Genomic DNA, 52,500 nt, shown 5'->3' on the forward strand with positions numbered 1-52,500 from the left:
TCCCGCACCGACGGTGCCATTTAGCACTGCACAAACACCGTCACCCATTGGCTCTTCGCCAACCAAGCCAGCAACTGCCTGTCCCGGTGAGGGTTCCCCTTCGGAGAAGGTTCTCTGCGAGACTGTCCGACATCCGCTCTGAAGGGGGAAACTTTGCGTTCATCTGTACCTATGCCGGGGAACCCCTGGCCTCATGACATGCTCATCACCGTCGATGATGACCCGAACTCGTTGGTTGATCTGCTCTGGGTTCGAGAAGCGTGGAATCTCAATCCGGTCGGCGAGGACCTTCCTTCGCTCCTGTCGGACGATTCGGTACGCGCACACGCACCGACCGGATCGACCGACGCGCCCGCAGCGTGGGTGGAGGCGTGGCCGGGGATGTGGAACGCCTGCATTCACCACGCCGGTCTGCTCGAAGACAGCACGATCTTCGACCAGCTCCAGCACACTCTGGACGGGTCACCCGAGCGCGCCAACCTGTTGGCCAGCATGGTCGGGCCGTCCTGGAAGAGCTCCTTCGGCGACGAAGCCTTTACGGAGAAAAAGAAGACGTGGAATCGATCACAATTCCAAGCACGCACGCAGCGTCGCCCGACTTCCCTCGCGGATGATCCGGAACGGTTGTCGCTCAGCGCGCTGATCCCAGCATGGCAAGCCGGGCTGACGAAAATTGTCACCATCCCTTGCCAAGGCTCTTACACGCGCGTCATCGGACAGCACACGCTCCTCGTGACGGATGAGACCCGTGACGATCACGAGCGGTATAGCGAAGCTCTCAAACAGTTCCGATAAGGGTTCCTCTTGCGGTCCCGCCTGAGCGACTTGCCCCAAAGCCCTGCAGCGGTTCGGCGGTCGCACAGCGTCCGTCCACCGGAAACGTGTTGAAATTGGCCCTGGCTAACTTAGCTGTATAGGGGTGGTTCGATCAGGTATGAGACGAAGCTTCCAAACTGGACTGACCGTGATCCTCATCGCCGTCGCCTTGCTTTGTGGCATACCCGTTGCCGCTGCCGCCTATCAGGCAGGAGTCCCGGACTACCAGTGCGCCATTTCCCAACAGATACCGAATGGTGCCGTGCGCGAGCTCGGCGCTTCAGGAACTTTTTCTGTCTGGCCGGTAGGACTGGAATGTCGCTATTTCGATGCAACCGGATCGGAGTTAGTTGTGTCGCCCGGCTGGTTCGCCACCGGGCTTGGCATCGGGAGCCTGACAGCATTGGTGACGCTGACCGTGCTGTCTATCGTCGCCTGGGTGCGATCGCTCCAATCACGCAGCCGTGTACTCGACCTGCCTGGTGGACACGAACCGTCTCGCTGAGGGTTGGCAAATTCAACCGGTCGTCGCAACACTCGATTTCTGTGAGGTGTTGTAGGTGTAGTCGAAGTTTGAGTTGGTGGAGAAACAGGCGCGGTTCTGGGTGTTGATGGCCCAGGGCTCGACTCTGACTGCAGCGTGTGATGCTGTGGGGGTGAATCGACGAACTGGACGGCGTTGGCGTCAAGCAACGGGTGGGCGGATTCATCCGAGGCAGAGCGGAGGACGCCTTCTCGAGTAGTCAGGTGGGTTCCGTGCGGTGGCCCGTCATCGATGACGGGCCACCGTCGGTCGTTGCCCAGAAAGGGTGTTGAGCGCGTGCTTAGTCGAGGACGCCGCAGGCGGCCGGGTCGGTTGCTTCTGCAGGCAGGTTCGGGTCGAGTTCGCTTGCACCCGCACTGAAGTCGTACTCACCGTTGCCGTTGTAGTCGACACCATGGATCACGACGACGCCTTCGCCTTCGCGGATAGATTCGGCAATTTCTTTCGCCGTTCCTGTTCCGTCCGGCCCCGGGTAGCCCGTTCCCGCCACCTTGGTGATGCGGATGTTATCGCGGCTGTAGTGGTAGCTGCCGCTCTCAGACACCGGAAAACGAGTCACATCCAGGAAGCTTGTGGGAGTCGTGTCGCCTGTCGTGGTAAGCGACACAACGACCGGACCGTACGCGGGAACCCCTTCCACGGTGTTCAAGCGGCCATCACCGTTGCTGTCCAGAGCCAGGGTGGGGCACTCGTGCAGCGCTTGCTCGCCGTAGTGGATGTGTTGGGCATGCGGAGCGTCTGGTGTCAGACCAGAAGCGTGCACTTCAATGTGCTTGATCCTCTGGTTACGAACTGTTGCTGTGGCAGTTCCTGACGCCCCGGAGCCGTTGAGCTCCGTGAGATCGGCGGACAGCGATACCGTTTTTTTGTCGCCGGAGTGTCCAGGATCGTGCGCTTGAGCTGCGCCGGCCCCGAATGTAGCCGCAGCGAGTAACGCAACGGTCGAAGCCCCCAGAATCCCCATGGAATATCGTTTCACGATTATCTCCTTGAGTAACCGCCAGCAAGAAGGTCCCGCTGGTCGTGGATAGTTCGTAATAAACACTAATGAAATTTAGTCATATTAAGGGATTTGTTCACTTTTTTATTTCCCAGAGTCCGAGCAATACTCGGCGCCGAACCAGTCGACGTTGGGCCACGGCGACTCCGATCCCTCGCCGATCAGCACAGGACGACAGACAAGGTCCTCAGATCCGCAGCAGGACAAATCCGTTTCCTCTGTTGCCAGGAGCGACCGTCCAGTGCAGACCGGGTTCTGCCGGTCGGTCTCAGAGGTGCTCGGCGGGGTGCACTGAACCTGCCCCTCCTGCAGGGCCATCACGTCGGCCGCACCTGCGCACCGCCCCACGCTCCCGGTAGGGCAGAAGGGTGGCCGCCATCTGAGCCGGGTCGACCGTGTAACGGTTGCGGAACACCTGAATTCAGCGGTGAAGCGTGCCAACTCTTGACACTTAATGCTCTCGGTAGCAGGGCGGATTCAAATGGTCGTCGCAACGATGGGCTTTTCTGGTTTGAGAGTAGTCGTTGCATAGCTTGAGTGGGTGCGATGCCGCCGAGTGTTTTGGGAGTCGATTGTTGAGTTCGGTAGCGACTTCCAGAAGACCTCCCACCAAGCAACAAGCGCTCTGAGCTGGGCCCACGTTCCGGACCCGAGCCCCGCACAGAGCAGCGGGTACCTGAGCGTCAGAGAATGGTGGTGCGATAGGTCAGAATCTCGGTGCCGTTCCCTTCGCCACCATCGTCGGGGGCGACCCACATCGTCACGGACCCCGCGTCGACAGAGACCGAGAAGGGGTTTCGAGTGACCGTGTGCCCAGCAGCCGAATACAGCGACATTGGAAATTCATGCACGATCGCGCGCTTGGCGGTGTCGATGAGCGCTAAACCTCCCAGCTCACAGGTTCCGGATGCCGCGGGCAGCACCGCGATACCGCTCGCGACGATGAGACTCTCGCCGACGAAGCGACAGTCCTGGTAGTCGATGAAACCGCTCGGGTTCTTCCAGCGCGAGATGAGCGCCCCGTCGATTGTCCAGGTGTAGAACTCGCGTGAGCCCCAGCTGGCGCCGTGCACCAGCGCATTCGCCAGGTCGCAGACCACCCAGCTCACGTGGTCGTCAACCCGAAATCGCTCTCGAATCTCGGCGGTTTCAGGGTCGATCGTCATAATCATGCTTTGGCCGCCCGGGCGGTACTGCGCTACCGAAACCCACACCAAACTGCCATCGAAGTCGATGCCTCCCGGGTGGTACATCTCGCCGTCGCCCACGATCAGGTCCCGCTGCAGCGCTCCTTGCTTGTCTACGATGAACACGTGACCCACCCCGCGATTTTCGGCCTGAATTTCCACCGAAGACAGAAAGGTGAGCCCCGCGGCGAAGGCAAGCCCCTGCGGGTGGAAGGTGGCAAAGTCGAGCGGTAACCGGTCAACCAGGTTCCAGGGCGTGTGGCGGTCGAGGCCGTCAAGTGCGAGCATCACCTCGCGCCCACGGCGGCTCGCCACAGGCCATACACTTCCGTCGCGGCCTCCGGGGCGGCCACCAGAATGCCGCCGTGCTGAGGAAACGCGTTCGGAATTCCGTCTTCGTCAAGTACGACGCCACCGGCCTCCTGCACGATCAGCGTGCCGGCCAGATGGTCGACGGCGCTGAACTGACCGATCACCGAGGCGGCTCCCCGTCCGGCGGCTATTCCCACGACGGTCAGGGTGGCTGAGCCCATCACCCGCATGATGCTGAATCGCTCGCCAAGGGCGGTCAGGAGTTCGATCATGCCCGGCCACGGCAGGTGCCCGGCGAGCTCCGTGTGCACGACCCGTCCGGCCAACGACAGTGGTCCCTCGCCGGCTCGGGGCAGCGCCAGGGCAGCGCCATTGAGCCGGGCGCCCTGCCCGGCCACCGCTTCGAACAGGTCGCCGCGCCAGGGTTCGGACACGACGGCGACGTAGGGAACGTGATCCACCGCCAGGGCGAGTGAAAACGACGTCCACGGAATCAGGTTGGCGTAGTTTGTCGTGCCGTCGACCGGGTCGAGGTACCAGCACGGCACACCGGCCTGCGCCTCGCCGCCCATTTCTTCGCCGACGAAGTTGTGCGACGGAAATGTGGCCGCGATGCGCGCTCGCACGTGGCGTTCGACGGCAACGTCCACCTCGGTCACGAGGTCACCGGGGTTCGCCTTGGTCGAAATTGTTCCCCTGTCGGCGGATCGGCTATAGTCCTGCGCCCAGATCGCGAGTTCCCGGGCAATCGCACTGGCCTCGCGCAGCTCGTCCGCCGAGAACGCCGAAACCGCAGAGAAAGCCGCCGGCTCAGGCCCGACGGCCTCGCGCACGGTCTCGGCGAGCAGAGCCAACCGATTGGAGGTCACGGAATCCACGCCCAGCGCGAGCACCCACCGCATGATCGCGGCGCTATCGACCGTCCAGCAAGCGACCCCTAAGCCCAGGGCATGAATGTCGTCCACGAGCTTTCGGCTGAGCACGACATACTCCGCGTTCACAAACTCCGGCCGGAGCTCATCGATCAACTCGAGCGGTGGAACCTCGCGCCGGTCCCACGGCAGCCAGATGCGAGCCTGTGCATCCAGAGAACGGATGCGCCGCATCCCGGCCAAACTTCCACACCACGCGACGTCCAGGCCGCTTTCTCGCACTACTTCAAAAGCCGGTGCGGCCGGCGCTTCCTCGTCCATGTCGATAAGCAGCAGGGTGGGGAAATCTTCGAACAGCTTCAGCGCGTCTCGCAACAACGGGACACGAAGATCGTCGCCGCCCAACAGGGCGACCTGCGCGTAGGTCAGGTCCGAGATGGCGGCGTCGAAGCCCCACAACCGAACGAGACTCGCATCGTGCAGCAACACCACCTGGCCGTCACGGGTGACCCGAACGTCGACCTCGACGTAGTCCGCTCCCGCCGCAATCGCCGATCGAATCGCTGCGAGGGTATTCTCCCGAAAATTCTGGGAATCCCCGCGATGAGCGGTGACGGCGGCGACCCGCTGGGCGGCCGCGCTGGGCGCGCTCATAACGCCACCCCGCCGGTCGTGACGAGCCGGCCCTGCCGAAAGGTAAGCGCGTTCTGGATGGCGGCGTGACCGCGATCACCGGGCGCCGGTGGCAACCCGGAGGCGAAGGCGCGAAGAGTGGCGTCATCGCGCTTCAGGTAGATTTCGTGAAAATGCCCGTGGGGCACGACGCGCTCGACGACGGCCGGGCGTGCATCGAATGATGCGTGCAGGGTGAACACCACGTCTTCCGGGCGAATGCCGATGACGTCGTCACCGGGCACGACGGCGCCGTTCACCAGCGAACCCTCGATCCGGTTCAGACTGCCGATGAAGGTGGCGACGAATTCGGTTTCCGGCCGGGAATACAGCTCGGCCGGCCGGCTGAACTGCTCAATTTTTCCGGCGTTCATCACGGCGATTCGGTCGGACATCGACATCGCCTCCTCCTGGTCGTGCGTCACGATCAGCGTCGTGATGCCCAGGCGCTGCTGAATTTCACGGATGTCCTCACGCACTTTCACCCGCAGCTTCGCGTCCAGGTTGCTAAGCGGTTCGTCCAACAACAGCAGCTCCGGCTCCTGCACCAGGGCGCGCGCCAGGGCAACGCGCTGCTGCTCCCCCCCGGAGATGCGGGCCGGCCGCGAGTGCTTGTGATGCAGCAGGTTGACCAGCGCGAGGACAGCGTCCACTCGCTGCTCGATCTCCTTCTTGCCGAGACGACGCAGTTTGAGGGGGAAGCCAACGTTCTTCACGACCGTCATGTGCGGCCACAGCGCATAGTTCTGAAACACCATGGCACTGGGCCGTTTCTCGGCACCGAGGGCGGACACCTCGCGGTCGTGCACCTGGATCGAGCCGGCGTCGGGCGCGAGGAATCCGGCGATCATGCGCAGGGTCGTGGTTTTTCCACAGCCGGAGGGGCCAAGCAGGGAGACCAGTTCCCCGTCCTGCACGGTCAGGTCGAGATTGTCGATGATGGTGCGACCACCGAGCACCTTGTGTAGGCCGCGCACGCGCAGACCGCGCGAGCCGCCGGCATCCGTTTCACGGTGTGTGGGTGTCGTGGAATGTATTTTTTCGATCAAAGTCATGGTCTTCTCTACACTTCTTGCGATGCTCGGAGTGGGGCTATTTGATTTGGAATCCTTCGGCGAGCGTGCCGCCGACGATGTGCTTGTGCGCCGCTAGCAGCAGGGCGACCGAGGGGATGGCCAGCAGAATGGAGAACACGGCCGCCACCTGATTCGGGTAGTTGAGCACGAGGGTGTACATCTGCGTTGGCATGGTCATAATGTCGGGTGCGCCAATGAGATAGGTGCCCTGCGCCTCGTCGAACGACGCCAGAAACGACATGACCGCTGCTACCAGAATTCCCGGCAGGGCCAGGGGAAAGGTAACGCTGATGAAAACCCGTAGCTTCGTGGCGCCCGCGTCGCGCGCCGCTTCCTCGAGACTGCGTGGCACCGCAGCGAAGGCCGCAGCGGGAATCCAGGTCATGAACACCACGGTTCCCAACACGTGCACGATTAGCACGCCCATCACGGTACCCATCAGGTTGAGCGCATAAAACAGCGAGGCGATGGTAACGTACAAACCCATTTTCGGGAAGGCGTTGAGGGCGAACAGCCCGATCAGAAAAGTTCGCCGACCCCAGAATTCGTAGCGCGCGAAAGCATACGCGGCCGGCAGACAGATGCAGGCAGACACCAGCACGGTCAACGCGGCTAGCGCAAGCGAATTCTGCACGGCCCGGCCGAGCGTTTCGTCGCCGAGCACTACGCTCCACCAGCGGAGGGTCCAGCCGTCCGGGCCGAGGTTGGGGAAGGTCCAGGATTCGGCGAATGCTCGAATGCCCAGCCAGGCCAGCGGACCGAGAATGAAAACGACCATGAGGACGAAAAAGAGCCCGCTGAGCGGACCGCTGAAGCTGAGCCGCGCTGCGGACTTTCGCGCGCGCTTGGTGATCATCGTCATCAGACTTTTCCCTGATCCTTTGCTGATCGAAAGTTGGCCCAGACATACGCTGCGGCAATACCGGATGCGATCACAAAGACGATAAAGGCCATCACGACGGATTGCTGCGGCTGATTAAAGGCCGAGAAATAGTTGGACATGCTCACGCCGAGCATGTTGGGCGCATTCGGCCCGGTGAAGTACGGAACGGTGAAGGAGCCGACCACGCCAATCGCGGTGAACGTGACCGCAATCAGGATCGGCACGAAGGCCATGGGAATGAGAATGGACACGACGATGCGCAGAAAGCCGGCACCGGCATCCCGCGCGGCTTCGATCATGGCGTTGGGGATTGCCTGCAGGCCGGAGGTGATCATGAGTACCGCGAACGGCAGCGAGGTCCAAACGGACCCGATCACCACAGCGACCATGGTGAAGGCCCACACCGGCGCCTCGACACCGAACTGCGCAAAGACGCTGCGCACGAAGCCGTCACCGGAGTAGAACGTGACGATCGCCCAGGAAGCGATGACTACCGGGATGAACAGCGGGATGATCGCCAGACCGGACAGTAGCCGAGCCATCCGTCCATCGCGGAGCTTGAGGAACAGACCGATTCCCAGGGCCAGAAAAATGACGATGACCGTGCTGAGCGCTGTCACGCCGACGGTAACCGAGAGGTCGCGCAGGATGCGGGAGTTCGAGAGCACCTCGATATAGGCTGCCGGTGTTCCCCACCAATTCTCGGCTTCGTGCACGTTCAGGCCGATCGAGGCGATCACATGGTTCAAGCCACCGGTCAGACCAATGCTGAACGCAAAAGCCAGGACGATCGGGAATCCCACGAACAGCAGAATCAAAATGATCGGAGGAAGGGCGAGGAAGAAACCCAACGGGCGACGCGCCACAGCCGGGGTGGCTATGGCGCGTCGCTTTGAGCCCCTCGTCGGGGCGAGAGTCACTGTCCCGGCACTTCCTGATCCCACAGGTTGCTCAAGTCACTGCCCATCTGAGAGAAGTAACCCTTGCGCAGGTTGCCGGTATCGGCATCAGCGAACTCGTTTTGAATGTCGGTCGAAAGCAGGTCGAGGCTGATTGCCGGGAAACCAGCGATCTCGTTCACGATCATTTCCTGGGCGCCGGGGGTCAAGACGAAGTTGGCGAGCTTGAGCGCACCCTCCTGGCGGGGGCTGGCAGCCGGAACTCCGAGGTAGGCCGCGCTTCCGGTGAAGGACGGGTCAGAGATCTGCGTGTAGTCCACGGACTCGCCAATCGCGCCGTTCTTCTTGCCCGAGATGAACATGTCGGACCAGACCGGCGCCATCGAGATTTCACCGCTTGCCAGCAGGTCCAGCGTCTGCTGGTTGCCGTTGGGGTAGAAACCATTCTGGTAGATGTACGGGTTCAAGCTGCGAAGCGTTTCGAACCCTTCGGTCCACTCGCTTTCCAGTTCTTTCTCGTAGCCGACGGTCATTTTTGCGCGGGCATCGTCAGAGACGTACTTGTCGAGGACCGTCGCGACGAAGGCCGAGCCGGATCCGCCGGACTTCGGGGAGTTGTAGGTGAATTCGCCCGGGTTTGCCTCGATCCACGCCAGCAGCTCGTCGAGGGTCTTCGGAGGTGTCGGGATGGTGGCGGTGTCGTATGCCAGCAGAACGACGGAGCCGCGGTAGGCGATTCCACCAGCGCCACCGGCCTCGACGACGTCTTCGGGAATGTCGTTGAAGGCGGAGATTTCGTCTGCGGTCATCGGCGTCAGCAGCCCAGCCTCGGCGGCCATGGGCACGAATCCGCCGTCAACCAGGTCGAAGCCCGGGTCCTTTTCCTGCTCCGTGGCACTCGTCAGCTTGGCCATGGTCTGGGCATCGTGCTCGCCGTGCAGATCGAGGTTGACAGCGACCGTGTATCCGGGGTTCTCCTCTTCGAAGGCCGGAATCAGGTGGTCTTCCCACAGCGCCTGGATGTTTTCACCGCCACTGATGAGTACCGTGAGGGCCTGGTCGGCTGAATCGCCGGGGCCGGCCAACGATGTTGCTGCGTTGCTTTGCACGCAGCCGGCCAGGGCCATCATGGCAAGTGACGCCGCGGCGGTGGTGGCAAGGAGCCGAGTGGTTTTCATTGCTGTCCATCTGTTAGTAAGGGCGCACCTCAGAGTGAGATCAGAAAGATAATCTGAAATGAAGACAACGAGAACCTATCCCACAGGTAAACGCAGAATGACGCTTAACTAACGCGAAGGTGAACGCAGATCGCTTGGTCTGGCACTCAATGGGCACGCGGACTGCGGCTTTGGACCGCGATGCATCAGCTGAACCCAACCCAGAGAACCGGGCCCAGGGTATAGAGCTTGTTGCGCTTTGCCCTCGGGCTAAACATTGACTAGAAGTATCGACGCTCTTGGATTCAAGTGGTCGTCGCAACAAAGGTCGATTTAGGTATTGAAAAGGAGCTTACTGACGAGTTCTCCAGGGTTTGCCAAGTTGAGGAATTTGCGCGGTCGGTTGTTGAATTCGTGGGTCACTCGTCCCAGCTCCGGCAGGGTCTGCGTGCTGAGATCGGTGCCCTTGGGAAAGTATTGGCGCAGGAGGCCGTTGGTGTTTTCGTTTGATCCTCGCTGCCACGGGCTCGCGCGGTCGCAGAGGTAGACATCCATGTTCGCGTCTTTGCTGAATGGCTTGTGGAGCGCCATCTCCACTCCTTGGTCCCAAGTGAGGGAAGTGTGGATGTGGGCGGATAGGGAGCTCAGGGAGGCCAGGAGACCGTCGTGGACGGCCTGGGCACTGTGATTGCCCGGAAAGTGAATGAGAGCAAGAGCGCGTAGTCAATTCGATCAACAAGCGCCGCGACGCCGGAAAAGATCTGGGCAGGCGACCGCGACTCATCACAGACAGTCAAATCCGGAATGCCCGCGGCAGCCCAGACTTCACCGGGCTTAACCAGACCAGCCAATACCTATTACAGAGGCTAGGACCCGACCCCAACGATCCGGCAAGGCACCGACCATCGAACGCGCTGGGTCGAACTGATCGACACGGCAGAAGGCCACCTATAAACCACATCAGATCATTTACAGCCAGCTCAGACCTTCGCACGGAGATAGACGTAAACAGTTTCGCGGCTGATCCCAAACTCACGAGCAAGCACAGACTTCGGCACACCAGCAGCAGCCTTCTCACACAGCTCGGCCGCACGGAACGTGTCGAGTGACGGGGTACGACCCCGGTAAACGCCCCGCTTCTTCGCCAAGGCAATACCCTCGCGTTGACGTTCACGAATCAAAGACCGCTCAAACTCAGCAAACGCCCCCATAACGTTCAAAAGCAGGTTCGCCATCGCATTGTCATCGCCGGTAAAGCACAGCTGCTCTTTCACGAACTCAACCCGGACCCTCTTCGCTGTAAGCCGGCGCACGATCAAACGAAGGTCATCCAAGTTACGGGCCAGACGGTCCATAGAATGCACGAGAACGGTATCGCCCTCGCGGACGAACTTGATCATCTCCTCCAGCTCGGGCCGGTTCTGATCCTTCCCCGACGCCGTATCCTCAAACACCCGATCGACGTCGACTCCAGCAAGCTGACGGATGGTGTTCTGGTCGAGGGTACTCACTCGCACATATCCAACTCGCTGACCCGTCATGTGACTTTTTCCCTGCTCTGTTAGGTTGAAGTCTAAGACCCGGCCATGAGGGGTGTCTACCAATCAAAAAGCGACCCTATCTTGACAATATTAGATAACGGTGCCTGACGCCTAGTTGGGGTACACGTCCCGGCGAGGGTAAATGTGTATGAGTGTGCATTTCGGAGACATCGGACACACCGCACATTCCCAGATACGTCGGGCGTGTTGAGGCCGCGCATCTCCATGCGCTCACCGGCAACGCATCCCCTCGCCGTGACCGATGCGGGGACGTCGAACCGGTGCTCTCGAGCCGCCACAGCGCACCATGGAGATCGTCGCCAGGAAGGTGCGGGCTACCAGGCAGTCGCGTGCGTCACCACCCACCGCATGCCTCAACTCGCACTTGCTCACACCCACTCACAGATGTTCCGTTACCGCTGCGTTACTGCTGGGTCAATCTCGGCAATGAAAAACCCCCTACTCCCCAGTTGAACACTGGGCTGTAGGGGGTTTTTCGTGGCGGTACCGGTGGGATTTGAACCCACGGTGGAGTCTCCCCCACACGACTTTTCGAGAGTCGCACCTTCGGCCGCTCGGACACGGTACCGCCGTCGATCCTAGTAGAGACTGGGGTCCGACGCGAATCGGCGAACATGCAGCAGACACACGGATGCCGCGGAGTAGCCTCAGTGGGTGCGCGAATCAACCCCGAGCATCCGCCCGTTAATCGCTACCGGTATCGCCGTTGTCGCGACCGGCATTGTGCTTGCCACGACCTGGTTTCGTCGCGACCTCGAACAGCAGAAGGCCATTCTGAACGAAACCCTGCCGGTGCATTCCGCCTGGTGGCGCGACAATGCCAAGCAACCGGGTGAGCTGCTCTGCGTCGCGATGGGCGACAGTGCGGCCCAGGGCATCGGTGCCTCCAGCCCGAACAGGAGCTACGTCGGCGTGCTCGCCGATCACGTGCGGCTGGTCACCGGCCAAACCGTGCGTGTTGTGAACCTCAGCGTGTCGGGTGCCACGGTGGCTTTGGCCGTGCGCGACCAGCTTCCCCGCTTCGAAAAGCTTGAGCCCGATTTGGTGACGGTCGCGATCGGTGCCAACGATATCGCCCAGTGGAACCCCACAACCTTCGAAGCGGGCATTCGCACCATTTTCGCCGCGCTGCCGCCGCACACCCTCGTCGCCGACCTGCCGTGCTTTCACCTTCCCCACAACGAGGTCAAGGTGGCAGAGGCCAACGAGATCATTCGACGCGTCGCCGACGAACACGAACTGACCGTGGTCCCGCTGCACTCGACCACCAAACGGGCCGGGTTCCGCAGCATCCTGACCCACGTCGCCAAAGACTTGTTTCACCCCAACGACCGCGGCTACCGTTCCTGGGCCGAGGCGTTCCTGCCAGCGATGAGCGCGGATGCCGCGCGGGTGTCAGCGCATCAGGGAGCGGCAGTAACCTAACTCGCTCACTGCTGCGCAGCGACCGAATCGGCGTCCCCCATGGGAGTCTCCAGCTCCCATACCCCCGACAACACAATATTGTCCATCAAGGTGAGCAGTGTGTCAGCCAGGTCAACGTGCGGGCTTGAAAAAGTGATCAGGCACAAGCCGCGATGGTCGGGAAACTCAATCCAGTAGTCAACGATGAGAAGCGGGAGGTCTGGCGTGCCCGCGTCGGCCGACGCGCTCGCGACCCTGCTGTGCCTCACGAGTGGGCCCGCCGGGGTGACCGCGCTGAGAAGCTTTGCCTCGGGTGCCAGCCGTTCGCTCAGCCGCTTGGCCATACTGTCGAGATGGGTGCGGCCTCCCTGGGCCGGCCCGAGTTGCTGCCAGTACAACACAACATTCAGCGCGAGTGCCCCGGTAGGGTTGCGCTGCAACAGGTAGGCCATGAATTCGGCTCCGCCGGCAGCCGCACGAATGCAGGTTTCGGTGAGCCAGCGGGCGAGTTCTCGTCGCAACACCGGCGCCGCCGGCAGCCCCTTCAGTTGGCGGTTGACGAGTTGCTTGACACTCGCGTCTCGTGCTGCGGCATCGTCGAGAGCGATCGAAAACCAGTCTCCGGAAAGCGGCAAGTCAAAGCCGGTGACCCGCGACAGGGTCGGGTCTCCATCGCTTCGAAATTCAGACGGGTGCGTATCGCCGGCTACCCAGGCCGCCTCATCATCGCCGGGTTGCGGCTCCAATGCGGCGATCACGTCGGCAACGGAGGCCGACATCGTGTGCGGGCCAGCGGGATCAAACACGACCGCGTTGAGAAAATCGGCATGCTGGATCAGAAACGGTACGAGTGCTGCACCGCGCTGCAGGGCGAACTCGCGGTCGGAAATGTCGCTGATGAATTCTGCGAATGTCTCAGTGGAGGAGAACAGACAGAGGTTGAAACGTGGAGCGCCCGCGAGAGAGTCAGCGGCGGCGAACACCCGGGTCTCGAGCACCCCGACTTTACTTCGCAGCAACGGCACGACGACAAAGTCGAGGCGCAGCGCTCGGCCGATAGCCTCGACATCCTGATTCTCAAGCGCGACGGCCAAATGCGCCGACCCGACCTCGGTCGTGGCAGCAACGACAATGCCGTCCGGCAGATCATCCGTCATGACAATTTCTCCGCATCAATCTCGTCCTTTGACCCTATCCGCACCGTGCACAGCGCCTCGCGTCGGCCAAGCAGCGCGTCCTCGGTCACGTCGACTTCGTTCTCGCGGGCACCAACGGAAAACAACTCGAACCGGTCTTTGATCGGCGTCGGATTGGCGAGCACGAGACTGGCACTTGGCCACCCCGGCGGAGGCTTGAGCGCCGCGAACATGTGAAGGAACGGGGGGTACTCCCGTTTGAGAAGATTAATGGGAAAGACGCCGAATGACCCGCTCAGGTCCTGCGCCCACTGCGCCGCCGCAAAATCGCCCGCATAGGCCGCATCAGTGATCCACGGCGTCTCGGCGCGACGTCCATTGTAGATCTGGTCGGCATCCGCTTGCAGCTTGCCGGCACGGGCTGCGTCGGCGACGAATTCCACCTCGGCGAGCGCGGTCGCCGATCCCCGCCTCATGATTTCGGCACGAGCGTTCGCCGGCGTCTCCGAACCGTCAACGGCGTAAACGGCCGCTGAAACCACCCAGCTCTCCGGATCGGAACGATCGGCCACGGCGCGAGCACGAGCCTGGGCAAACAAGTACGTCGAGGGGAGGCTGGAATCCACGCTGGCGTTGCGCAGAAAGACCCCACGATTCCAGCCACCGATACGAGCGGATGCCTGCAGCCCGCGCGCGACAAAATGGCCCGGCTCCCCCCACACACCCACGTCGTACGAGTACGCCAGCTGCGCAACCGTTCGTCGCCATACGCTCATGGAACAACGAACGGCAGGTCGTTCAGCACCGTAATTTTGCCTTGGGCATCCCACGGGATGCGATACTCGGGCGCACCGCCAAGATTTCCTTCATACGGCAAACCGTGGCGGAGCGTCTGCACTGCCTCCACGTCATCGAGACGCGCGACGACCACACGACTCATACCATTGTCACCGGGAAGGCCCATCTGCATTCGCGGATTGCTTAGCCCCTGCACATCGACCGGGCTCCACGAGCCTCCAGTGGCGTTGGCCTTGCCACCATAGGCACGCCAAATGGTCTGCCCATTCACGGGCGGGGGCACTGGAGTGCGCATGTCACCAGCCCACTGTTTCCAATCGGCAGGACGCAACCGCAAGGACTGCTTGACCGTGATCTGCTGCCCCACCTTCATGGTGACTTTCTCTGCCATGAGCACTCGTCCGACCACTTTCACCGCTGCCCCCATGCCGATGAAGGACAGCGCCACCCCCGCGATGCTGAGTCCGGCCTCTCCCCAACTGCGTTCTCCGGAGGAGGCGAGCACGATATTTCCGATCGCGTTGACCACCGCTGCGAGTCCGGCCACCACGAGAAGCGCCGCGGCCAGCAGCTGGCCTACGACCGGAATCCACGAAACCAGCAGGGCCAGTACGCCCGCGATCGCCGAAACCCAGCCGGCGATGTCCGTGATGACGGCGAGTGCGTCCTTACCCCAGTTGTCCCACCAGCCGTCGTTGAGGTCATCCGAGGATGTGATATTTTCAATGCTGCCGCGTGCAGTCTCAGCGCCCCGGTCACGACTGGTGACGGCGTCATTAATTCGAGTGATGGCCAAGCCGACGCCAGCGGATGCCGACACAGCATCCGTTTCAAACGTCTCGGCAACATTCGTGTACATGAGCGCCTGCACAGGATCGGTGTCATCGGCGGCCAACCGCAAGTAATGACGCTGATGCGCGCTGGATTCGTCTGCCGTATCCCGGGCGATACGAGCGCTTTCCAGCGCGGACTGCGACTCCTGCTGCGCGGATTCCAGCTGGGGCGCATAGTCGAGCAACGCCTGACCGACGGCTCGGTAGCGCTTCTCGGCCCGCAGAATGTTGTCGGCGACCGTGTTCGCGGTCTCCTGCAGCGCTTCGACCGCCTCCGAGACCACGCTGCCCCCGGCGTCGAGGTTGCGCAAGCGCCGCTCAGCACTCCGGATCGCGTCGGCCACCTCCAGATAGGACAACCCGCCGCTCTGCACGATCCCCGGCTCCCCCGGAACCGGGTCGGAGCCCAAGTTGACCGGTGTCCAGTCGATGGATCTCATTGCGCCACGCTTCCCGTGGACGTCGCCGCCATCGGGGACGGAACTTCAATCGACTTCGCCAGTTGGTTGTCGACGTCCTCAAAGGTGTCCGCGCAGCCAGCCGCGCCTTCTGCGAGAAAAGCAATCGAGTCGACCATCTCGGAGCGACGGTCGTCCCATCCGTGAGCAAAATCCGTCACAGCCTCGGCCAGCCCGGAATGCCCAACGGCCGCCGCAATCGTGTCACTTCGCGTGTTCGCATTGTTGAATTCCTGCGCGACAATGGTCAATTCGTCACTCAGTCCCCTCAAAGACTGTGTGCTGACACATAGGTCGGCCATTGTTCCTCTTTCTCCCCACTGCTGGTTCGTTCTGTTCAGGATACGGGCGGGCCTGACGTTCTGCGACCGCAACGGCCGGTTCAGGCAGCCGATTGCCGCCGCAGAGCCGACTGTCGGTGGCCCCGGCTAGGCTCGAAACATGGCAAAATCCGTCTCTTCTTTCCGCTGCTCCGAGTGCGGCTGGACGACCCTGAAATGGGCGGGCCGTTGCGGCGAATGCCAGCAGTGGGGCACCGTCGTCGATGCCGGCCCGACAGCCGGCATCACCCGCAAGCTCAAGGCCATCACGCTCGTCGGCGATGGCATCGCCCGCCCGATCACCCACGTCGAAACGGATGCCGCCGCTCACTGGCCGACCGGCATTAATGAATTCGACCGTGTGCTCGGCGGCGGCATCGTGCCCGGCTCGGTGATTCTGCTCAGTGGGGAGCCTGGCGTCGGCAAGTCCACGCTGCTACTCGAGGTCGCGTCCAAGGCGGCCGCAGCGAAGAGCCGCGTGCTCTACGTCAGCGCCGAAGAGTCGGTGAGCCAGGTTCGGCTGCGCGCCGAACGCACCAACGCACTCGAACCCGAACTCTATATCGCCGCCGAAACCGATCTCGGAGTCATCCTCGGGCAGATCGATGCTGTCAAGCCCGACCTCATCATCATTGACTCCGTGCAGACCGTGTCGAGTGCGCTCTCCGACGGGTCGCCGGGTATGCCCAGCCAGGTGAGGGAGGTGGCATCCACTCTGATTCGGGTCGCCAAGGATCGCGGCCTGCCGGTGCTGCTCGTCGGTCACGTCACCAAAGACGGCTCGATCGCCGGTCCGCGGGTGCTCGAGCACCTGGTCGACGTGGTGTGTCAGTTCGAGGGCGACCGGCAGACCTCGCTGCGGTTCATTCGCGCTCTGAAGAACCGGTTCGGGCCTACCGACGAGGTCGGCTGCTTCGAGATGACCGGCGACGGCATCGCCGAAGTGCCCGACCCAAGCGGGCTGTTCCTGAGCCGGGCCACCGAACCGGTCGACGGCACGTGTGTAACCGTCGCGTTGGAAGGCCGTCGGGCGATGCCGGTCGAGGTGCAGGCGCTCGTCACCGACACCCAGGCACCGAATCCCCGCCGGGTCACGAGCGGCGTGGACTCCGCCCGCGTGGCTATGCTGCTCGCGGTTTTGCAGGAGCGCGCGGGAATGAACCTCTCCACCAAAGATGTATACGTGTCGACGGTCGGTGGCATCCGTCTGAGTGAGCCGGCCGCCGACTTGGCCATCGCGCTGGCTATCGCGTCCGCGTTCACCGGGCTGGCCGTGGCGCACAATGTGGTCGCCTTCGGCGAGATCAGCCTGGCCGGCGAGGTACGCGGAGCACTCATGTCGAAGCAGCGAGTTAACGAGGCCGTTCGCCTCGGGTTCACCACCCAGATCGACGCCGCCTGTGGGTCGATCCACGCGGCGGTCGCCCTGGCACTCGGCACCACCCGCAAACCGCGCGACGCCGAACTCGATCGGGCGTTCTAGCCCCGGCCGCCCCCGGGCTCGATTGTTCCGTCGGGCGCACCCGGTGCGCGATTCGGTTAGTCGGCGTCGCTGTGGCCGAGCTCAGGGCTCAGGGCGTTCAGCAGGTCGGCCGGGGCGGCCTGCATCACGTTGGGTCCGGCAATGTCGAAGAAGACCATCTCCAGCGTCGCGGCGTGCACGGTGAGAAACTCCCGCAACCACTGGCCGTCGCACACCATGACCTGCGGGTCCACGTCGTCGGGAACCACTCGCAGGTAGTTCTCCGCGGCGGAGAAGAGCAGCAGCATCCGCTTGTCTGAGCCTTCGCGGCCGAACACGCGCACCTGGGCCGCCTCGCCGTTGACCACGAGTTGCGGCACGATCATGTAGTCGTTGCGCAACGCATAGGCGACGGCGACGACGTCCTGCGCTGCCAGTGCGGCGGCGAGCGCCTCGGAACGGGTGTTGGCAGTCGTATCGGTCACACATTCATTCAATCAGGCGAAGCTCCAGACGCCCAGCTGGCAGCGCACGCCACGAGCGAACGGATGCCCGCTCGCCCCCGCGGCGCGCAAACCGGACCCCGTGTGCGGGAGCTAAACCGTGCGCGCGGGCTAAATCAGGAAATCATCCGGGTGCCGAAGCAGCCGTCCCACAGGTACGGCGGTCTTGATTGCTCCCGCGACCGGATCCCCTGAATTAGCCACCGAGCCGTGTGCCAGCCGGTCGACCGACAGGCCCTAGTTCAGGATCATCAAGGCCGGGTCGGCCGCCTCGATGCCGTCCACGGTCACGTGCAGGTAATACGAGGCTCCGCCGGCCGGAACCGCGGTGCGGGTTTCGGCTTGGCAGGTATCGACGGCCGAGCGGGTGCGATCCCAGGTGATCGGTGTTGCCAGCGGCATGACCACACCGGGCTTGAGGGTGACCTGGGCGTCGATCGGGTTGGTCTGGCAGTCGGTGGAGGTCCAGTAGACGTCCTGCCCGCTCATCACGGTGAACACCTGCTTGGCGTTGCCGGCGTTGATCACACAGTCGGTGGTTCCAATGTTGGTCAGGCTCAGCGACAGCTGCGGCAGGACTCCAACTGCATAGTTGGTCGCGTCCGTGACGGCCGCAACCTGCACCGCGGACGGGTCGCAGGCCGCGCCGTCGACGGCAGTGGCTACCTCGGGGATGGTGGTGGCGGCATCCGTCGGCGTCGCCGACTCGGTCGTGTCGGCCGCGGGCGTTTTCGGGGAGTCCCCGTCGCCCTTGCTCACGCCCGGTTGCACGATGATGAGAAACAGAATGACGAGCACGGCGAGCAGGCCGAGCCCCACTACGAAACGCCGGCGCCGGTACACCTTGCTGGACTGGCGGCCGACCGGTTGCTTGATCGTCGACATGCCCCAAGGTTATTGAAGTTCAGCGGCAGAACTCGGTAATGGTGTGCGTGTCGGCGGTAATTGCTGCCGGAAAGACCCGCTCGCAATCGAAAGACTGCGAACGGGCACTCCGGTGCCCTCTGTTTAGTGGTGCCCGTGTTTGGGCGGCTTCGGTGCTTTCTTGGCCTTGTCGACCTTCACATCGGTCCAGCCGATCACCTCACCGTCCGCGTTCTGTGCGGACACTGTGTATTTGCCGTTCTTGAGGTTGTCTGCGAGCGTGACGCTCACGGTACCCTCGGCGCTCACGAGCAGCCAGCCGCCCAGGTCGTCGGTTTTCTTCTTGGAGTAGGCCCACACCGACACGTACTCACCCGCGTGTTTGACACCAACCTCAATAACTACCGTGTCACCAGCCCGATAGGCCTTCTTGTCAGTGTCGATCACGTTCTTGAGCTTCTTGGTGAGCTCCTTCTCACCAGCCGCGGTAGGCGCATCGCCCGGTTCGGCGGTCACGGAAACCGCCACGGCGAGCCGCACGATCGTGCCCGACTCCGCTGCGGTCATCTCGAGCATGCTGTTCTCCACCGCATCCGCCGGCACCGTGACGCTGACGGTGGCCGTACCCGTCGAATCAACGGATGCCGTCCCCACGTCGGTGCCCGACCAGCGCAGCGCGAGCTGCGTGTTCTTCGGAGCGCCAAGCGAGGTGAGGTTGAGGCGGCCGACCGTGAAAGTGACCGAGTCACCCGGGTCGACTGCCGCCGTGGGGGCACCCGTGATCGAGGCCTGGTTTGCCTTGAACGACGGCGACAGTGGGCTGTTCGTCTGGATGTAGGAGATCCAGGCGTCCCGGTCGACGAGACCGGAATCCCGGGTATCGGTGCCGTTCAGGAACTCGCGGAAGTTGTCGCCGCCGGTGAGCAGAAAGTTGAACGAACCGATGCGATATGACTGCGCAGGGTCGATCGGGGTGCCATCGATCCAGACGCCTGTCACGCGGTCGCCAGCGCCACGGTCGGCGTCGAACGTGTAGTTTACGTTGTCGCTCAGGCCGAGCTGCAGGAACGGACGACTCGGAATCGTGCCGTCGGCGTTGGTCTGCCACTGCTGCTCGAGAACGGTTTTGAACTGCGCGCCCGTGAGGCTCGTGGTCCAGAGATTGTTTAGGAACGGCAGTACTGCATTTGCCTCGGCGTAGGTCACGACACCGTCGGGATCAAGAGACAGGTCAGCACGCATCCCCCCGGGGTTAACGATGCCAATCTCGGCGCCGCCGATGGTGGAGTCGGCCAGGGAGGCGCGCAGCGAGTTTGCCACGAGCGTGCCCATGGTAGAGGGAGCCATGCGGTCTTCGGCGCACGGCGCAACTCCGCCCGTGCAGGCCCGAGTGATGTCAGCGGTGACCGAACCGACGGGCACGTTGCCCTGGACCGCGGCCTCGGCCAGCGCGGCGTTCGTGATCGTCTGAACCTCGGCAGCGCGCGGGTACGCGGCCACGAGGTCGGCGTCGGGTGCGGTGGAGCGGGCCACGTTCCGGTTCTTGACCGTGGTCGTATCCCCGGTGGCGATGTCGTAGCTGAGCACGACCTGGCCGATGTTCTCTCCGTAACTGCCAGTCTGCAGCACCGGGCGCGTCACGCCGTCAGCTGCCCCAGGAACCTGTGCGTCCCACGCGTACTGCTTGTGCGTGTGCCCGGTGAAGATCGCGTCGACCTCTGCCGAGGTGTCATTCACGATTGCGGCGAAGGCGCCGCCTTCGGTGAGCTCCTGCTCGAGCGTGGCACCATCGGGAATCCCCGCGCCGGCACCCTCGTGGTACTCGGCGATGAGAACATCCGCTTCACCGTTCGACGGGTCGCCGTCGGTGAGCTGGGCGGCCACGCGGTTGACCGCGGCGACCGGGTCACCGAAGCTGAGGCTGGCGATGCCGTTGGGCGAGACAAGCGCCGGGGTCTCTTCCGTCACGGCACCGATAACGCCGACCTGCACGCCGGCCACGTCGATGATGGTGTACTCCCGCATGGCTGGAGTTTCAGTGCCCGCGTTGTAGACGTTGGCACCGAGGTAGTCGAAGTTCGCCGTGTCGGCCACTCGACCGCTGAGGTCGCTAAACCCCTGGTCGAACTCGTGGTTTCCCACACCAGAGGCCGCGAGGTTGAGTGCGTTCAGCACATCGATCGTGGGCTGGTCGTTCTGCGAGGCCGAGGCGAACAGCGAGGCGCCGATGTTGTCGCCGTCCGAGAGGAACAGCGAGTTGGCGTCGCCATATTCCGCCCGGAGCTGCTCAATGGTTCCGGCAAACTTGACGGTATTGGCGTCGATGCGTCCGTGGAAGTCATTGACGTTGAGCAGGTTGAGCTCAACAGCGGTGGGCGTGGCGAGGTTTAGTCCGAGCACGACCGGGTCGTGATCCGACGAGCGGAACGCGTCGGCGACGTAGAAGTCGGTGACGTTGTTGTTGTACCTGCTGTACTCCAGCGCGACCGATTCCACCGAGTTGATGTTCCAGACGTCGACGGCGTTGACCGTGACAGCTGCTTCGGGCGAGGCGAAGACGTGGTCGAGTGAGCCGACAGTGCCGCCGAAGGCGTACGTATACTCTCCGCTCTTGTCGCCCTGGTTGATGTAACCGGCGTCAAGTAGCACCCGAATCGGGTCTTCGAGGTCGTAGGCGTTGAAATCGCCGGTGAGAAAGACCCGATCGATGCCGGAATCGGCCTTGACCTGGTCAGCGAAGGCTACGAGCGCGTTGGCCTGCTCGATGCGGGTCGGGTTGGATGCTCCCTGACCGTCACCCTGATCGGCGTCGTCACCGGTGCCTGATCCCTTCGACTTGAAGTGGTTCACAATGGCGAGAAAGCTCGACTCGTCGTCCCCGACCAGCTGGAATGCCTGGGCGAGTGGTTCACGTGCGCGGCCATTGAAGGCGACGGATTCGGTGAGGATGACCGACTCCCCCACCGTTTCAACAGCGGCGGGCTTGTAGATGAAGGCGGTGCGAATCACGTCCTCGCTGGCCGGAAGCGCGGCCGGCGAGGCCACGAACGCCCAGACGTCACTGCCGGAAGCCGCGTTGAGCGCTGCGGTCAGGTTGGCGAGGGCGTCGTCGCGGTCCTTGCCGAACGCGGCCGAGTTCTCGATCTCCTCGAGCGAGACCACGTCGGCATCGAGGGCATTGATCGCCGAGACGATCTTGGCCTGCTGGCGTTCGAAACTGAGCTGGGTGGCGGCGCCGCGGGCGTCACATCCGCTGCTCACCGTGGTCGGAACGCCGGCCCGGTCGTTGTAGAATCGGCAACCGTCGAGCGAGTCCCCCGTGGTCGAGAAGTAGTTCAGCACGTTGAAACTCGCCAAGCGGATGTCGCCGCCCACGTTCTCCGGCGCGCTCGTGCGGGTGTCGGCGAAGGTCACCGGCTGTACGGTAGCTGCATTGGACGATACGAGGGCTGTCACCGGCTGGAACTTCCAAGCGTCGTTGCGAAAGTCGAAGATGACCGGCGAGAGGAAGGAGACCGCGGCGCCGATGCGCACCGGTGCACTGGTCGACAGGTACGGAACCGGGCTGCCCTGGTTCGCTGCGGCCAGGTAGTTCGTCGTGGCGCCGTCGTCGAGGGTGACTGCTCGGCCGGCATTCTCGGCGAGGGCCGACTGATACTCGGCGGAGCCGGGCAGGGCCGTGACGCTCGGGTTCACTAGTGGGGTCGTTCCAGCGGCGAGGCCAATTTCGGCGTATTGGTTGGTCGTGTAGTTGTTGGTGACGGTGAAGTCGCCCTGCGGGGCGAGCAGCATACCCTCGAGGGTTTCGCGCCCTTCTGCGCCGGTCGGCAGCGCCACAGTGACCGGGGTCGGGGCGACCACGTTTGTGGTGGAGAGCTGAGTGACGTCGTCGACGGTGCCGAAGGTGACCTCGGTCATGCCGAAGAATTCCACGACGGTGCCGACGACCTGAACGTGGTCGCCGATCTTCACGTCGGCGGTCGCCGTGCTGGAGTAGGCGAACACGCCGTGCGAGGCAGTGTGGCTGGCGAAGTCCAGTTCGCCGCCGGTCGCTGCGGTTTGCAGGTAGAACCCGTCGAAGCCGCCGGTCGGGTAGGCGGCCGTGACGATACCCGAGGTCTTGACGACGGTTCCGGCGAGCGGGCTCGTGTCGGTCGTTCCCTGGATCGCGTCGATCGCGGTCAGTTCGTCGGGCGCCGGGGTCGGGTCGGGGTCCGGCTCGGGTTCGACCGGTGTGCCAGTGTCGCCGGCGGCGTTCGTGGGCGTCGGGGCCGACGCGGTGAAGTCGGCGGCATTGACGTCCGTATCGACAGATCCAGTGCGGTTCACCGATGTGGTGACGGATGCCGCGGTGGCGGTCGTTCCTTCAAAAGTGTTCGAGCTGCCGTAGCCGATCAGGTCGAGGATCTCGGTCTGGCCGGTCAGTGAGCCGGTGGCCGGAGTCGTCAGTGCCGTCGACTGGTTGGCGAAGAAGATCGTGCCAGAGCCGGCGGCAAAGGAGGTGCCGAAGGCGGCATCCGCTGTGGGCAGGGTTGCGCCGTTTGCCGCATTCGAGCTGCCCTGCACGAGGTAATAGCCACCGGCAGCAATAGTGCCGGTCAGGGCGACGACCCCGGTGGGGTTCGACGTGCCGCTGGCCGAGCGGTACTGAATGGAGGTGCCGTCGAGCGACACGTCGGCGTCGCTGGGGTTGTAGAGCTCGACGAACTTATTCAGGTAGGTCGCGCCCGAGCTGCCGCCGTTCAGGTACGCCTCGTTGATGACGACTCCGGTGCCGGCGGTGTTGGCGCTGGCCGGCATAGCGATGAGCGGAGCGGCCGCAAGGCTCACCCCAAGTAGTGTGGCGAAAACCAGCCTGGTACGGCGATGATCGGCGGATGACATGGATCTCCTCATTCATAGAATGATGCGTGTGTCATTGCGCCCGGGGTCGTGCTTATCGGAAGTTCCCCCAGCCCACGGTTGGCAGGTGCAATAGTTCGCAGCCTAGCGACGGCCCGTGTCCGGGGGGTGAACTCCGCGTATTTTGCTCCTATGAGCAGCGCTTTAAGCCGTGATCGGGCCGATCGCGCCGACATTCGCTAGTTCAAGCGCTTCACCATGCGGGTGTTGCCGAGCGTGTTCGGCTTCACTCGGGCCAGGTCGAGAAACTCCGCGACGCCCTCATCGGGCGAGCGCACGAGCTCGGCATAGACGGCCGGATCGACGGTCTCGGTGCCCATTTCACTGAACCCGTTGCGGGTAAAGAAACCCACCTCGAAGGTGAGGCAGAACAGGCGGCTGAGGCCGAGGTCGCGGGCATCCGCTTCGAGGCGCTGCATCATGGTGTAGCCGACCCCGGCTCCGAGCCACTCGGCGTCGACGGCGAGAGTGCGCACTTCGCCGAGGTCCTCCCACATGACGTGCAGTGCGCCGCAGCCGATCAGTGTGCCGGACGAGTCAACGGCCACCCGAAATTCCTGCACGGCCTCATAGAACACGACTCGGTCCTTGCCGAGCAGAATGCGCTGCTGCACGAGCGGTTCGACAAGCGCTTCGATGCCGGGCACGTCGCTGGTGCGAGCACGGCGCACCGTGTATCTCGTTTCCAATTTCACTCCCCTAGTCTATTGACCGCCCCACCACCCCCGTTTCTCCCGCGAGAGCGCAAAAAGTGCCCTAATGGACGTCCATTGGGGCACTTTTTGCGCTCTCGCGAGCAGGTAGAACTAGTCGCTCGTGATGGCCAGGTCGGGAGTGGCCGGACCGGTCCCCACTGCGGCGGCCGTGTTCACTCCGACGCCGACCGGGTCAACCCGGGTCGTTGTGGTGAAGATGTACTCGCCGTTGACGTAGTCCACGTGCACGTGATCGCCAGCGTTGAGCTCGCCCTGCAGAATTTTCTCCGACAGGCGGTCCTCCACCTCGCGCTGAATCGCGCGACGCAGCGGGCGAGCACCGAGCGTCGGGTCGAAACCGACCTCGATCAGGTGTTCCTTCGCCGGAACGGTGACCTCGACGGTCATGTCCCTGTCGAGCAGACGCACGCCGAGGCGCTTGATGAACAGGTCGACGATCTGCAGCAGCTCGGGCTTGGTCAGCTGCGGGAACACGATGATCTCGTCCACGCGGTTGAGGAACTCGGGCTTGAAGTGCTTCTTCAGCTCGTCTTTCACCTTGCCGGCCATGCGCTCGTACCCGGTCGTGCTGTCCCCTTCCAGCTGGAAGCCGACCGGTCCGCCCGAGATGTCCTTGGTACCAAGGTTGGTGGTCATGATGATGACGGTGTTCTTGAAGTCGACGACGCGACCCTGACCATCCGTCAACCGGCCCTCTTCCAGAATCTGGAGCAGGGAGTTGAAGATGTCGGGGTGGGCCTTCTCGATCTCGTCGAACAGCACCACGGAGAACGGCTTGCGCCGCACCTTCTCGGTGAGCTGGCCGCCCTCTTCGAAGCCGACGAATCCGGGAGGAGCACCGAACAGGCGCGACACGGTGTGCTTCTCGCCGTACTCACTCATGTCGAGCGAGATCATGGCGGCCTCGTCGTCGAACAAAAACTCGGCGAGCGCCTTGGCCAGCTCGGTCTTGCCGACGCCGGTGGGGCCGGCGAAGACGAAGGAACCGGAGGGACGCTTCGGGTCCTTCAGGCCGGCACGGGTGCGTCGGATGGTCTTGGCGAGGGCCGAGATGGCCTCTTCCTGACCGATGACGCGCTGGTGCAGTGCCTTCTCCATGAAGACGAGCCGCGAGGACTCTTCCTCGGTGAGCTTGAACACCGGGATGCCGGTGGCCTGAGCGAGCACTTCGGCGATCAGGCCTTCGTCGACGACCGCGGTGGTCTTGACGTCGCCGGACTTCCACTTCTTCTCGAGGCGCAGACGCTCGCCGAGGAGGTTCTTCTCCTCGTCGCGCAGGCCGGCGGCCTTCTCGAAGTCCTGCTCTTCGATGGCGAGCTCCTTGGCGGCACGCACCACGGCGATCTTCTCGTCGAATTCGCGCAGCTCCGGCGGCGACGACAGGATCGACAGGCGCAGTCGGGCGCCGGCCTCATCGATCAGGTCGATGGCCTTGTCGGGCAGGAACCGGTCGGAGACGTAGCGGTCGGCGAGGTTCGCCGCGGCCACGAGGGCACCGTCGGTGATTGACACCTTGTGGTGCGCTTCGTAGCGGTCACGCAGTCCCTTGAGGATGTTGATGGTGTGCGCCAGCGACGGCTCGTTCACCTGGATCGGCTGGAAGCGGCGCTCGAGGGCGGCATCCTTCTCGAAGTGCTTGCGGTACTCGTCGAGGGTGGTCGCACCGATGGTCTGCAGCTCACCGCGAGCGAGCAACGGCTTCAAAATGGATGCTGCGTCGATGGCGCCCTCGGCGGCTCCCGCACCCACCAGGGTGTGGATCTCGTCGATGAAGACGATGATGTCGCCGCGGGTGCGGATCTCCTTGGTGACCTTCTTCAGGCGCTCTTCGAAGTCACCGCGGTAACGGCTGCCGGCGATGAGCGAACCGAGGTCGAGCGAGTAGAGCTGCTTGTCCTTCAGGGTCTCGGGCACATCACCCTTGACGATGGCCTGGGCGAGGCCCTCGACGACCGCGGTCTTGCCAACGCCGGGCTCACCGATCAGCACAGGGTTGTTCTTGGTGCGACGCGAGAGGATCTGCATGACCCGCTCGATCTCTTTCTCGCGCCCGATGACCGGGTCGAGTTTGTTATCGCGGGCCATCTGGGTGAGGTTGCGACCAAACTGGTCGAGCACCTGGCTGCCGGCCGTGTTGGCCGCCTGCTCGTTGGCACCGACCGCGACCTGCTCCTTGCCCTGGTAACCGGAGAGGAGCTGGATGACCTGCTGGCGCACTCGATTGAGGTCGGCACCGAGCTTCACGAGAACCTGGGCCGCGACGCCCTCGCCCTCGCGAATGAGGCCGAGCAGAATGTGCTCGGTTCCGATGTAGTTGTGGCCGAGCTGCAGCGCTTCGCGCAGGCTCAGCTCGAGAACCTTCTTCGCACGGGGCGTGAAGGGGATGTGGCCGGTGGGCTGCTGCTGCCCCTGGCCGATGATGTCCTGAACCTGCTCGCGCACGGCATCCAGCGAGATGCCGAGGCTCTCGAGGGCCTTCGCGGCGACGCCTTCACCCTCGTGAATCAGCCCGAGCAAAATGTGCTCGGTACCGATGTAGTTGTGGTTGAGCATCTTGGCCTCTTCCTGGGCCAAAACGACGACGCGACGAGCTCGGTCGGTAAATCTCTCAAACATATGATCGCTCCCTTGGCGCCAGGGCAGTTGGTGCCGTTACATCGAGAGTAACCAGCCTGCGCGCCTCGCGGGCGTTTGTTCGCCGTAGGCGTGACTAATGCTGCGGAGCATCATTAGTCACGCCTTGTTTTTATAGGAACAGCGTGACGGATGCTGGGCGCGGCCGCCTATTGCACCGCGGACGTGAGGCGGGCGAGGTTGTCGAGGATGGTGGAGCGCAGCGGCTGCTTGAGCCATTCCTCGAGGGTGAGCTCGCGGCTGTTGCGCCGGTTCTCGTCTTCCATGGCTCGCAGGTTGCGCACGAACGACCGGCCGCGCACCATGAGCGACACCTCCATGTTGAGGCTGAACGAGCGCTGGTCCATGTTGCTGGAGCCGACGACCGCCACCTCGTCATCGATCGTGAAGTGCTTCGCGTGCAGAATATACGGCGCCTTGTACATGTAGATGTGCACGCCAGCGGTCAATAGCTCCTCGTAGTAGGAGCGCTGTGCGTGATACACCACGGCCTGGTCGCCGATCTCCGACACGAACAGTTCCACGTGCAGCCCCCGCTGCACGGCGGTCGTGATGGCATACATGATGGATTCGTCTGGCACGAAATACGGGCTCGTGATGATGATGCGATCCTGCGCGTAATAGAGCAGCGCGAGGAACAGGCGCAGATTGTTTTCGCCCTTGAACCCGGGGCCGCTCGGCACGACCTGGCAGTCGAGAGCATCCGTTACCGGTCTCGGATGCACCGGCTCGATGTCGCGGGTGAGCAGTTCGTTGGTTTCGCTGTACCAGTCGGTGATGAAGATGGCGTTGAGTCCCGACACGATCGGGCCCTCCAGCCGCGTCATGAAGTCTTTCCACATCAATCCGCGACGAATGTTTTTGCGCATGTTGTAGGTGCGGTCGATGATGTTCTGCGACCCCATGAATCCGACCAGGCCGTCGACGATGAGCAGCTTGCGATGGTTGCGCAGGTCGGGCCGCTGCCATTTGCCCTTGAACGGCTGCACCGGCAGCATCAACTGCCACGGAATACCGGCATCCGTCAGCCGTTTCTTGGTCTGGCGAAAGCCGGGCTTACGCATCGACTGAATGTGGTCCAGGAGCACCCGCACGCTGACGCCGCGTTTGTGCGCGTTTTCGAGGGCGTCGAAGAAGGGCGCGGTGGTGTGATCGAGCGAGAGGATATAAAACTCGACGTGCACATATTTCTTGGCCAGGTTGATGTCGGCGATCATGGTGTCGAAGGCCACCTGGTATTCGTTGATCAGGCTGGCCGTGTTGTCGCCGACGAGCGGCATCGCCCCGAGGTTGCGGTTGAGTTCGACGACCGATTCGAGCCAGCTCGGCCACGGATGCTCGCGGCTCACCAGTTCCATACCCTCGGTGCTGTCGAGGATGAACTTGTTGATTTCATCCTGCATCAGGCGGCGCTTCTTCGGCAGGGTGCGGTAGCCGATCATCAGAAAGAGCAGCACACCGAGGTACGGAATGAAGAAGATGGTCAGCAGCCAGGCCATGCCCGACATCGGGCGGCGATTGCGCGGGACCACGATGATGGCCACCACGCGAACGGAGAAGTCGGCGATCAGGGCCAGCAGAACGGTGATGGTCAGGCCGTCGATGCCGAACATTGGTACTTAGGTGGCCGGTTTGTCGAGACCGAGCCTGGCGCGTTCTTCGGCTTCGATTTGGGCGTACACCTTGCGTTCGGTACGGTCGGCGCGCAGGATCGAGCGCATCAGCATCCAGAAGACCAGGCCGAGCGCAATGGTGGGTACGACCGAAAAGAGCGCGTTACCCCAGAAGTTCTCAATCACACCCCCAGACTACGCGCAAAGGCGCCCTACTTGCTGAGCAGGCCGAACATGCCGGTGCCCAGGTAATACACCCCGACACCGCCGACGATCACCCAGAGCGCGATGCGGTTCATCGACAGCTTGCGCCCACCCTTGTCCGGCTTCAACTCGTCGTCGGGCAGATAGTTCATTACTTCACCAGTGGAAAGAGAATTGTTTCGCGAATGCCGAGCCCGGTCAGGGCCATCAGCATACGGTCGATGCCCATGCCCATGCCACCGGTCGGCGGCATGCCGTATTCGAGTGCGCGCAGAAATTCTTCGTCAAGGCGCATAGCCTCCGGGTCGCCGCCGGCGGCGAGGCTGGCCTGTTCGATGAAGCGTTCGCGCTGCACGACCGGGTCGACGAGCTCGGAGTAGCCGGTGGCCAGTTCGAAGCCGCGCACGTAGAGGTCCCACTTCTCGACGACGCCGGCCACCGAACGATGTCCACGCACAAGGGGGCTGGTGTCGATCGGAAAGTCCATAACGAAGGTGGGGCGCACGAGTGAACCCTTGACGAAGTGCTCCCACAGTTCCTCGACGTACTTGCCGTGGATGGGGTGGTCGATCTCGATGCCCTCGCGCGCGGCGAGCGCAACGAGGTCGGCGAGCGGTGTCGCTGGCGTGATAGTGATTCCTGCGGCCACCGACAGGCTGTCGTACATGCCGATGCGGTCCCAGTCGCCGCCGAGGTCGAACAGGGTACCGTCGGCCCAGGTCACCACGTATGATCCGGCGATAGCAAACGCGGCATCCTGAATAAGCTTCTGGGTGAGGTCGGCGATGGAGTTGTAGTCGCCGTAGGCCTCATAGGCCTCGAGCATCGCGAACTCGGGTGAGTGGGTCGAGTCCGCGCCCTCGTTGCGAAAGTTGCGGTTGATCTCGTAGACGCGGTCGATGCCGCCAACCACAGCCCGCTTCAGGAACAGCTCGGGTGCGATACGCAGGAACAGCTCGGTGTCGAAGGCGTTGCTGTGGGTTTGGAACGGGCGAGCGGATGCCCCGCCATGCATCGTCTGCAGCATCGGGGTTTCGATCTCGATGAAGCCTCGGTCGGTGAAGGTGCGACGCAGGCTTGCGACAGCTTTGGAGCGCGAGAGCACGTTGGTACGGGCCTGCTCGCGGCTGATCAGGTCGAGGTAGCGACTGCGCACCCGGGTCTCTTCGCTGAGCTCACTGTGCAGGTTGGGCAGCGGCAGCAGCGCCTTCGAAGCGACCCGCCAGTCGGTCACCATGATCGACAGCTCGCCGCGGCGGCTCGAGATGACCTCTCCGGTAACGAACAGGTGGTCGCCGAGGTCGACCAGCTCCTTCCAGGCAGCGAGGGACTCGTCGCCGACGGCGGCGAGGGAGACCATGGCCTGGATCCGGGTGCCGTCACCCGACTGCAGGGTCGCGAAGCATAGCTTGCCGGTGTTGCGCAGGTGCACGATGCGGCCGGCCAGTCCCACGGTGACGCCGGTGACGGCATCCGCTTCGAGGTCGCCGAATTCGGCGCGCACGGCCGGAATTGTGTGGGTAACCGGAACCGAAACCGGGTACGCGCCGCCGGCCGGGCTCGCGGCGGCAGCGTTCAGGCGGTCGCGTTTGCCGAGGCGCACGGCCTTCTGCTCGTTCATCTCCGCGTCGGAGAAGCCCTCGTCGTCGGTCGCGGCGGGCGTGGGATTCTGGCTCATATACTTCTTTCGTTGGTGCTGTCTGTTCACAATAAAGCGGATGCTGCCCCTCACCCCAGGGTGAGCGACACGTTGTCGATCAGCCGGGTCGCGCCCACCCGCGCGGCCACGAGCATCCGGGCCGGCCCGCGATAGTCGCCCGGCACCGTCAACAGCGTCAGTGGGTGCACGATCACGAGATAGTCCAGTTTAACAAGCGACTGGGAGCCAATGCGCGCATTCGCAGCCGCGAGGGCAGCAGTCGGGCCGGCCGGCGCCGCCTCCACCGCCGCGCTGAGCCCGGCGAACAGGGCCTGCGCCGCCGTGTGCCCGGCGTCGTCGAGATAGCGGTTGCGGCTCGACAGGGCCAGACCACTCGGTTCGCGTACGGTCTCGACGACCTCGATGACCGTGCGCACGTTGAGATCGGCAACCATCCGCTGCACCAAAAACGCCTGCTGGCCGTCTTTTTGGCCGAACACCGCGGCATCCGGTGTGACGATGTTCAGTAGTTTTGCCACGACGGTGAGCATGCCGTCGAAGTGGCCGGGGCGCGCGGCACCCTCGTAGAGCGAGCCGACCGGGCCGGTGGTCACCCGGGTGTCGCTGGCACCGCCCGGATACATCTCGCGGGCGCTCGGCGCGAACACGAACGAGACGTTCTCGGCCGCCAGCGCAGCGAGGTCGGCGTCGAGGGTGCGCGGGTAGCTGTCGAGGTCTTCGCCAGCGCCGAACTGCAGCGGGTTCACGAAGATCGACACCACCACGATGTCGGCGAGCGCGCGTGCCCGCCGCACCAGCGCGAGGTGTCCGGCGTGCAGCGCCCCCATGGTCGGCACCAGCACGATGCGCGTGTCTCCGCCGGTCAGCGCCGCACGGTCGCGGGCCTGCCCCAGACGGTCGTGCAGTTCGGCAATGGTACTGAGAACTTCGATGGTACTCATTCGACCTCCCGGTCGTCATCAAACGGATGCTGTCGCTGCTCGATCTGGTCGAACCCGGCCAGGTCCAGTCGTTCGGGGCTCGTGCGCCCGAGGGCGTTTTCCATCGCGGAGCGCAACAGCGGACCAAGAATAGCCCCCGGATGCTCGAGGCCGATTCCGTCGAGCAGCCGGGTGGCCTGCTCGACGATCGAGGTAGAGAAGGCGGTGGCGATCTGGATGGCTTCGGCGTAGCTGGTGCGGTCCGCCTCGGCGACGATGAGCGGTTCGCCGCCCATCTCCACGACGAGCGCCTGCCCGATCGGCAGCACCGGGCCTGGCGCGGTCACGGCGAAGTAGCTGTCGGCGAGGCGGGCCAGGTCGAGACTCGTTCCGGTGAAGGCCATGGCTGGGTGGATGGCGAGCGGAATCGCGCCGACGGCCTGCGCGGGCGCGAGCACCGCGGTGCCGTAGCGGGCGGAGGTGTGGAGCACGAGTTGGCCGGGCTGCCAGGTGTTGGTCGCGGCGAGGCCCTGCACGAGGCTTTCCAGCTGGGCGTCGGGCACGGCGATGATGACCAGTTCGCTGCGTTCGACGACCTCGGGCACGGGCAGAATCGGCACGAGCGGCAGAATGGCTTCGGCGCGGTCTCGACTGGCCTGCGAGATCGCGGAGATGCCGACGATGGCGTGGCCGGCGCCAGCGAGGGCTGCTCCGAGAATGGGGCCGACGTGGCCGGCGCCGATGATTCCGACGCCGAGGCGTCCCGGTTTGGCGTTCATTCGGTGGCCTCCGTGGCTGGCACTGGAGTCGCAGTCCGACTCCAGTGGTGACTGGTATCGGCGAGGGCCGATCGCACCGCGCCCGTCGACATCCACTCGAACAAGACGAGGGCTTCTTCAACGTCGATGACGCTGAGCGAGGCACTGACCGGTCCGGCGACCGTGTGCAGGTCGGCCGAAGCGAGGCGCAGTCGGCGCCGAACGGCGCCCTGGCTGATGCGCACTCCCTGCATGCGTGCGAGGGGCACCAGAATGAGGTCGCGCGACAGCACGCCGCGACGTATCAGGGCCACCGGGCCAGAGACGGCCCAGCCGGTGCGCCACCACGAGAACGGGCGCAGCCAGACGGCCCGCGCTGGGGCGTTGCTGTAAAAATCGGCGAGGCCGGCGTCACGTTTGCGGCCGCCGAGCATGCCGTTTTCGACCAGGGCACGGTGGGCGTCGGTGTCGAACCCGGGAAGCGCCAGTTGCAGTACTTTTTCGACGTCGGCGAGGGTGCCGACCGGCAGCAGGGTGGTGCTCGTCACCGCGCCACTGCTGCGGCCGGACGTCTGCCCGGCGGTGTTGATGCTGATCTGCCACCATCCGAAACGGCGCCAGAGAATGGGCTGTGACACCTTGATGGCGTGGATGCGCCCGGGCGGCAGGGTCTGGCTGCTGGTCGAGAGCAGCCCGTAGCCGACGCGCACTCCGTCGGTGGTGCCCGCGATGCTGAATCGCAACGTCTTGGTGATGCGGGAGAAGTAGTATCCAGCGCTGCCGATGAGGCCGGGCAGCACGGCTACGAGCACCCAGCCGCTGCTGCCGGCGATCACGCTGATGATGAGGCCGACACCGGCCAGCAGGAGAAAGACGGTGAAGCCGCTCAGCACGACCGACCCGATCAACCGCCCCGGCGGAATGCGCACGATCGACTCCGGTGGGGCGGCATCCGGGTCCAGTTCCGGCGCCCGAAACTCGTTGAAGCGCGCGGTTGCGAAGTCGCCGAGGGCGGAGTGGGCGGTGGGCGGGCCGATCAGCGGTGGCGCGGCGCTGTCACCGGGCAGGGGCTGTGCGTCGGCCGCGAGGGCGCCGGGTGCGTCGGGTGCCGTGCCGGGCTGCCTGGCCTGGCGCAGGCCCGAGGCGAGGTGCAGGATGTCGCGGCGCAGGTCATCCGCTAGTTTCGAGCCGAGGTAGGCGAGCTGCACGTTGCCATCTTGCCCGGCGACGGTGATTTCGAGTCGGGCGGCACCGAACAGGCGGGGAATCAACGGCCGGGCGAGGTTGACGCCCTGCACCCGGTCGAGGCGGGCCTTGCGGTGACTGCGAAAAACGAGGCCGCTGCGCACTTCGACGACTTCGCCGTTCACACGAAAGGTGTGCAGGCGCCAGGACAAATAAAAGGCTACGAGGATGACCAGCAGAATGCCGGCGATGATGAGCAACGCCCAGCCGGTGGCCCCGCGCTGGTAGATCTCGTCGATCGGATCGCCGCCGTAATTCTCTTCGCCGATGAACAGATCGATGAGGCGTTCGCGCAGGTTGGCCACGATGAAGCCGATGATGGCCACCATGAAGATTCCGCCGCGCAGCAGCGGGGTCGCCGGGTGCAGGCGGTGCCATTCACCGTCGGTGAGGTCGGTGCGCGGTGCTGCGAGGGGCGCCGGAACCGCAGCGGCGGGCTCGGTCACAGTCCCGCCCGGCGGCTCTCCGCGAGTTCCACCAGCCGGTCGCGCAGGCTTTCAGCGTCGGCCTCGGCCAGGCCGGGAATAGATACCCCGGCGGTCGCCGCGGCGGTCACGAACTTGAGATCGGCCAGGCCGAGCCAGCGGGCGACCGGGCCGCGGGTGATGTCAATGAGCTGCATACGCCCGTAGGGCACCGCGACGAAGCGTTGAAAGAGGATGCCGCGGCGAAAGAGCAGGTCATCCGCACGCAGCAGGTAGCCGATGGAGCGCACGCGCCGGGGTTCGAAGATGAGGTTGATGATCGACAGGACGAGCACCACGATGCCGACCCACATTGCCCAGGTCGCATCGAGCAGCAGCCAGAGCAGGCTCGCTCCGCCGCAGACGACGACGGCGTTCACGATGGTGCCGACGATCTCGACCAGCACGTACTTCGGGGAGACGCGCTTCCACTCCCCCACGTCGGCCAGTTCGAGGCGTTTCGACGGCTCGGGCAGGTCAGCCGTCGGAGGCAGCGCTGCCGGCAGGTTCACGTCGGTCAGGTCAGGATCAGGCACGGGTACCTCCAGAATCGTCGGTGTCGCCGTTCCTGTCATTGTCGGGCGGCAGGGTGCAGAAGTGTTCGGCCACCAGGCCGGCCGTGAGCATGAGGGCCGCCCCGATGGCCGTACCGATCGCGAGCCACAAGGACGTGACCGCCGGAACGACCGATCGGGTGAGAATGTACAGCACGATGCCGAGGGCGGCACCGAGCAGCAGCGACGCCGACAGCGAGGTCGCCTTCGACAGCACGGCCACGCGCATCGCCCAGAACGGGTCGATGCGGCGCAGCGCCTTGCGATGGCTGCCCTGGCGCACCTGCCAAGCCAGGCTGACGACCACCGCACCCAGCAGGATCAGAGTCAGCGGCAGGGTGACCGGCGGAACGACGATCGGGGCACCGGAGGCCGCGAAGGCGATCTCGAGCAGAAAGCCGATCACGAGGCCGATCAGCAGAACGACGAGCAGCCCGGTCGCGTGGGAGCGCTTCATTGCCCGGCACCCAGCGCGAGGTCTGCGGCATCCGCTGCCCGGTGCACCGTATTGCCGGTCGCGGCCAGGAGGTCGCGCACCAGACCGCGGCCCGGGATAACGGCTGCGGAGTCGACGTCGAGCCAGGGAGCGAGGACGAAGTCTCGTTCCGCTGCACGCGGATGCGGAAGGGTCAGGCGGTCGTCTTCGACGCTCAGATCGCCGAACACGATGAGGTCGATGTCCAGTGTGCGGTCGCCCCAGCGTTCGGCGCGTACCCGGCCGTGCTCCGCCTCGATGGCGTTGACGGCGTCGAGCAGGCCATGTGGGTCGCCCGCGTAGTCGATGGTCAGCACCGCGTTGAGGTAGCGCGGCGCGCTCTCGTCGACGCCGCCCGGTTTCACCGCGGCCGATTCGTAGACGGGCGAGACGGCCATGAGCGCGGCACCGGGCAGGGCGGCCAGATCGCGCACGGCCTCAGACAGGGTGGCCGCGCGGTCGCCCAGATTACTGCCGAGGGCGAGCACGACGCGTTCCGTTGACCCGGTCATGACCGCGACCGGGTGATTTGCACGGCCACATCGGTGAACGGCACGGAGATCGGGGCCTGCGGCTTGTGCACCGTGACCTGCACGCGCAAGGCTGGCGGGTGGGCCAGCACGACGCCCGCGATGCGCTCGGCGACGGTTTCGATGAGGTCGACCGGGTTGTGCGCGGCCGCGGCCGTGACCTCCTCGGCGAGTTCGCCATAGTGGATGGTCTGGGTCACGTCGTCGCTCGCCGCTGCGCGCACCAGATCGAGCCAGACGGTGACGTCGATGACGAAGTCCTGGCCGTTTTCCTTCTCGAAGTCGTAGACGCCGTGGTGGGCGTTCACCCGCAGGCCGGTGAGGGTGATCGAATCAGTCATGGGTCCATTGTGACGGACTCGACGCGGGTCCCGGCAATTCCTCCGTGACGCAGGGCGTCGACCGCCGAACACTGGCCAGTACGTTCAGGGCCGTGCGGGTCGCCGCGACGTCGTGCACCCGCACCGCCCAGGCGCCGGCCTGGGCGGCCAACACGCTGACCACCGCGGTGGCCAGGTCTCGCTCGATGACGGGGGCACCGACCGGCAGCACGCTGGCGAGAAAGCGTTTGCGGGACGCCCCGACCATGACCGGGAGGTCGAGTGCGGCGAAGGCGTCGAGCCGGTGGAGGAGCTGCCAGTTGTGTTCGGTCTTCTTGGAGAATCCGAGGCCCGGGTCGAGCACGATTCGATCCCGGGCCACTCCGGCGGCGGTGAGCGCGTCGACGCGGGCGCTCAGTTCCGCGACAACGTCGGTGACGACGTCGCCGTAGTCGGCGAGGGTGTCCATCTGCTGAGCGTGGGCACGCCAGTGCATGGCGATATAGGTGAGGCCGGTGTCGGCGGCGACGGCGGCCATGCCGGGGTCGGCGAGTCCGCCGGAAACGTCGTTGATGACGCTCGCACCGGCTTGCGCTGCTGCGCGGGCGGTCGAGGCGTTGAGCGTGTCGATGCTGAGTTTGAGGCCCTGCCGGGCGAGCTCGGCGACGACGGGAATGACCCGGCGCTGTTCCTGCTCGGGCGACACCCGGGTGGCGCCGGGCCGGGTGGACTCGCCGCCCACGTCGATCAGGTCAGCGCCCTGGGCGTGCAGTAGCAGGCCGTGCTCGATGGCGGCATCCGTTGACGCCCACTGGCCGCCATCGCTGAACGAATCGGGGGTGACGTTGAGCACGCCCATGATGAGCGTCATCCGCCGGCCGCAATCAGCGCGATGATCTCGGCGCGAGCCGTCGGATCGGTCAGGGCGCCGCGGGAGGCCATGGTCACGGTCGAGCTCGCGCTCTGCCGCGGGCCGCGGGTGCCGACGCAGCCGTGCACGGCGTCGAGCACGACGAGAACGCCGAGCGGGTCAAGGCCGGTCTGCAGCGCATCGGCGATCTCTTCGGTGAGCCGCTCCTGCAGCTGGGGCCTGGCTGCGATGGTTTCGACCACGGCTGGTAGTCGGCCGAGCCCAACGACGCGGTCCCCTGGCAGGTAGGCCACGTGCGCGATGCCGAGGAAGGGCAGCAAGTGGTGTTCGCAGATCGAACGAAAGGCGATGTCGCGCAGCAGCACAAGTTCGCCCGTGCTTTCCCCGACCGGAACGGAGTCCGCCAGCAGGTCCTGCGGGTTCTGGTCGAGGCCGGCGAAGAACTCGGCGTAGGCATCCGCTACCCGTCGCGGGGTGCTTTCCAGGCCCACTCGCTCCGGATCCTCGCCGATTGCAGCGAGGATCTCCGAGACGGCCGCCTGGATGCGCGCCCTATCCACTGCCACGGGCGCCTAGGCGGTTGCGGGGCGGGGGTTGCGGGCCGGCGCGCGCTTTGGTTTGGCGGGAACGGCGTCGCCGCTGGAGATGCCTCCGTCAACGGCAGCGCCGTCGATGGGAGCCTTCGGGGCCGGCATGGCGATGGGCGGCACGTCGGAAACGGGACGCTTGTCGCTGGAGAGCCACTGCGGGCGCGGCGGCAGCTTCTCGACGTTGGCGAAGATCTCGGCCAGGGCGGTCTGGTCGAGAGTCTCATGTTCGAGCAGGTGCGCGGCGAGGTTGTCGAGAATGACACGGTTCTTGATCAGAACTTCGTAGGCCTCGTCGTGGGCGTCTTCGAGCAGCTGGCGCACCTCGCGGTCGACGCTCTCGGCGACGCGCTCCGAGTAGTCGCGCTGGTGGCCCATGTCGCGGCCGAGGAAGACCTCACCGGAGCCCTGGCCGAGCTTGAGCGGGCCGACGACACTGCTCATGCCGAATTCGGTGACCATCTTGCGTGCGGTCGCCGTGGCCTTCTCGATGTCATTGGAGGCGCCGCTGGTCGGGTCGTGAAAGATGATCTCTTCGGCGACGCGGCCGCCCATGGCGTAGGCCAGCTGGTCGAGCAGTTCGTTTCGGGTGACCGAGTAGCGGTCTTCGAGCGGCATCACCATCGTGTAGCCGAGGGCCCGGCCGCGCGGCAAAATGGTGATCTTGGTCACCGGGTCGGTGAAGTTCATCGCGGTGGCGACGAGGGCGTGGCCGCCCTCGTGGTACGCGGTGATGAGCTTCTCTTTGTCGCGCATGACGCGGGTGCGGCGCTGCGGTCCGGCCATGACCCGGTCGACGGCTTCGTCGAGCGCACGGTTGTCGATGAGCTGGGCGTTGGACCGGGCGGTGAGCAGCGCGGCTTCGTTGAGCACGTTGGCCAGGTCGGCTCCGGTGAAGCCGGGTGTCTTGCGGGCGAGCACTTCAAGGTCGACGCCTTCGGCCATCGGCTTTCCCTTGGAGTGCACCTCGAGGATGCGCTTGCGGCCGAGCATGTCGGGTGCGTCGACGCCGATCTGCCGGTCGAACCGGCCCGGGCGCAGCAGCGCGGGGTCGAGGATGTCGGGGCGGTTGGTGGCGGCGATGAGGATGACGTTCGCCTTCACGTCGAAGCCGTCCATCTCGACCAGCAGCTGGTTGAGGGTCTGCTCGCGTTCGTCGTGGCCGCCGCCCATGCCGGCGCCGCGGTGACGGCCGACAGCGTCGATCTCGTCGATGAAGATAATGGCGGGAGCGTTCTCTTTGGCTTGGCTGAACAGGTCGCGCACCCGGCTGGCGCCGACACCGACAAACATTTCGACGAAGTCCGAGCCGCTGATGGCGTAGAACGGCACGTTGGCCTCGCCGGCGACCGCGCGGGCGAGCAGCGTTTTACCGGTTCCGGGAGGGCCGTAGAGCAGCACGCCCTTCGGGATGCGGGCGCCGACCGCCTGGAATTTGGCCGGTTCCTTGAGAAAGTCTTTGATCTCTTCGAGTTCTTCGATGGCTTCGTCTGCGCCGGCGACGTCGGCGAAGGTGACCTGCGGGCTTTCCTTCGAGACGAGCTTGGCCTTGGACTTGCCAAACTTCATGACCTTGCTGCCACCGCCCTGCATCGAGATCATGAGCCAGAAGAAGGCACCGATCAGCAGCACGGGGAGCAGGAAGCTCAGAACCGAGAGCACCCAGTTGGGCTGGGGTACCTCGTCGGTGAAGCCGTCCTTGGGGTTTGCGGCGGTGACCGCGGTGATGATCTCTTCGCCACGCGGGGCGACGTAGTAGAACTGCACCTGGGTGCCGAGGTCACCGCTGGCCTTGGTCAGCGTGAGGTCGACGCGCTGTTCACCGTCGACGATGGTGGCTTCGGCGACGTTGCCCGACTTGAGGTAGCCGAGGCCCTCTTGCGTGCTGACCTCGCGGAATCCGCTCATGGTGATGAGGCTTGACCCCACCCAGACGGCGATGACGGCGAGCACAATGTAGAGAATCGGGCCGCGGAGTAGCTTCTTGACGTTCATGGTGACCTCAGGCTAGCGCTCGATTGCAAGGGAATGCCGTGTGTTCGCCCAAAGGAAAACTTGGGGCTTGGTGCAGGCTGTGGCTAGAGCGCGGCTGCGGCGGCGGTGGAGTAGACGTGCGGGGCGAGAATGCCGACCGAGCGCAGGTTGCGGTACTTCTCGTCGTAGTCGAGGCCGTAGCCCACCACGAACTTGTTCGGAATGTTGAAACCCACGTATTTCACGTCGATGTCGACGCGCGCGGCATCAGGCTTCCGCAGCAAAGCGCAGATCTCAATGGATGCCGGACCGCGCGTTTTCAGGTTCGCCAACAGCCACGAGAGGGTCAGGCCGGAGTCGATGATGTCCTCAACGATGAGCACGTTGCGACCGGAGAGGTCGGTATCGAGGTCCTTCAAAATGCGTACGACGCCGCTGGACTGCGTTCCGGAGCCGTAGGAACTGACCGCCATCCAGTCCATGGTCACCGGGTGATGCAGTTCGCGGGCCAGATCGGCCATGACCATGACCGCGCCCTTCAGCACGCCGACCAGCAGCAGGTCGGTGCCGGCGTAGTCGACTTCGATCTGGCGTGACATTTCGGCCAGGCGAGCCCGAATCTGCTCCTCGCTGATCAGGATCTCGGTGAGGTCGCCGTCAATGTCGCGAGGTTCCATGTGAAAGGTGCAGTCCTTTTCTTTCGATGTGTCAAAGAACGGAAAAAATCAACATTCCGTCCTGCCGTACAACTCTAATACCTGGCAGGCTGAGCGCTCCCTGTCCGTGCCAGTCGGTCACCAGCGCCGCCACGGCCAGGGTCTGCACTCGAGTCAGCCATACGCCGCACATCGCCTCGACTCCGAACCGAATCACGCGCTGCCGCACGGCGGCCGACTGCGCGTCCAGCAGGTCCGTGGCGATCTTCCCATTGGCCCAGTTTTCCCGCAGCATCGTGCGCGCCAGCTCGTCGAGGGCGTCCGAGTCTTCCCGCAGGGTCTCGGCGGTGCGGGCGAGCGCCCCGGCGACCCCGGGGCCGAGTTCGGTTTCCAGCAGCGGCAGCACCGTTTCTCGCACCCGCACCCGGGCGTAGCGCGGGTCGAAGTTCTGCGGGTCGCTCCACGGCTCGAGGCCGGCATCGGTGCAGAATTGCCAGGTTTGGGCACGACGGATGCCCAGCAACGGCCTGAGAATCGGCCCGGTTCGCGCCGCCATGCCTCGCAGGCTGGTCGATCCGGAGCCGCGGGCGAGGCCGAGGAGCACGGTTTCGGCCTGGTCGTCGAGGGTGTGGCCGAGCAGTACGCCGCTCGCGCCGGTCTTGGCCAGGGCAGTATCGAACGCCGCGTACCGTTGAACGCGTGCCGCGGCCTCCGGGCCGGTCCCGTCACGCTCGACAGTCACGCTCAGCACCAGTACAGGGTCGAGGCCCAGCCGGCTGGCGGCCTCGGCGGCCCGCGCCGCGACATCCGCTGACCCGGTTTGCAGGTTGTGATCGACGATGACCGCGCCGGCACGGATGCCCAACCGCCCGGCTTCGAAAGCGGTCGCGGCGGCGAGCGCGAGCGAATCGGCGCCGCCGCTCAGGCCGACCAGGACGAGGCCCTCCGGCGGCAGCAGCTCGCGCACGGCCCGGCGAATGTCGGCGACGGCCGGGGTCAAGCGCGGGCGGCGGGGAGATTCCATCCAGTAACGTTAGCGGCAGACTTTGATCAAGGGAGAAACCAGCCATGGCCGAATACGACGCAGTAATCGAAATCCCTCGCGGGAGCCGCAACAAGTATGAGGTGGACCACGAAACCGGTCGCGTGTACCTCGACCGCGTGCTCTACACGAGCTTCATGTACCCCACCGACTACGGCTACTTCGAGAACACGCTCGGCCTCGACGGCGACCCCGTCGACGTTCTCGTGCTGCTCGATTACCCGCTGTTCCCGGGCGTTGGCGTCTCAGTGCGCCCGGTCGGCGTGTTCAACATGACCGATGACGGCGGAAGCGACGCCAAGGTCATCGCCGTTCCGGCCGGCGACCCGCGCTGGAATCATATCCAGGATGTCCTCGACATTCCGGAGTACACCCGCAAGGAAATCGAGCACTTCTTCGAGCACTACAAGGACCTCGAGCCGAATAAGTGGGTCAAGACGGAGGGCTGGGGCGACGCCGAAGAGGCCAACCAGATCGTGGTCGACGGCATTGCGAAGCTGGCCGCAGAGGGCCACTAGCCCGGTACCGACGAAGGCCCCCTGACTGACCAGGGGGCCTTCGTTTTGTCTGTGGGCCTGCTCGCGGGGGCTAATTCAGGAAATCGGCCGGGAAGGGCCGCAGCGCGCGCACTGGTCCGCCAGCCATCGTGCGATGCCGCGAGGATCTCCTGAATTAGCCAACGGGCGGCCTATCCGGCGCGGTGTTAGGCGGCCGGGCGACCCACGTAGGGCGCCACAGCCCAAGACGACCAGATGCTGTGCACGCGCACCCGCGACGAGGGGTTTGGCGCTTCGAGAACCTGGCCGTTCCCCGCGTAAATCGCCACGTGGTAATAGTTGCCGGGGCTGCCCCAGAACACCAGGTCGCCCACCTGCACCTGGGCGAAGGAGACCAGCTTGCCTTGGCTGGCCATGGTGTTGTACTGGTTCGTGGCTGAGTGGGTTCCGATGTAGACACCAGCCGCTGCGTAGGCGGCCTTTGTCAGGCCGGAGCAGTCCCAGGCGTCTGGACCGGAGCCGCCGAAGACGTAGCGGTCGCCGAGCTGGGCGTTGGCGAACGCCAGCGCGGTGTCGACGATGCTCGCATTGGGCAGGGCGACGGGTGGGGACGGCGTTGCCGGCACGGACGGCGCAACCGACCCAGAACCCGAACCTGATCCAGAACCGGCACCTGAACCTGAACCAGAGCCGGCGGCTGCTGCGGTATCCCGCACGGCCTGCGCGGCCGCGGCATCCGCTATGGCAGCAGCGGAAGCCTGCGCCTGCGCGAACGCGCTGGCCGCAGCGGCCGCGTCTTCGCCGGCATGGAAGCTGCGTTCGGCCTCGGCCGTGGTGTCTTTGAGCAAGGCGAGTTGTTCGAACAGTTCGCTCGACTTGCGTTGCTGAGTGTTGTAAGCGGCCTCGGCTGCGGTCGAGCTCGCCGTGGCGACATCAAAGGTGGTCTTGGACTCTTCGGTGAGACGTTCGCGTTCCTCTGTCGCCGATGCGGCCTGCTCGCCGAGGGACTCGGCCGCGTTCTTGTCCTGCACGGCCTCGGTGTAGATCTGCTCCGACTGCTCACTCAGCTTGCTGGCCGTTCCGAGCTGGCTGAGCAGGTCATCCGCGCTGTTGCCGTTCAGGAACAGGTTGAGTGACAGACCGCTGGCACCAGACTTGGCGAGGTGCGCGGCGATGAGGCCGGCCCGCATCTTCGATGTTGCCGCGGTGGCTTCGGCCGTTGCAGCCTGCTCACTGAGGCTGGTTTCGCGCAGGGTAGCGGCGTCCAGGGCATCCTGCGTCACTCGGTAGGCCTCGGCCGCAATCTGCGCGGTCGTGACGGCCTTCGCGGCCTGGCTGGCCAGCCCGTTCAGCAGCTCGCCGAGAGTCGCGATCTCGGCCTGCTTGGTCGATTCGTTCTGCTTGGCCTTTTCGACGTCATTCCAGCTCGGATAGTCGGGGGCAGCGAAGGCTGCCCCGCCGGCAGCGGCAACGGATGCTGTGACCGCCGAGACCGCGCCCATCGCCACCGCCGACAGCAGCCGCTTCGACTTGGTGCGAACCCGTGCGCGTGCGGTGGTGCTCGGTGCGGTTGTAGTGCTCTTAGCCAAGTGATGCTCCCCGGTCGGCCATGAATGGAACGGGATTGATGCGGTTTCCACCAATCCACACTTCGAAGTGCAGGTGGCAGCCGTTGGCGGCGCCGGTATCCCCGGAATAGGCGATGATCTGCCCGGCGGACACTGACTGGCCGGAACGAACGTTATAGCCGCCGTTTTGAATGTGGGCGTAGCCGGTTGAGACGTTGTCGCCGTGGCTGATCTTCACGAAGTTGCCGTACGTGCCGAGAACGCCAGCCCAGGTGACGACGCCGGCGTGGGCGGCGTAGATGGGCGAACCGCAGCCGGTGCCGAGGTCGGTGGCGTAGTGGAAGCTGCCGCTGCACTGGCCCCCGTTACAGATGACCGACCGAGGGCCGAAGCCGCCGGTGATGCGACCGCTGGCCGGAACGGCCCAGCCGGTCATGCTCACGGAACCACCGGAGCCTCCGCTGTTGGCACGCGCCGCTGCGGCAGCGGCGGCCTTTGCCGCCGCTTCAGCCGCAACCCGGATGGCTTCAAGCCGGGCGCGTTCGGCAACTCCGGCTTCATACCCGGCTGTCGTAGTGGCTTGGGCGTCGCGCATGAACTGCAGCTGCTGCTCCAGTTCCACGCTCTTGGCCTCGGACTCGGCCAGCGCGTTCGCTGCTGCTTCGGCGGCAGCCTGGGCTGCGGCGAGCGCGGCCTCGGCGGCGACGCGCAGAGTCTCGCGTTCGGACTGCGCGACTTTGGCCTGGTCTCCGAGCGACTGGGCGTTGTTCGTGGCCGACTGCGCCGATTCGTAGACGTCGGAGCTGCGCTCAACGAGCTTGCTCATGTTGCCGAGTTTGGCCAACAGCAGGTCGGCGTCGGCACCGTCTCCCTGGCCCTCCAAGAACAGGTTCACGCTGAGATCGGTGCCACCGGTGCGGTAGAGCTGGGCGGCGAGCTGGCCGGCTTGCTTGGTCGCGGCATCCGCTGTGGCCTTGCTCGCGTCGGCCTGGGTCTGGATATCTTCGGCACGTCGGGTGGCGTCGTCGAATTCCTGCTGAGCCACCTCGAGTTCATTGGCACTCTTTTCGGCTGCAGCCTGCGTCTCTTGTACCTGCACCTGTAGGCCGGCAATGAGATTCTCGATAGCGGTGACCTGCGCGGCCGCCGAGGCGGTGTTCGCCTTGGCGTTTTGCAGGTCCTGCCAGGAGGGGTAATCGACGGCGCGGGCGGGCGCGACGGGGCTCACCAGGGTGATCAGTAGAGTCATGGCAGCCATGATGCTGGTCAGCGCCAGGGTGTGCCTGGGCCAGCGATTGGTTACACGCAAGCGGCGGGCGGGCGGGTCAGTCCTAAGGCCGGTCACGGTTCTGGTACGAATCATTGTTTCCCAACAGGCTTATAGCAGTCGCCACGTGCGCCGAAGCAGACTCTTCAGAGTAACAAGCTGGGCACGATTCACCCAGTCTTACCGGTGAATCTAACCCGCGAAATGCCCGCTGGCCCGCTCATTTGCTGGCGCGGTGCGAACCGGCGTCGAAAACAATTGACCAATCGAGCGGATGCTGCGCGCGCCGATTTGGCCTTCTCTTCACAAGACCGTATGCTTACTCTTCGGCAGCCATGAACTTTGTGGCTCACGGCCCCATCGTTTAGCGGCCTAGGACGGCGCCCTTTCACGGCGTTAACACGGGTTCGAATCCCGTTGGGGCTACGCAAACTGCACGTGCACGAAGCATTACTCGAAATAGAATAGTCTTACCAAGTGCCTCGCACACAGATTCACATTTTTACATCGAGGCCCTGTAGCGCAGTTGGTTAGCGCGCCGCCCTGTCACGGCGGAGGTCGCCGGTTCAAGTCCGGTCAGGGTCGCAAAGGTAATAGCCCTTTCGAAAGGAAGGGCTTTTTTCCTTAGAAGAGGCGTTTTTCAACGCAGCTTTGGGGCCCTGTAGCTCAGTTGGTAGAGCGTTCGACTGAAAATCGAAAGGTCACCGGATCGACGCCGGTCGGGGCCACCACCGCCACTCCCTAGGAAACACTGGGGAGTGGCCTTTTTTTATGCCCCCTTTCGGGCTCCGAGACGGCCTCGTCTTCGTCCAGTGAGCACATTTTGAACACATTTGAAAATGGAACACTGCCGTTGAGGGCCACCGCAACGGCGTCTAAGTCGTCGTCGAAGAGGTCTGCGTAGACGTCCAGAGTCATCGCGGCCGACGAATGTCCGAGCATCCGCTGCACCGCTTTCACGTTGGCTCCGACCGAGACCGCGAGGCTTGCAGCCGTGTGTCGGAGGTCATGCGGTGTCACCTTGGGAAACTCGGGGTCAGCCGCCTGAATCGAGGCGAGCGCAGAATTAAATCGACGGTTTCGAAAGTTTCCACTACGGAGCACTCCGCCGTCCGGAGCCATGAAGACCAGGTCGTCGGGGTGCTTGCCTTCACAGCGCGCCCGTAGCGAGTCGGAGAGGAAATCGGGAAACGGCACGGAGCGTCGCTCATGCGACTTCGGGGTTCCCCAGATTACGCGACCGCGAGGATCCGATACAGCCTCAGCCACGTCAATCCGGCGACGATCCAGATCAATTCGCGCTGTCTTGAGGCCGGCCATCTCGCCCCATCTCAGCCCGGTGTACGCCAGCAGGATGATGACGTCGGCATCGGGCCCGCAGGCTCGAGCGAGGCGAGCCACCTGGTCGTTGCTGAGATAGCCTCTGGAGCTCTTCACGATCCTCGGGAGGCGGACTCCATCGGACGGATTGGCAGGAATGCGTTTGTCCATGACGGCGTACTTGAGAACGCCCGAGAGCACAAGATGGATCTGGCGCACGGTCGATGGCGCCAGTCGCGCGGACAGGTCAGAAACCCACGCCTGTACGTCAGCGTGGCTCACCTGCCCCAAACGCGTCGCGCCCCATCGCGGTAGCACGTGTTTGTCGAGTCCGTGTCGGTACCCCGACCGCGTCGTCGGCTTTAGTTGTACCTGCGCTTCGTACCATTGCTCGGCCCACTCTGTGATAGTCACTCGAGACTTCGTCGGGTCGACCCACTCTCCGCGGTCCTTCGATATCTCGACGCCAGCGAGGAATCGTTCAGCGTCGCGTTTCGTAGCAAAGCCACGTTTCATCGTTTGCCGTCGGTCCGGCGTGCGGTATCGCACGAGGTAGCGCTTTCCACCGGCTGTTGCGTAAGACGTGATCGTGGGCAATGAAGTCCTCCATCTCGCATATTTATCGTGATGCATTCTTTGGAATCTATGATCCCGCTTCTGGCCTACTTTCTGCTGACCCCGCTCTATGTGCCTGGCCAAGTTTCGTATCGTCGCTCAGCCGTCTTCCCTGCCGCCCGGAACATGAACGTGCCGGTGGGGTCCCGCATCCGCGCCTGAGGCCGCTTGAAGGCCGCACGGGCACCCCGTCGGTTTTCTTGTCGAGCGCGACTCACGCGCCTGCTGGTGCCCACTTAATCTGTAAGAACTCCCACCGTTCGATCTTGATCCGTTCAGCACCAATTCCGACAAGGAGTTCTTGCGAGTTGGGGTGTCTAAATACAAACGGTTGGCCACCAGCAATTATCTGGCGCAGACGATCCGCGGTGACGAAGTCTTCGATTTCCCGTGCTCCGAGGGGCATGGAGTTATGAATGCTGCTTCGATATGGCATTGACGAGCCGGTCATGTAGCTTCGGTCTACCGGGTAGGCGGCGAAGATCTTCTCGGCGTTGTCCCATACCAATACACATAACGACGCAGGATTTGGAGACCCCCATTTCTTGGCGATCGCCACCACAACGTCGGCCGACTGTCTCTCGATCTGGTCAAAAGCGATAGAACGCGGAAGCGCTTCCGTGGCCTCCTTGATTTTGTTGGATACGAAATCCGGAAGGGACTGGTGCCCGGACACTGTTACCTCAGCCTTCAACCCGAGGGTTGCCAGGCGCCCTAAGACTCCTTCGCGAGGCTCCGTTGAACCGGGAGATTGATCGACGACGCCGTCGGTAATAGTCGGCCCCACTTCTGCGATCAACTGGCTAGCCACTCGGTCCTCTAATGGCAACGAATACCCGACGAGCGTGAGAGAGGACGCAGTCTCCACGATCGCCCGGGCGCTTCGCCAGAGGGTATTCGCCAGGTACGAACCGTAGTACCCGTCTTTGCTGGTTACCGGTGGAATGAGGTATCGGTCAAGTTTCGTGGCACCCGAAAAATCTGCGTCCGAAGTCAACGGGGTCAACGACCCGAGCACGTGCTTCTCGCGTACCCGAGCGAGAGTTGACCCGTTCTTATCGGCGCCGGCCCAATACCACGCCAATGAACCGTGCAATTTTAGAACCTGCATGGACTCGGCATTGTGCGGTGCACCTGTGTCTCCAAGGAACTGAGCCTGCGTTGCTGGCGGGGCCGGAAAAACTACGTGGTCGCCGAGCAGAAATTGAAGCGCGTTTAATCTTGCACCAGTCACCGTCCCACTGCAGTTCACGGCGCGCTCCAGCAGCGTGTCGTAGTTGAACGTCAAGACGACCGCTCGTTCAAAGTCCCATAACGCGACCAATTGTCGAAGCCACCGCGGAGATTCGACTTCTGACGCACGTTCGACTCGCTGATCTAACACCGCCGCGATTTCGTCAATCACGCGCTCGGCATCGGCGAACCGCCGACTATTGGCAAACCCACTTAGAAATGGCATTGGGGTAATTTGCAGAGTCAGCCAGTCCTCAAAACTTTGACCTTCGCGCATATCAAGCGTCACTTCGCCTGCAAGCCGACTCTTCAGCTCGATTCCTAGCTCGTTCGTGATGGGCATCTCGGCATTGATTGCTTTTGAAAATCCGGCTTCAAGTACGTATACAGGTCGGCCAGGCAGCGGTGATTCACTCATCCACTCAACCTATCGATCGAACGATAGCTATGTTTGACTTCCGGCGACGGGCGCGCCTTGGTCAAGAATAGGAGACGGTTGCTCGGAGATAGTCGCCGATCCTTAGGTCGGGATGGCATTTTAGGGTCGTCTCCAGCCGGGCCGGCGGCCTATCGAATGTGAGTCGCTCCCTCGCGAATCCCCGGAGTACCCCGTCTATCCGGCCCTCTTAATGTGTCGATTCTTTTCGAAACTGAAGGGTGATGACAAATGTCGGATCTATGACGTCGCCGCGGCCATTGTTCCGAATTTGCCAGGAGCTGCGCACCAACAACCCATCAGACGTACCTAATTTATCGATCGAAAGGGCCACCCTCAGCGAATCCTGATGCGTTTTGTAGGCGGTCCAGCCCTGCCAGGCACTGATCAGAGATGCCATGAGTGCAATTCCGAATGCGATGACGCTAATGAGAACTGCGGTGTCCTCAGCGCGTAGGAATGCCGACCGCATGCGATCATCGGCATGGCTCCTTGCGCTGCCGGTTGACGTCATAGAGGGCATCTCGCGTCAGCGGGCCACATGCGTGCTGGCCAAATGGGCCCCTGGAGGTCAGCTAGTGAAGGGCTGCGACCACTTCCTCGCCCCAGTTGTAGGCACCGTCTACATTGGTGTCGGAAATCGACATTGACACCGGTGTGCGACCATCTGCGATCTTGTACGCGAAGTTCCAGGCAACGGTCTCGCCGGCTGACGTCTTGAAATTGCATTGCGGGTTGCCGGGAATTCGTGGCCCCTCGAACACGTCGGCCATTTTGGAACCATTCGAATCGAACGCAAGTTTGAAGAGGGTGCTTCCGCACGTAAGGTCTTGTGCGTTGCCTGTGATTGAGATTGTGGAGCGAATCAGAACCAGCTTCGTCCCTGGGTCAGCCACTATCGGACCACCGCTTGTGGTTTCCAGCTGGTCGAGAATGTCAACCGAGTTGATGACTAGGGAGTAATTTTCGCCGACGATCGGCGATCCCATCGGCACCATGGTCGGTGTGGCCGGCGTCGGAACAACCGGTACGGGAGCGGTGGTCGGAACCGCGATATATGGGGCGGCCGAGAATGGGACCGGAGTTCTTTTGACAGTATTCTTTGCCGAATCAGGCGCGCCCGCAGGGTTCTGAGCCGTGGCTATGGCGACCGGTATGGAGATAGCGACAATCAATGCCAGCGCCACGGCAGCCCACGACCATTTTGGCAACCTCTTGACCGCTGCAATGAACGCCGCCATTTTGGGCGTGCTCGGCTCGGCGGCCTTTGGCGCCATCGTTTTGTGCCCGGTTGCTGGCGGCGGATACTCCCGCGTCTCATCAGTCCAAACGGCCCCATCCCAGCGGCGTTCATTGAGTGACCCGTCCGGGTTCGGGTACCAACCTGCGTGTGTCTCGTCCAATTCAATACCCCCATCCGCATCTCTAACTGATGCGTTTCGTTTCAGTTTAGGCATCAAGTAATTCGATTCAGGCCGAGCACGTCGATATGAGAAATTCACCTCGAAGTGGGGATCCACACATCGCCGGCTGCGTCACGCTCGTCTTCGTGGCGTCGATCTGTGATCGCTCTTGAGTGAATCGAGCTGATCTCCGGTACCGATTTAACGCACGGTGCCCGTAACGCCAACACACCGCGTCGAACGCGTGAGGACACATCAGGCCGTGCGTTCCTATCCGGTACCTTGTATTACACCAACGAGGGGGATCTATTGCGTATCAGCCGAGCACGAGTGACTAACTACCGGTCGGTCATCGACTCTGGCGATTTTGACGTCGAGCCGGAAAAGACCATCCTCGTTGGGATAAACGAGGCGGGCAAAACCGCCGTACTCAAGGCTCTTCAATCGATCAACGCACCGGAAGATACCCCCGCGCTGGATTACCTCTTTGACTACCCCCGCTCCCAACTGAACGATATTCAGAAGGGGAGGAAAAAGCTCGGCGATATTCAGGTCGCTGAAGCGACATTCACTCTCGATGACACAGACCGTGCCGCGGTTCTTGCCGCGTCAGGAATCGACCTCGATCCAAAAGCCACTGTCACCTGGCACCGATACCTCGACAACGCGCGCAAGTACAGCACCTACGGATTCCCGCCGACATCCACATTCGCTGAGGTCAAGCAAGACCTGATTAGAATGCGAGCGCACATCGCAGGGCAAGGTGCACCGGCCGACCTTCTCGCCGCTTTCGATAGCCTCGGAACAAGCATTGACCGCGAACCACTCGCAGGGGACCTGGCCGTTAGGCTTAAATCGACACTCACCGCCGCCCTGCCACTAGTCGCGGAAGACATTACAGCAGAAACGGAACGCTGGACGAAGGTCGATGCGGCCGTAGACCGGGTAGAGACACTGTCAACAGCGGTCGCGGCGCTCAGCAAGCGGATCCCCCTCTTGGTCTACTACTCGACTTATTTTACCGTGCGTCCCCGGATCGACCTCGAGTCGTTGGCCGCGCGCCAAGCCCGCGGGGACATTGACAGCGAGTACGACTTCGGCAATCTGTGCCTGCTAAATCTGCTTGGCTTCACCGCGGAAGAGCTGTCAGACATGGCCAAGGGAGTTCCGGCCACACCGCAGCATTACGAAACAAACCCCGCCGTGAAGGAATCGCATAATATCGCTGTAGTGGCTCACCAGCGGAAGCTGGACAGCCGCCAGTACCAGCTCAACGCGGCAAGTGTGACACTCACGAGTGACTTGCGAAGGGTCTGGGGCGATGACGCTTTGCAGCTGCGAATCGTCGCCGACGGTCAGTACCTGAAAGTGATGGTCGTCGACGACCTTGGCGTGGAGATCGAGCTCGATCAACGCAGCGAAGGTTTTCGGTGGCTCGTTTCGTTCTTCGTCGTCTTCCGTTCTCAAGCAGAAGACGCCCTCGAAGGGGCGATCCTCCTCCTCGACGAGCCGGGGCTGAGCCTTCACGCTCTAAAGCAGCAAGAATTCCGGAAAACGATCTCGCTTCTCGGAGAGGACAACCAGATCATCTACTCCACGCACTCACCCTTCATGGTCGGCTCAGACGAGCTCGACCTGGTTCGCATTGCGGAAATGAAAGACCGAGCCTCGGGCACGAAAATTCACTCACGTCTGCAAGTCGACGATCCGCGTTCCGTTTTCCCTCTCCAAGCCGCCCTCGGGTATGAACTCGCCCAGAACATGTTCTCGCAGAAACGGAACCTCGTCTGCGAAGGGGTGACGGACATGTTCTACCTGAACGCCATAAACGACGCCGCCGGCTCAGATGGAGGGCCGGCATTCAAGAACTCGCCCGCCATCATTCCCGCGGGCACGGCAAGCAAGGTCGCATACTTCGTGACGATCTACGCGGGTCAGAATCTCGAAGTGGCCGCGCTACTCGATTCCGACGCTGCCGGAGATCTCGCCGCTCAACAAGACGCCCTCATTGCGCTGCTGCCTAAAAAAGCGGTTCTCCGCGTCAACGACGTCCTGGCTACCCCGATCAAGGGCGCAGAGATTGAAGACTTGTTCCGGTCCACCATCGCGTCCGTTGCCGCCGGTCTGGGATGGGACAGTGCCACCACGATCGCGGCACAACCCACTCGCCCTGTTATGGAGATCCTTACAGCCGAGCATGGCAAGCACGTATCTAAGTGGAAGCTGGCCAAAGCCTTCATGGGCTGGCTCGGCGGGAACGGTTACAACGCGCTCGCGGTCGACGAACGCGCGGCTTGGACGAAACTGGTAGCGGCGGTGAACAAAGCACTCTAGCCCACGTGTCGCCAGGGTGATGGGTGTTGTCCTGCTTCGTTGGTTCGCGCGACCATCGCTGAAGTAGCTGAACTGCCGGGAAGGGGACGGTGGGACACGAGCGGAACTGATTTGCATCCTCGTCCGGGACCCTTGGCGTTCCGCTGCACATCGCAAATCTGGAAGACGTTCAACTGGGCGTCTTCGTCCCGAGAAGGATGCAAGATTTTGAAGGCGAGGCCCGTGGGACTGAGCAGTGCCGCAAAGCCCGGCGGGCGTGGTGACCATCCGCACGCGACACTGATAGACCTGTCTCGTATCCCTATGGCGGTTTCAAATGGTGGAAGCAACAGGGGTTATTTCTTTCTTCGAGGTTAGCCTGCTGAGCAGGTCGGCTGGGGTGCTCCGGTTGAGGGTTTTGCGGGGCCGTTCGTTGAGTTCGGTGGCGACTTCGAGGAGGCGTTGGGCGCTGTGCGCGTTTAAATGGGTGCCTTTGGGGAAGTACTGACGCAGCAGGCCATTGGTGTTCTCGTTCGTGCCGCGTTGCCAGGGCGAGTGCGGATCGCAGAAGAAGATGGGAACGCCCGTCGCTTTCGTGATCTCAACGTGCCGCGCCAGTTCGGTTCCCTGATCCCAGGTTAATGACCGCCGCAGCATCACGGGCATGAGATTGAGGGCGCCGACGATCACGGCGAGGAGCGCCGTGGCGCTATGGCCGTTCGGCAGGTGGACCAAGACGACGAATCGGGTCGTGCGTTCAACGAGGGTCGCGATCGCGGATCCTGACGCCGAGCCAACGATGAGATCGCCTTCCTTACGCTGTTGTGAGTGTCGGAGGCGGAGTAATGTTCCGGCAACCCTCGGGCGATGGGTATGGCTGAGGTCTCCTTGCCGCCTGGACGGCTTACTGGGAATGGCCGCCCGTCGCCCGTGTGATGACTCGACCGCTGATTGAGAATTGCGAC

At 63.5% G+C, this 52,500-nt stretch carries 48 protein-coding genes, 4 tRNA genes and 1 pseudogene; 10 read left to right on the forward strand and 43 right to left on the reverse strand.

The features are described from left to right. Window positions 1-198: 198 nt before the first annotated feature. The 3 genes from CXY78_RS01535 (at window position 199) to CXY78_RS22015 (ending at window position 1,559) form a co-directional block, all read left to right on the forward strand. A complete protein-coding gene (locus CXY78_RS01535) occupies window positions 199-795 on the forward strand; it encodes a hypothetical protein (RefSeq protein ID WP_104087764.1) in 597 nt (198 codons plus the stop codon). Window positions 796-964: 169 nt separating this feature from the next. Then, a complete protein-coding gene (locus tag CXY78_RS20585) occupies window positions 965-1,321 on the forward strand; it encodes a hypothetical protein (protein WP_134505218.1) in 357 nt (118 codons plus the stop codon). Window positions 1,322-1,427: 106 nt separating this feature from the next. After that, window positions 1,428-1,559, forward strand: coding sequence for a helix-turn-helix domain-containing protein (locus CXY78_RS22015; RefSeq protein WP_369827220.1), 132 nt, complete (start codon window positions 1,428-1,430; stop codon window positions 1,557-1,559). Between the two features lie 81 nt (window positions 1,560-1,640). Here CXY78_RS22015 and CXY78_RS01540 read toward each other — a convergent pair whose 3' ends face one another. From CXY78_RS01540 to CXY78_RS01585, 10 genes are all read right to left on the reverse strand, one after another. Further along, window positions 1,641-2,339 carry a CHRD domain-containing protein gene (locus CXY78_RS01540; RefSeq protein ID WP_134505217.1) on the reverse strand — a complete coding sequence of 233 codons (699 nt, stop codon included), beginning with the start codon at window positions 2,337-2,339 and terminating at the stop codon, window positions 1,641-1,643. 704 nt (window positions 2,340-3,043) lie between these two features. Continuing rightward, window positions 3,044-3,835: a DUF6454 family protein gene (locus tag CXY78_RS01545; RefSeq protein WP_140425476.1), complete on the reverse strand. Its 792-nt coding sequence runs from the start codon at window positions 3,833-3,835 to the stop codon at window positions 3,044-3,046. Continuing rightward, window positions 3,835-5,385, reverse strand: coding sequence for an inositol monophosphatase family protein (locus CXY78_RS01550; RefSeq protein ID WP_104087736.1), 1,551 nt, complete (start codon window positions 5,383-5,385; stop codon window positions 3,835-3,837). Before CXY78_RS01550 ends, CXY78_RS01545 begins: the two co-directional genes overlap by 1 nt. Continuing rightward, window positions 5,382-6,458: an ABC transporter ATP-binding protein gene (locus CXY78_RS01555; protein WP_092341798.1), complete on the reverse strand. Its 1,077-nt coding sequence runs from the start codon at window positions 6,456-6,458 to the stop codon at window positions 5,382-5,384. Before CXY78_RS01555 ends, CXY78_RS01550 begins: the two co-directional genes overlap by 4 nt. Window positions 6,459-6,495: 37 nt before the next feature. Beyond that, window positions 6,496-7,341, reverse strand: coding sequence for an ABC transporter permease (locus CXY78_RS01560; RefSeq protein WP_233197201.1), 846 nt, complete (start codon window positions 7,339-7,341; stop codon window positions 6,496-6,498). After that, window positions 7,341-8,228, reverse strand: coding sequence for an ABC transporter permease (locus CXY78_RS01565; protein ID WP_233197200.1), 888 nt, complete (start codon window positions 8,226-8,228; stop codon window positions 7,341-7,343). The genes CXY78_RS01560 and CXY78_RS01565 overlap by 1 nt, the downstream gene beginning before the upstream one ends. A gap of 50 nt (window positions 8,229-8,278) precedes the next feature. After that, window positions 8,279-9,439, reverse strand: a complete 1,161-nt coding sequence (locus CXY78_RS01570) for an extracellular solute-binding protein (RefSeq protein ID WP_092341796.1) — start codon at window positions 9,437-9,439, stop codon at window positions 8,279-8,281. Between the two features lie 312 nt (window positions 9,440-9,751). Further along, window positions 9,752-10,123 carry an IS30 family transposase gene (locus CXY78_RS21820; protein ID WP_255410378.1) on the reverse strand — a complete coding sequence of 124 codons (372 nt, stop codon included), beginning with the start codon at window positions 10,121-10,123 and terminating at the stop codon, window positions 9,752-9,754. Between the two features lie 275 nt (window positions 10,124-10,398). After that, window positions 10,399-10,959: a recombinase family protein gene (locus CXY78_RS01580; RefSeq protein WP_104087738.1), complete on the reverse strand. Its 561-nt coding sequence runs from the start codon at window positions 10,957-10,959 to the stop codon at window positions 10,399-10,401. A gap of 499 nt (window positions 10,960-11,458) precedes the next feature. Continuing rightward, window positions 11,459-11,548: transfer RNA gene (locus tag CXY78_RS01585), tRNA-Ser, on the reverse strand. Window positions 11,549-11,634: 86 nt separating this feature from the next. Here CXY78_RS01585 and CXY78_RS01590 point away from each other — a divergent pair. Beyond that, complete coding sequence (locus CXY78_RS01590) at window positions 11,635-12,405, forward strand: SGNH/GDSL hydrolase family protein (protein ID WP_233206050.1); 771 nt, start codon at window positions 11,635-11,637, stop codon at window positions 12,403-12,405. A 5-nt stretch (window positions 12,406-12,410) separates the two neighbouring features. Here CXY78_RS01590 and CXY78_RS01595 read toward each other — a convergent pair whose 3' ends face one another. Genes CXY78_RS01595 through CXY78_RS01610 form a run of 4 tightly spaced genes read right to left on the reverse strand, consistent with a single transcriptional unit; the run spans window position 12,411 to window position 15,860 of the window. Then, complete coding sequence (locus CXY78_RS01595; RefSeq protein WP_104087739.1) at window positions 12,411-13,541, reverse strand: hypothetical protein; 1,131 nt, start codon at window positions 13,539-13,541, stop codon at window positions 12,411-12,413. Further along, the gene (locus tag CXY78_RS01600) at window positions 13,538-14,296 is read right to left on the reverse strand and encodes a hypothetical protein (RefSeq protein WP_092341792.1); all 759 of its coding nucleotides are present in this window, start codon (window positions 14,294-14,296) and stop codon (window positions 13,538-13,540) included. Before CXY78_RS01600 ends, CXY78_RS01595 begins: the two co-directional genes overlap by 4 nt. Further along, window positions 14,293-15,591, reverse strand: coding sequence for a putative T7SS-secreted protein (locus CXY78_RS01605; protein WP_092341791.1), 1,299 nt, complete (start codon window positions 15,589-15,591; stop codon window positions 14,293-14,295). Before CXY78_RS01605 ends, CXY78_RS01600 begins: the two co-directional genes overlap by 4 nt. Continuing rightward, window positions 15,588-15,860 (reverse strand): hypothetical protein, encoded by a 273-nt coding sequence (locus CXY78_RS01610; RefSeq protein ID WP_198412748.1) that lies wholly within the window; start codon window positions 15,858-15,860, stop codon window positions 15,588-15,590. Before CXY78_RS01610 ends, CXY78_RS01605 begins: the two co-directional genes overlap by 4 nt. A gap of 190 nt (window positions 15,861-16,050) precedes the next feature. Here CXY78_RS01610 and radA point away from each other — a divergent pair, with 190 nt between their 5' ends. Beyond that, window positions 16,051-17,412 carry a DNA repair protein RadA gene (radA, locus tag CXY78_RS01615; protein ID WP_104087741.1) on the forward strand — a complete coding sequence of 454 codons (1,362 nt, stop codon included), beginning with the start codon at window positions 16,051-16,053 and terminating at the stop codon, window positions 17,410-17,412. A gap of 56 nt (window positions 17,413-17,468) precedes the next feature. On the opposite strand, the gene CXY78_RS01620 is transcribed toward radA, so the two are convergent. The 21 genes from CXY78_RS01620 to tilS form a co-directional block, all read right to left on the reverse strand. Continuing rightward, a complete protein-coding gene (locus tag CXY78_RS01620) occupies window positions 17,469-17,876 on the reverse strand; it encodes a dehydrogenase (RefSeq protein WP_233197198.1) in 408 nt (135 codons plus the stop codon). 255 nt (window positions 17,877-18,131) lie between these two features. Next, window positions 18,132-18,779 carry a hypothetical protein gene (locus CXY78_RS01625; RefSeq protein ID WP_104087742.1) on the reverse strand — a complete coding sequence of 216 codons (648 nt, stop codon included), beginning with the start codon at window positions 18,777-18,779 and terminating at the stop codon, window positions 18,132-18,134. 123 nt (window positions 18,780-18,902) lie between these two features. Beyond that, window positions 18,903-23,642: an ExeM/NucH family extracellular endonuclease gene (locus CXY78_RS01630; protein ID WP_104087743.1), complete on the reverse strand. Its 4,740-nt coding sequence runs from the start codon at window positions 23,640-23,642 to the stop codon at window positions 18,903-18,905. Window positions 23,643-23,839: 197 nt separating this feature from the next. Further along, complete coding sequence (locus tag CXY78_RS01635) at window positions 23,840-24,355, reverse strand: amino-acid N-acetyltransferase (RefSeq protein ID WP_104087745.1); 516 nt, start codon at window positions 24,353-24,355, stop codon at window positions 23,840-23,842. A 111-nt stretch (window positions 24,356-24,466) separates the two neighbouring features. Further along, window positions 24,467-26,992: an ATP-dependent Clp protease ATP-binding subunit gene (locus CXY78_RS01640; RefSeq protein WP_092341784.1), complete on the reverse strand. Its 2,526-nt coding sequence runs from the start codon at window positions 26,990-26,992 to the stop codon at window positions 24,467-24,469. Window positions 26,993-27,159: 167 nt separating this feature from the next. Then, window positions 27,160-28,623 carry a cardiolipin synthase gene (gene cls / locus CXY78_RS01645; RefSeq protein WP_092341783.1) on the reverse strand — a complete coding sequence of 488 codons (1,464 nt, stop codon included), beginning with the start codon at window positions 28,621-28,623 and terminating at the stop codon, window positions 27,160-27,162. 6 nt (window positions 28,624-28,629) lie between these two features. Further along, window positions 28,630-28,809, reverse strand: a complete 180-nt coding sequence (locus CXY78_RS01650) for a hypothetical protein (RefSeq protein ID WP_092341782.1) — start codon at window positions 28,807-28,809, stop codon at window positions 28,630-28,632. Window positions 28,810-28,835: 26 nt separating this feature from the next. Next, window positions 28,836-28,979, reverse strand: coding sequence for a hypothetical protein (locus tag CXY78_RS20915; RefSeq protein ID WP_158252770.1), 144 nt, complete (start codon window positions 28,977-28,979; stop codon window positions 28,836-28,838). After that, window positions 28,979-30,505 (reverse strand): lysine--tRNA ligase, encoded by a 1,527-nt coding sequence (lysS, locus tag CXY78_RS01655; RefSeq protein ID WP_104087746.1) that lies wholly within the window; start codon window positions 30,503-30,505, stop codon window positions 28,979-28,981. The genes CXY78_RS20915 and lysS overlap by 1 nt, the downstream gene beginning before the upstream one ends. A 50-nt stretch (window positions 30,506-30,555) precedes the next feature. After that, the gene (gene panC, locus CXY78_RS01660; RefSeq protein WP_092341780.1) at window positions 30,556-31,428 is read right to left on the reverse strand and encodes a pantoate--beta-alanine ligase; all 873 of its coding nucleotides are present in this window, start codon (window positions 31,426-31,428) and stop codon (window positions 30,556-30,558) included. Next, the gene (locus CXY78_RS01665; protein ID WP_104087747.1) at window positions 31,425-32,186 is read right to left on the reverse strand and encodes a Rossmann-like and DUF2520 domain-containing protein; all 762 of its coding nucleotides are present in this window, start codon (window positions 32,184-32,186) and stop codon (window positions 31,425-31,427) included. The genes panC and CXY78_RS01665 overlap by 4 nt, the downstream gene beginning before the upstream one ends. Beyond that, on the reverse strand, window positions 32,183-33,856 hold the full coding sequence (locus CXY78_RS01670) for a PH domain-containing protein (protein WP_104087749.1): 1,674 nt from the start codon (window positions 33,854-33,856) through the stop codon (window positions 32,183-32,185). The genes CXY78_RS01665 and CXY78_RS01670 overlap by 4 nt, the downstream gene beginning before the upstream one ends. Continuing rightward, window positions 33,853-34,410: a PH domain-containing protein gene (locus CXY78_RS01675; protein ID WP_241983059.1), complete on the reverse strand. Its 558-nt coding sequence runs from the start codon at window positions 34,408-34,410 to the stop codon at window positions 33,853-33,855. Before CXY78_RS01675 ends, CXY78_RS01670 begins: the two co-directional genes overlap by 4 nt. Further along, window positions 34,403-34,885 carry a DUF3180 domain-containing protein gene (locus CXY78_RS01680; RefSeq protein WP_104087750.1) on the reverse strand — a complete coding sequence of 161 codons (483 nt, stop codon included), beginning with the start codon at window positions 34,883-34,885 and terminating at the stop codon, window positions 34,403-34,405. The genes CXY78_RS01675 and CXY78_RS01680 overlap by 8 nt, the downstream gene beginning before the upstream one ends. Continuing rightward, entirely contained in the window at window positions 34,882-35,415 is a 534-nt protein-coding gene (gene folK, locus CXY78_RS01685) for a 2-amino-4-hydroxy-6-hydroxymethyldihydropteridine diphosphokinase (protein ID WP_092341776.1), read from the reverse strand. Before folK ends, CXY78_RS01680 begins: the two co-directional genes overlap by 4 nt. Further along, window positions 35,412-35,774, reverse strand: coding sequence for a dihydroneopterin aldolase (gene folB, locus CXY78_RS01690; protein ID WP_104087752.1), 363 nt, complete (start codon window positions 35,772-35,774; stop codon window positions 35,412-35,414). The genes folK and folB overlap by 4 nt, the downstream gene beginning before the upstream one ends. Next, window positions 35,767-36,624, reverse strand: a complete 858-nt coding sequence (gene folP / locus CXY78_RS01695) for a dihydropteroate synthase (protein ID WP_092341774.1) — start codon at window positions 36,622-36,624, stop codon at window positions 35,767-35,769. The genes folB and folP overlap by 8 nt, the downstream gene beginning before the upstream one ends. After that, on the reverse strand, window positions 36,621-37,190 hold the full coding sequence (gene folE / locus CXY78_RS01700) for a GTP cyclohydrolase I FolE (protein ID WP_092341773.1): 570 nt from the start codon (window positions 37,188-37,190) through the stop codon (window positions 36,621-36,623). Before folE ends, folP begins: the two co-directional genes overlap by 4 nt. A gap of 6 nt (window positions 37,191-37,196) precedes the next feature. Continuing rightward, entirely contained in the window at window positions 37,197-39,206 is a 2,010-nt protein-coding gene (gene ftsH / locus CXY78_RS01705) for an ATP-dependent zinc metalloprotease FtsH (protein ID WP_092341772.1), read from the reverse strand. Window positions 39,207-39,289: 83 nt separating this feature from the next. Beyond that, a complete protein-coding gene (gene hpt / locus CXY78_RS01710) occupies window positions 39,290-39,862 on the reverse strand; it encodes a hypoxanthine phosphoribosyltransferase (protein WP_092341771.1) in 573 nt (190 codons plus the stop codon). Window positions 39,863-39,893: 31 nt separating this feature from the next. After that, window positions 39,894-40,865 carry a tRNA lysidine(34) synthetase TilS gene (gene tilS / locus CXY78_RS01715; RefSeq protein WP_092341770.1) on the reverse strand — a complete coding sequence of 324 codons (972 nt, stop codon included), beginning with the start codon at window positions 40,863-40,865 and terminating at the stop codon, window positions 39,894-39,896. 44 nt (window positions 40,866-40,909) lie between these two features. Between tilS and ppa the strand changes: the two genes are divergently transcribed. Further along, window positions 40,910-41,401, forward strand: a complete 492-nt coding sequence (gene ppa, locus CXY78_RS01720; RefSeq protein WP_092341769.1) for an inorganic diphosphatase — start codon at window positions 40,910-40,912, stop codon at window positions 41,399-41,401. A gap of 185 nt (window positions 41,402-41,586) precedes the next feature. Here ppa and CXY78_RS01725 read toward each other — a convergent pair whose 3' ends face one another. Together CXY78_RS01725 and CXY78_RS01730 are read right to left on the reverse strand one after the other, a co-directional pair. Then, window positions 41,587-42,969 carry an NlpC/P60 family protein gene (locus CXY78_RS01725; protein ID WP_233197197.1) on the reverse strand — a complete coding sequence of 461 codons (1,383 nt, stop codon included), beginning with the start codon at window positions 42,967-42,969 and terminating at the stop codon, window positions 41,587-41,589. Continuing rightward, complete coding sequence (locus CXY78_RS01730; RefSeq protein WP_158252769.1) at window positions 42,962-44,197, reverse strand: M23 family metallopeptidase; 1,236 nt, start codon at window positions 44,195-44,197, stop codon at window positions 42,962-42,964. Before CXY78_RS01730 ends, CXY78_RS01725 begins: the two co-directional genes overlap by 8 nt. A gap of 371 nt (window positions 44,198-44,568) precedes the next feature. On the opposite strand from CXY78_RS01730, the gene CXY78_RS01735 reads away from it, so the two are divergent. The 3 genes from CXY78_RS01735 (at window position 44,569) to CXY78_RS01745 (ending at window position 44,946) form a co-directional block, all read left to right on the forward strand. After that, window positions 44,569-44,641 (forward strand) — tRNA-Glu (locus CXY78_RS01735). An 85-nt stretch (window positions 44,642-44,726) separates the two neighbouring features. After that, window positions 44,727-44,800: transfer RNA gene (locus CXY78_RS01740), tRNA-Asp, on the forward strand. A gap of 70 nt (window positions 44,801-44,870) precedes the next feature. Next, window positions 44,871-44,946, forward strand: a tRNA-Phe gene (locus CXY78_RS01745). A 10-nt stretch (window positions 44,947-44,956) separates the two neighbouring features. On the opposite strand, the gene CXY78_RS21415 is transcribed toward CXY78_RS01745, so the two are convergent. The 5 genes and pseudogenes from CXY78_RS21415 to CXY78_RS01765 form a co-directional block, all read right to left on the reverse strand. After that, window positions 44,957-45,652: a site-specific integrase gene (locus CXY78_RS21415; RefSeq protein ID WP_233206051.1), complete on the reverse strand. Its 696-nt coding sequence runs from the start codon at window positions 45,650-45,652 to the stop codon at window positions 44,957-44,959. Between the two features lie 138 nt (window positions 45,653-45,790). Further along, window positions 45,791-46,168 (reverse strand): annotated as a pseudogene (locus CXY78_RS21420) (Arm DNA-binding domain-containing protein); the annotation flags it as partial. Between the two features lie 196 nt (window positions 46,169-46,364). Then, the gene (locus CXY78_RS01755) at window positions 46,365-47,801 is read right to left on the reverse strand and encodes a hypothetical protein (RefSeq protein ID WP_140425622.1); all 1,437 of its coding nucleotides are present in this window, start codon (window positions 47,799-47,801) and stop codon (window positions 46,365-46,367) included. A 208-nt stretch (window positions 47,802-48,009) separates the two neighbouring features. Next, window positions 48,010-48,219, reverse strand: coding sequence for a hypothetical protein (locus tag CXY78_RS01760; protein ID WP_140425623.1), 210 nt, complete (start codon window positions 48,217-48,219; stop codon window positions 48,010-48,012). Window positions 48,220-48,394: 175 nt separating this feature from the next. Beyond that, window positions 48,395-49,276 (reverse strand): DUF2510 domain-containing protein, encoded by an 882-nt coding sequence (locus CXY78_RS01765; RefSeq protein WP_104087759.1) that lies wholly within the window; start codon window positions 49,274-49,276, stop codon window positions 48,395-48,397. A gap of 276 nt (window positions 49,277-49,552) precedes the next feature. Between CXY78_RS01765 and CXY78_RS01770 the strand changes: the two genes are divergently transcribed. Next, on the forward strand, window positions 49,553-51,556 hold the full coding sequence (locus CXY78_RS01770) for an ATP-dependent endonuclease (protein ID WP_104087761.1): 2,004 nt from the start codon (window positions 49,553-49,555) through the stop codon (window positions 51,554-51,556). A gap of 312 nt (window positions 51,557-51,868) precedes the next feature. Here the strand turns inward: CXY78_RS01770 and CXY78_RS01775 are convergent. Continuing rightward, on the reverse strand, window positions 51,869-52,500 hold a 632-nt coding region (locus CXY78_RS01775), incomplete at its 5' end, for an IS30 family transposase (RefSeq protein WP_140425624.1).

Source organism: Cryobacterium sp. N19 (assembly GCF_002929595.1).
GTDB classification, from domain to species: Bacteria; Actinomycetota; Actinomycetes; order Actinomycetales; family Microbacteriaceae; genus Cryobacterium; species Cryobacterium flavum.

Coding starts and splice junctions, on each gene's coding strand:
- CXY78_RS01535 (WP_104087764.1), top strand. CDS start 199: ATGCTCATCACCGTCGATGATGACCCGAACTCGTTGGTTGATCTGCTC.
- CXY78_RS22015 (WP_369827220.1), top strand. CDS start 1,428: ATGGCCCAGGGCTCGACTCTGACTGCAGCGTGTGATGCTGTGGGGGTG.
- CXY78_RS01545 (WP_140425476.1), bottom strand. CDS start 3,835: ATGCTCGCACTTGACGGCCTCGACCGCCACACGCCCTGGAACCTGGTT.
- CXY78_RS01550 (WP_104087736.1), bottom strand. CDS start 5,385: ATGAGCGCGCCCAGCGCGGCCGCCCAGCGGGTCGCCGCCGTCACCGCT.
- CXY78_RS01555 (WP_092341798.1), bottom strand. CDS start 6,458: ATGACTTTGATCGAAAAAATACATTCCACGACACCCACACACCGTGAA.
- CXY78_RS01560 (WP_233197201.1), bottom strand. CDS start 7,341: ATGACGATGATCACCAAGCGCGCGCGAAAGTCCGCAGCGCGGCTCAGC.
- CXY78_RS01570 (WP_092341796.1), bottom strand. CDS start 9,439: ATGAAAACCACTCGGCTCCTTGCCACCACCGCCGCGGCGTCACTTGCC.
- CXY78_RS01580 (WP_104087738.1), bottom strand. CDS start 10,959: ATGACGGGTCAGCGAGTTGGATATGTGCGAGTGAGTACCCTCGACCAG.
- CXY78_RS01595 (WP_104087739.1), bottom strand. CDS start 13,541: ATGACGGATGATCTGCCGGACGGCATTGTCGTTGCTGCCACGACCGAG.
- CXY78_RS01600 (WP_092341792.1), bottom strand. CDS start 14,296: ATGAGCGTATGGCGACGAACGGTTGCGCAGCTGGCGTACTCGTACGAC.
- CXY78_RS01605 (WP_092341791.1), bottom strand. CDS start 15,591: ATGAGATCCATCGACTGGACACCGGTCAACTTGGGCTCCGACCCGGTT.
- radA (WP_104087741.1), top strand. CDS start 16,051: ATGGCAAAATCCGTCTCTTCTTTCCGCTGCTCCGAGTGCGGCTGGACG.
- CXY78_RS01625 (WP_104087742.1), bottom strand. CDS start 18,779: ATGTCGACGATCAAGCAACCGGTCGGCCGCCAGTCCAGCAAGGTGTAC.
- CXY78_RS01630 (WP_104087743.1), bottom strand. CDS start 23,642: ATGTCATCCGCCGATCATCGCCGTACCAGGCTGGTTTTCGCCACACTA.
- CXY78_RS01640 (WP_092341784.1), bottom strand. CDS start 26,992: ATGTTTGAGAGATTTACCGACCGAGCTCGTCGCGTCGTCGTTTTGGCC.
- cls (WP_092341783.1), bottom strand. CDS start 28,623: ATGTTCGGCATCGACGGCCTGACCATCACCGTTCTGCTGGCCCTGATC.
- CXY78_RS20915 (WP_158252770.1), bottom strand. CDS start 28,979: ATGAACTATCTGCCCGACGACGAGTTGAAGCCGGACAAGGGTGGGCGC.
- lysS (WP_104087746.1), bottom strand. CDS start 30,505: ATGAGCCAGAATCCCACGCCCGCCGCGACCGACGACGAGGGCTTCTCC.
- panC (WP_092341780.1), bottom strand. CDS start 31,428: ATGAGTACCATCGAAGTTCTCAGTACCATTGCCGAACTGCACGACCGT.
- CXY78_RS01665 (WP_104087747.1), bottom strand. CDS start 32,186: ATGAACGCCAAACCGGGACGCCTCGGCGTCGGAATCATCGGCGCCGGC.
- CXY78_RS01680 (WP_104087750.1), bottom strand. CDS start 34,885: ATGAAGCGCTCCCACGCGACCGGGCTGCTCGTCGTTCTGCTGATCGGC.
- folK (WP_092341776.1), bottom strand. CDS start 35,415: ATGACCGGGTCAACGGAACGCGTCGTGCTCGCCCTCGGCAGTAATCTG.
- folB (WP_104087752.1), bottom strand. CDS start 35,774: ATGACTGATTCGATCACCCTCACCGGCCTGCGGGTGAACGCCCACCAC.
- folP (WP_092341774.1), bottom strand. CDS start 36,624: ATGACGCTCATCATGGGCGTGCTCAACGTCACCCCCGATTCGTTCAGC.
- ftsH (WP_092341772.1), bottom strand. CDS start 39,206: ATGAACGTCAAGAAGCTACTCCGCGGCCCGATTCTCTACATTGTGCTC.
- hpt (WP_092341771.1), bottom strand. CDS start 39,862: ATGGAACCTCGCGACATTGACGGCGACCTCACCGAGATCCTGATCAGC.
- tilS (WP_092341770.1), bottom strand. CDS start 40,865: ATGGAATCTCCCCGCCGCCCGCGCTTGACCCCGGCCGTCGCCGACATT.
- ppa (WP_092341769.1), top strand. CDS start 40,910: ATGGCCGAATACGACGCAGTAATCGAAATCCCTCGCGGGAGCCGCAAC.
- CXY78_RS01730 (WP_158252769.1), bottom strand. CDS start 44,197: ATGACTCTACTGATCACCCTGGTGAGCCCCGTCGCGCCCGCCCGCGCC.
- CXY78_RS01755 (WP_140425622.1), bottom strand. CDS start 47,801: ATGAGTGAATCACCGCTGCCTGGCCGACCTGTATACGTACTTGAAGCC.
- CXY78_RS01760 (WP_140425623.1), bottom strand. CDS start 48,219: ATGGCATCTCTGATCAGTGCCTGGCAGGGCTGGACCGCCTACAAAACG.
- CXY78_RS01765 (WP_104087759.1), bottom strand. CDS start 49,276: ATGCCTAAACTGAAACGAAACGCATCAGTTAGAGATGCGGATGGGGGT.